The sequence below is a fragment of the Kineococcus endophyticus genome (assembly GCF_040796495.1).
Classification (GTDB): domain Bacteria; phylum Actinomycetota; class Actinomycetes; order Actinomycetales; family Kineococcaceae; genus Kineococcus; species Kineococcus endophyticus.
In genome coordinates this window covers 112,591-169,855 of the sequence record NZ_JBFNQN010000002.1, presented here as the reverse complement: position 1 = coordinate 169,855, position 57,265 = coordinate 112,591, and the positions used below count along the sequence as shown (strand labels likewise).

At 73.4% G+C, this 57,265-nt stretch carries 56 protein-coding genes (2 of these 56 running past the window's edge); 38 read left to right on the top strand and 18 right to left on the bottom strand.

Features of this window, described 5'->3' with window-relative positions; genetic code table 11:
• On the bottom strand, positions 1-237 hold the 5' portion of the coding sequence (locus AB1207_RS03085; RefSeq protein WP_367636317.1) for an MBL fold metallo-hydrolase. The gene continues 408 nt to the left of window position 1, outside the view; the window shows 237 of its 645 coding nt (coding positions 1-237); its start codon is at positions 235-237; its stop codon lies beyond the left edge, outside the window.
• Positions 238-375: 138 nt separating this feature from the next.
• Between AB1207_RS03085 and AB1207_RS03080 the strand changes: the two genes are divergently transcribed.
• The 3 genes from AB1207_RS03080 to AB1207_RS03070 are packed head-to-tail and all read left to right on the top strand — an operon-like array spanning position 376 to position 3,319.
• Entirely contained in the window at positions 376-1,893 is a 1,518-nt protein-coding gene (locus AB1207_RS03080) for an NCS1 family nucleobase:cation symporter-1 (RefSeq protein ID WP_367636316.1), read from the top strand.
• A complete protein-coding gene (locus AB1207_RS03075; protein WP_367636315.1) occupies positions 1,893-2,633 on the top strand; it encodes an aspartate/glutamate racemase family protein in 741 nt (246 codons plus the stop codon). The genes AB1207_RS03080 and AB1207_RS03075 overlap by 1 nt, the downstream gene beginning before the upstream one ends.
• Complete coding sequence (locus AB1207_RS03070; protein ID WP_367636314.1) at positions 2,630-3,319, top strand: GntR family transcriptional regulator; 690 nt, start codon at positions 2,630-2,632, stop codon at positions 3,317-3,319. The genes AB1207_RS03075 and AB1207_RS03070 overlap by 4 nt, the downstream gene beginning before the upstream one ends.
• On the opposite strand, the gene add is transcribed toward AB1207_RS03070, so the two are convergent.
• Positions 3,279-4,253, bottom strand: coding sequence for an adenosine deaminase (gene add / locus AB1207_RS03065; RefSeq protein ID WP_367636313.1), 975 nt, complete (start codon positions 4,251-4,253; stop codon positions 3,279-3,281). The two genes, AB1207_RS03070 and add, sit on opposite strands and share 41 nt — an antisense overlap.
• 30 nt (positions 4,254-4,283) lie before the next feature.
• On the opposite strand from add, the gene AB1207_RS03060 reads away from it, so the two are divergent.
• Positions 4,284-4,871, top strand: coding sequence for a TetR family transcriptional regulator (locus AB1207_RS03060; protein ID WP_367636312.1), 588 nt, complete (start codon positions 4,284-4,286; stop codon positions 4,869-4,871).
• Here AB1207_RS03060 and AB1207_RS03055 read toward each other — a convergent pair.
• Positions 4,844-6,244: an NtaA/DmoA family FMN-dependent monooxygenase gene (locus AB1207_RS03055; protein WP_367636525.1), complete on the bottom strand. Its 1,401-nt coding sequence runs from the start codon at positions 6,242-6,244 to the stop codon at positions 4,844-4,846. The genes AB1207_RS03060 and AB1207_RS03055 overlap by 28 nt on opposite strands.
• 252 nt (positions 6,245-6,496) lie before the next feature.
• On the opposite strand from AB1207_RS03055, the gene AB1207_RS03050 reads away from it, so the two are divergent.
• The 5 genes from AB1207_RS03050 to AB1207_RS03030 all read left to right on the top strand — a co-directional run bounded on the left by AB1207_RS03050 (position 6,497) and on the right by AB1207_RS03030 (position 11,438).
• Positions 6,497-7,630 carry an ABC transporter substrate-binding protein gene (locus AB1207_RS03050; RefSeq protein ID WP_367636311.1) on the top strand — a complete coding sequence of 378 codons (1,134 nt, stop codon included), beginning with the start codon at positions 6,497-6,499 and terminating at the stop codon, positions 7,628-7,630.
• Between the two features lie 131 nt (positions 7,631-7,761).
• On the top strand, positions 7,762-8,592 hold the full coding sequence (locus AB1207_RS03045) for an ABC transporter ATP-binding protein (RefSeq protein ID WP_437178859.1): 831 nt from the start codon (positions 7,762-7,764) through the stop codon (positions 8,590-8,592).
• Positions 8,592-9,425, top strand: coding sequence for an ABC transporter permease (locus tag AB1207_RS03040; protein ID WP_367636310.1), 834 nt, complete (start codon positions 8,592-8,594; stop codon positions 9,423-9,425). Before AB1207_RS03045 ends, AB1207_RS03040 begins: the two co-directional genes overlap by 1 nt.
• Positions 9,425-10,297, top strand: coding sequence for an ABC transporter permease (locus tag AB1207_RS03035; RefSeq protein WP_367636309.1), 873 nt, complete (start codon positions 9,425-9,427; stop codon positions 10,295-10,297). The genes AB1207_RS03040 and AB1207_RS03035 overlap by 1 nt, the downstream gene beginning before the upstream one ends.
• Positions 10,290-11,438 (top strand): XdhC family protein, encoded by a 1,149-nt coding sequence (locus AB1207_RS03030; protein ID WP_437178851.1) that lies wholly within the window; start codon positions 10,290-10,292, stop codon positions 11,436-11,438. The genes AB1207_RS03035 and AB1207_RS03030 overlap by 8 nt, the downstream gene beginning before the upstream one ends.
• An 8-nt stretch (positions 11,439-11,446) precedes the next feature.
• On the opposite strand, the gene AB1207_RS03025 is transcribed toward AB1207_RS03030, so the two are convergent.
• A complete protein-coding gene (locus tag AB1207_RS03025) occupies positions 11,447-12,004 on the bottom strand; it encodes a nucleotidyltransferase family protein (RefSeq protein WP_367636308.1) in 558 nt (185 codons plus the stop codon).
• A gap of 36 nt (positions 12,005-12,040) precedes the next feature.
• Between AB1207_RS03025 and uraD the strand changes: the two genes are divergently transcribed.
• The 7 genes from uraD to allB are packed head-to-tail and all read left to right on the top strand — an operon-like array spanning position 12,041 to position 19,223.
• Positions 12,041-12,535, top strand: a complete 495-nt coding sequence (gene uraD, locus AB1207_RS03020) for a 2-oxo-4-hydroxy-4-carboxy-5-ureidoimidazoline decarboxylase (RefSeq protein WP_437178858.1) — start codon at positions 12,041-12,043, stop codon at positions 12,533-12,535.
• Positions 12,532-12,852: a hydroxyisourate hydrolase gene (gene uraH / locus AB1207_RS03015; RefSeq protein WP_367636306.1), complete on the top strand. Its 321-nt coding sequence runs from the start codon at positions 12,532-12,534 to the stop codon at positions 12,850-12,852. Before uraD ends, uraH begins: the two co-directional genes overlap by 4 nt.
• A gap of 4 nt (positions 12,853-12,856) precedes the next feature.
• A complete protein-coding gene (gene pucL, locus AB1207_RS03010; protein ID WP_367636305.1) occupies positions 12,857-13,783 on the top strand; it encodes a factor-independent urate hydroxylase in 927 nt (308 codons plus the stop codon).
• A 5-nt stretch (positions 13,784-13,788) separates the two neighbouring features.
• On the top strand, positions 13,789-14,274 hold the full coding sequence (locus AB1207_RS03005) for a nucleoside deaminase (protein WP_367636304.1): 486 nt from the start codon (positions 13,789-13,791) through the stop codon (positions 14,272-14,274).
• Between the two features lie 11 nt (positions 14,275-14,285).
• On the top strand, positions 14,286-15,116 hold the full coding sequence (locus AB1207_RS03000; protein WP_367636303.1) for an FAD binding domain-containing protein: 831 nt from the start codon (positions 14,286-14,288) through the stop codon (positions 15,114-15,116).
• Positions 15,113-17,863, top strand: coding sequence for a molybdopterin-dependent oxidoreductase (locus AB1207_RS02995; protein WP_367636302.1), 2,751 nt, complete (start codon positions 15,113-15,115; stop codon positions 17,861-17,863). The genes AB1207_RS03000 and AB1207_RS02995 overlap by 4 nt, the downstream gene beginning before the upstream one ends.
• 19 nt (positions 17,864-17,882) lie before the next feature.
• Positions 17,883-19,223 carry an allantoinase AllB gene (allB, locus tag AB1207_RS02990; protein WP_367636520.1) on the top strand — a complete coding sequence of 447 codons (1,341 nt, stop codon included), beginning with the start codon at positions 17,883-17,885 and terminating at the stop codon, positions 19,221-19,223.
• Here allB and AB1207_RS02985 read toward each other — a convergent pair.
• A complete protein-coding gene (locus AB1207_RS02985; protein ID WP_367636301.1) occupies positions 19,189-20,718 on the bottom strand; it encodes a helix-turn-helix domain-containing protein in 1,530 nt (509 codons plus the stop codon). The two genes, allB and AB1207_RS02985, sit on opposite strands and share 35 nt — an antisense overlap.
• Positions 20,719-20,877: 159 nt before the next feature.
• Here AB1207_RS02985 and AB1207_RS02980 point away from each other — a divergent pair, with 159 nt between their 5' ends.
• From AB1207_RS02980 to katG, 3 genes are all read left to right on the top strand, one after another.
• Complete coding sequence (locus tag AB1207_RS02980) at positions 20,878-22,278, top strand: aspartate aminotransferase family protein (protein WP_367636300.1); 1,401 nt, start codon at positions 20,878-20,880, stop codon at positions 22,276-22,278.
• A 65-nt stretch (positions 22,279-22,343) separates the two neighbouring features.
• Positions 22,344-22,829 (top strand): Fur family transcriptional regulator, encoded by a 486-nt coding sequence (locus AB1207_RS02975; RefSeq protein ID WP_367636299.1) that lies wholly within the window; start codon positions 22,344-22,346, stop codon positions 22,827-22,829.
• Between the two features lies 1 nt (position 22,830).
• Entirely contained in the window at positions 22,831-25,071 is a 2,241-nt protein-coding gene (gene katG / locus AB1207_RS02970) for a catalase/peroxidase HPI (RefSeq protein WP_367636298.1), read from the top strand.
• Between the two features lie 92 nt (positions 25,072-25,163).
• Here the strand turns inward: katG and AB1207_RS02965 are convergent, their stop codons facing one another.
• Complete coding sequence (locus tag AB1207_RS02965; RefSeq protein WP_367636297.1) at positions 25,164-26,219, bottom strand: acetamidase/formamidase family protein; 1,056 nt, start codon at positions 26,217-26,219, stop codon at positions 25,164-25,166.
• A gap of 175 nt (positions 26,220-26,394) precedes the next feature.
• Between AB1207_RS02965 and AB1207_RS02960 the strand changes: the two genes are divergently transcribed.
• From AB1207_RS02960 to AB1207_RS02950, 3 genes are read left to right on the top strand one after another with little or no spacing between them, the layout of a single operon-like run.
• Positions 26,395-27,576, top strand: a complete 1,182-nt coding sequence (locus AB1207_RS02960; RefSeq protein WP_367636519.1) for a pyridoxal-phosphate-dependent aminotransferase family protein — start codon at positions 26,395-26,397, stop codon at positions 27,574-27,576.
• Complete coding sequence (locus AB1207_RS02955) at positions 27,576-28,829, top strand: allantoate amidohydrolase (RefSeq protein ID WP_367636296.1); 1,254 nt, start codon at positions 27,576-27,578, stop codon at positions 28,827-28,829. Before AB1207_RS02960 ends, AB1207_RS02955 begins: the two co-directional genes overlap by 1 nt.
• A 7-nt stretch (positions 28,830-28,836) precedes the next feature.
• Entirely contained in the window at positions 28,837-29,679 is an 843-nt protein-coding gene (locus AB1207_RS02950) for a MurR/RpiR family transcriptional regulator (RefSeq protein ID WP_367636295.1), read from the top strand.
• Between the two features lie 9 nt (positions 29,680-29,688).
• On the opposite strand, the gene AB1207_RS02945 is transcribed toward AB1207_RS02950, so the two are convergent.
• Positions 29,689-30,603: an alpha/beta hydrolase-fold protein gene (locus AB1207_RS02945; protein WP_367636294.1), complete on the bottom strand. Its 915-nt coding sequence runs from the start codon at positions 30,601-30,603 to the stop codon at positions 29,689-29,691.
• A 27-nt stretch (positions 30,604-30,630) separates the two neighbouring features.
• Entirely contained in the window at positions 30,631-32,154 is a 1,524-nt protein-coding gene (locus AB1207_RS02940; RefSeq protein ID WP_367636293.1) for a diguanylate cyclase domain-containing protein, read from the bottom strand.
• Between the two features lie 85 nt (positions 32,155-32,239).
• Between AB1207_RS02940 and purS the strand changes: the two genes are divergently transcribed.
• The 3 genes from purS to purL are packed head-to-tail and all read left to right on the top strand — an operon-like array spanning position 32,240 to position 35,489.
• Positions 32,240-32,512, top strand: coding sequence for a phosphoribosylformylglycinamidine synthase subunit PurS (purS, locus tag AB1207_RS02935; RefSeq protein WP_367636292.1), 273 nt, complete (start codon positions 32,240-32,242; stop codon positions 32,510-32,512).
• Entirely contained in the window at positions 32,509-33,186 is a 678-nt protein-coding gene (purQ, locus tag AB1207_RS02930; protein WP_366173917.1) for a phosphoribosylformylglycinamidine synthase subunit PurQ, read from the top strand. Before purS ends, purQ begins: the two co-directional genes overlap by 4 nt.
• Entirely contained in the window at positions 33,183-35,489 is a 2,307-nt protein-coding gene (purL, locus tag AB1207_RS02925) for a phosphoribosylformylglycinamidine synthase subunit PurL (protein ID WP_367636291.1), read from the top strand. Before purQ ends, purL begins: the two co-directional genes overlap by 4 nt.
• Before the next feature lie 45 nt (positions 35,490-35,534).
• Here the strand turns inward: purL and AB1207_RS02920 are convergent, their stop codons facing one another.
• Complete coding sequence (locus AB1207_RS02920) at positions 35,535-36,104, bottom strand: TetR/AcrR family transcriptional regulator (protein WP_367636290.1); 570 nt, start codon at positions 36,102-36,104, stop codon at positions 35,535-35,537.
• An 82-nt stretch (positions 36,105-36,186) separates the two neighbouring features.
• Between AB1207_RS02920 and AB1207_RS02915 the strand changes: the two genes are divergently transcribed.
• From AB1207_RS02915 to AB1207_RS02905, 3 genes are read left to right on the top strand one after another with little or no spacing between them, the layout of a single operon-like run.
• Positions 36,187-37,080 (top strand): NAD-dependent epimerase/dehydratase family protein, encoded by an 894-nt coding sequence (locus tag AB1207_RS02915; protein ID WP_367636289.1) that lies wholly within the window; start codon positions 36,187-36,189, stop codon positions 37,078-37,080.
• Between the two features lie 42 nt (positions 37,081-37,122).
• Complete coding sequence (locus AB1207_RS02910; RefSeq protein WP_367636288.1) at positions 37,123-37,812, top strand: copper homeostasis protein CutC; 690 nt, start codon at positions 37,123-37,125, stop codon at positions 37,810-37,812.
• Positions 37,813-37,832: 20 nt separating this feature from the next.
• A complete protein-coding gene (locus tag AB1207_RS02905) occupies positions 37,833-38,726 on the top strand; it encodes a phosphotransferase (RefSeq protein ID WP_367636518.1) in 894 nt (297 codons plus the stop codon).
• Here the strand turns inward: AB1207_RS02905 and AB1207_RS02900 are convergent.
• The 5 genes from AB1207_RS02900 to AB1207_RS02880 form a co-directional block, all read right to left on the bottom strand.
• Positions 38,676-39,251, bottom strand: a complete 576-nt coding sequence (locus AB1207_RS02900; RefSeq protein WP_367636287.1) for a hypothetical protein — start codon at positions 39,249-39,251, stop codon at positions 38,676-38,678. The genes AB1207_RS02905 and AB1207_RS02900 overlap by 51 nt on opposite strands.
• Positions 39,248-40,063, bottom strand: coding sequence for a hypothetical protein (locus tag AB1207_RS02895; protein WP_367636286.1), 816 nt, complete (start codon positions 40,061-40,063; stop codon positions 39,248-39,250). Before AB1207_RS02895 ends, AB1207_RS02900 begins: the two co-directional genes overlap by 4 nt.
• Before the next feature lie 76 nt (positions 40,064-40,139).
• A complete protein-coding gene (locus AB1207_RS02890) occupies positions 40,140-40,736 on the bottom strand; it encodes a hypothetical protein (RefSeq protein ID WP_367636285.1) in 597 nt (198 codons plus the stop codon).
• Positions 40,733-41,557 (bottom strand): hypothetical protein, encoded by an 825-nt coding sequence (locus tag AB1207_RS02885; RefSeq protein WP_367636284.1) that lies wholly within the window; start codon positions 41,555-41,557, stop codon positions 40,733-40,735. Before AB1207_RS02885 ends, AB1207_RS02890 begins: the two co-directional genes overlap by 4 nt.
• A gap of 9 nt (positions 41,558-41,566) precedes the next feature.
• Positions 41,567-42,049: a heme-degrading domain-containing protein gene (locus AB1207_RS02880; protein ID WP_367636283.1), complete on the bottom strand. Its 483-nt coding sequence runs from the start codon at positions 42,047-42,049 to the stop codon at positions 41,567-41,569.
• A 136-nt stretch (positions 42,050-42,185) separates the two neighbouring features.
• Between AB1207_RS02880 and AB1207_RS02875 the strand changes: the two genes are divergently transcribed.
• A complete protein-coding gene (locus AB1207_RS02875; RefSeq protein ID WP_367636282.1) occupies positions 42,186-43,655 on the top strand; it encodes a sugar porter family MFS transporter in 1,470 nt (489 codons plus the stop codon).
• Positions 43,656-43,680: 25 nt separating this feature from the next.
• On the opposite strand, the gene AB1207_RS02870 is transcribed toward AB1207_RS02875, so the two are convergent.
• Positions 43,681-44,418 (bottom strand): GntR family transcriptional regulator, encoded by a 738-nt coding sequence (locus tag AB1207_RS02870; protein ID WP_367636281.1) that lies wholly within the window; start codon positions 44,416-44,418, stop codon positions 43,681-43,683.
• 252 nt (positions 44,419-44,670) lie between these two features.
• Here AB1207_RS02870 and iolC point away from each other — a divergent pair, with 252 nt between their 5' ends.
• The 9 genes from iolC to AB1207_RS02825 all read left to right on the top strand — a co-directional run bounded on the left by iolC (position 44,671) and on the right by AB1207_RS02825 (position 54,671).
• A complete protein-coding gene (iolC, locus tag AB1207_RS02865) occupies positions 44,671-45,615 on the top strand; it encodes a 5-dehydro-2-deoxygluconokinase (RefSeq protein ID WP_367636517.1) in 945 nt (314 codons plus the stop codon).
• Entirely contained in the window at positions 45,608-46,495 is an 888-nt protein-coding gene (locus tag AB1207_RS02860; RefSeq protein WP_367636280.1) for a Cgl0159 family (beta/alpha)8-fold protein, read from the top strand. Before iolC ends, AB1207_RS02860 begins: the two co-directional genes overlap by 8 nt.
• A gap of 8 nt (positions 46,496-46,503) precedes the next feature.
• Entirely contained in the window at positions 46,504-47,406 is a 903-nt protein-coding gene (iolB, locus tag AB1207_RS02855) for a 5-deoxy-glucuronate isomerase (RefSeq protein ID WP_367636279.1), read from the top strand.
• A gap of 49 nt (positions 47,407-47,455) precedes the next feature.
• Complete coding sequence (iolD, locus tag AB1207_RS02850) at positions 47,456-49,387, top strand: 3D-(3,5/4)-trihydroxycyclohexane-1,2-dione acylhydrolase (decyclizing) (protein WP_367636278.1); 1,932 nt, start codon at positions 47,456-47,458, stop codon at positions 49,385-49,387.
• A 211-nt stretch (positions 49,388-49,598) separates the two neighbouring features.
• Positions 49,599-50,486 carry a TIM barrel protein gene (locus AB1207_RS02845; RefSeq protein WP_367636277.1) on the top strand — a complete coding sequence of 296 codons (888 nt, stop codon included), beginning with the start codon at positions 49,599-49,601 and terminating at the stop codon, positions 50,484-50,486.
• Between the two features lie 42 nt (positions 50,487-50,528).
• Complete coding sequence (locus AB1207_RS02840) at positions 50,529-51,629, top strand: ABC transporter permease (RefSeq protein WP_367636276.1); 1,101 nt, start codon at positions 50,529-50,531, stop codon at positions 51,627-51,629.
• Positions 51,626-52,444, top strand: coding sequence for an ATP-binding cassette domain-containing protein (locus AB1207_RS02835; protein ID WP_367636275.1), 819 nt, complete (start codon positions 51,626-51,628; stop codon positions 52,442-52,444). Before AB1207_RS02840 ends, AB1207_RS02835 begins: the two co-directional genes overlap by 4 nt.
• Positions 52,445-52,477: 33 nt before the next feature.
• Positions 52,478-53,551 carry a Gfo/Idh/MocA family protein gene (locus tag AB1207_RS02830; protein ID WP_367636274.1) on the top strand — a complete coding sequence of 358 codons (1,074 nt, stop codon included), beginning with the start codon at positions 52,478-52,480 and terminating at the stop codon, positions 53,549-53,551.
• A gap of 115 nt (positions 53,552-53,666) precedes the next feature.
• A complete protein-coding gene (locus AB1207_RS02825) occupies positions 53,667-54,671 on the top strand; it encodes a substrate-binding domain-containing protein (RefSeq protein ID WP_367636273.1) in 1,005 nt (334 codons plus the stop codon).
• Between the two features lie 72 nt (positions 54,672-54,743).
• On the opposite strand, the gene AB1207_RS02820 is transcribed toward AB1207_RS02825, so the two are convergent.
• The 3 genes in view from AB1207_RS02820 to AB1207_RS02810 are tightly spaced (at most 48 nt apart) and all read right to left on the bottom strand, a layout consistent with a single transcriptional unit that may run on beyond the window.
• Complete coding sequence (locus AB1207_RS02820) at positions 54,744-55,487, bottom strand: SDR family oxidoreductase (RefSeq protein ID WP_367636272.1); 744 nt, start codon at positions 55,485-55,487, stop codon at positions 54,744-54,746.
• The gene (locus AB1207_RS02815) at positions 55,484-56,263 is read right to left on the bottom strand and encodes a TIM barrel protein (RefSeq protein ID WP_367636271.1); all 780 of its coding nucleotides are present in this window, start codon (positions 56,261-56,263) and stop codon (positions 55,484-55,486) included. Before AB1207_RS02815 ends, AB1207_RS02820 begins: the two co-directional genes overlap by 4 nt.
• Before the next feature lie 48 nt (positions 56,264-56,311).
• On the bottom strand, positions 56,312-57,265 hold the 3' portion of the coding sequence (locus AB1207_RS02810) for a sugar phosphate isomerase/epimerase family protein (protein ID WP_367636270.1). The gene runs 45 nt beyond the window's last position; only the last 954 of its 999 coding nucleotides appear in the window; the start codon falls outside the window, past its right edge; the stop codon is at positions 56,312-56,314.

Sequence of the window (57,265 nt, the reverse complement as noted above, 5' to 3'; positions counted from 1 at the left end):
CTCGGTGAGCGAGGCGGCGGTCGCCGGCTCGGCGCGCAGCACGGCCCCGTCGTTGGCCTCGAGCAGCGCGGGCAGCCGCTCGACGTCGACGTGGTCGGGGTGGGCGTGGGTGACGACGACGGCGTCGAGACCCTCCAGCTCCTCGAAGCCGTGGCTGAAGGTTCCCGGGTCGAGCAGGACCCGGGCGGCGCCCGTCTCGACGAGCAGGCACGAGTGGCCGTAGTGCGTGATCCGCATGGTCGCCGAACCTACTCGCGCCCCGCGTCCGCCGACAGCCGGGACCCTCGCCAGATATATCGCCGGTGAAACAACAGTGAAACCTGAGCTGCCTAGCGTGGTCGCAGCCCACCCACGCCGATGCCAGCAGGAGACGCCATGACCGAGGTCGCCCGCGCCGGGGCAGGACCCGCCGGACCCCACATCACCGCCGTCTCGAACGCCGCCGGCGCCGGGCTCGTCAAGGACGGGTACGACCCGCGCCTGACGAACTCCGACCTCGCCCCGCTGAAGCGCCAGGGCTGGACGTCCTACAACTTCTTCGCGTTCTGGATGTCCGACGTCCACAGCGTCGGCGGCTACGTCACGGCCGGCAGCCTGTTCGCCCTCGGCCTGGCGGCGTGGCAGGTGCTGGTCGCCCTGCTCGTCGGCATCGTCATCGTCTACGTCCTGTGCAACCTCGTGGCGCGGCCGAGCCAGGAGACGGGGGTTCCCTACCCGGTCGTCTCGCGCGTCGCGTTCGGGGTCCGGGGCGCGAACGTCCCCGCCGTCATCCGCGGGCTCATCGCGGTCGCCTGGTACGGCATCCAGACGTTCCTCGCCTCCAACGCCCTCGTCCTGCTCGCGCTGAAGATCGAGCCCGGGTGGGCGTCCTACGCGCAGGTGGGGCAGCACGGTTTCCTCGGCCTGTCCACGCTGGGGTGGGCCGCGTTCGGCACGATGTGGGTGCTGCAGGCGCTGGTGTTCTGGCGGGGGATGGACGCGATCCGGAAGTTCATCGACTTCTGCGGCCCGGCCGTCTACGTCGTGATGTTCGCCCTCGCCGCGTACCTGATCACCGAGGCCGGCGGCTTCTCGAACGTCTCGCTGAACCTCGGCTCGATCGACCACTCAGGCCTGGGTGCCCTGGGCGTCATGGTCTCCGCGGTCGCGCTCGTCGTCTCCTACTTCTCCGGCCCCATGCTGAACTACGGCGACTTCGCCCGGTACGGCCGGTCGATGGCCGCCGTGCGGAAGGGGAACTTCCTGGGCCTGCCGGTGAACTTCCTCGTGTTCGCCGTCCTGTGCGTGCTCACGGCATCGGCGACCGTCCCGGTCTACGGCGAGCTCATCACCGATCCCGTCGAGACCGTCTACCGCCTCGACAACATCACCGTCGCCGTCCTCGGCTGCCTGACCTTCATGATCGCCACCATCGGCATCAACATCGTCGCGAACTTCGTCTCGCCCGCGTTCGACTTCTCCCACGTCGCGCCGCAGAAGATCAGCTGGCGCACCGGCGGCATGATCGCCGCGGTCGGGTCCGTGCTCATCACCCCGTGGAACCTGTACAGCTCCCCGGAGACCATCCACTACACGCTCGACACCCTCGGCGCCTTCATCGGCCCGCTGTACGGCGTCCTCATCGCCGACCACTACCTCGTGAAGAAGCAGCAGATCCGCGTCGACGACCTCTTCACGATGGACCCCTCCGGCGCCTACCACTACGTCAAGGGGTGGAACCCGATCGCCGTCGGGGCGACGGCCGTCGGAGCGCTCGTCGCGATCTGCGTGGTGTTCTTCGCCGGCGCCACCGCCGCGAGCTTCAGCTGGTTCATCGGCGCCGGGCTCGCCTTCGGCCTGTACGTCGCGCTGAAGAACTCCATCCCGGCGCCTGCCGCGGACGTCCGCGGCTGATGCCCACGCTGCTCGTCGTCAACGTCAACACGACGCAGGCCGTCACCGACGTCATCGCGGCCGCAGCGCGCGCCGCGGTGTCGCCGGGGACGACGGTCGTCCCGCTCACCCCGCGGTTCGGTCCGGCCTCGGTGGAGTCGAACTACGAGAGCCACCTGTCGGCGGTCGGGGTGCTCGACGCCGTCCAGCAGTTCGACGGGCCGTTCGACGCCGTCGTGCACGCCGGTTTCGGCGAGGTCGGCCGCGACGCCCTGCAGGACGTCCTGGACGTCCCCGTCGTCGACATCACCGAGGCGGCCGCGCAGACGGCCTGCCTGCTCGGTCGCACGTACGGCGTCGTCACGAGCCTGGACCGGGCCGTGCCGGCCATCGGTGACCGGCTGCTGCTGGCGGGTCTGGCCGGCCGGTGCAGCGGGGTGCGCAGCGTGGACCTGCCCGTGCTGGAACTGGAGACCAATCCGGAACTGACGGCCAAGGCGTTCACCGAGCAGGCCGAGCGCCTCGTCGAGGAGGGGGCCGAGGTCGTCGTCCTCGGTTGCGCGGGCATGTCGGGGCTGCACACGGCGCTCACGGCCCGGCTCGACGTCCCGGTGGTCGACGGGGTGGCGGCGGCCGCGCGGCTGGCCGAGTCCCTCGTCGCGTTGGGCCTGTCGACGTCGAAGGCGCGCAGCTACGCGACCCCGCGGCCCAAGGCGCTGCAGGGCTGGCCGTTGACGTCCCCTGGGAGGATCACCGGGTGACACGACCGGTGCTGGACGCCATCCGCCGGGACATCGTCGCCGGCCTCGTGCCGCCCGGCGCCGTCCTGGAGGTCGACGTCCTCGCCGCCGCCCACGACGTCAGCCGCATCCCCGTCCGGGAGGCGCTCATGACGCTCGTCGGGGAGGGACTGGTCGACCACCTGCCCCGCCGCGGGTACACCGTGGCGCGGCTCGCTCCGGGCGAGCTGGCCGAACTCGTCGAGGTCCGCGGGACGCTGGAACTCGCAGCGCTGCGGGTCGCCGTCCGGGCCGGCGGACCGGAGGACGTCGCGGCCGCCCGGGTCGCGCACGAGGCGTTGCGCGCGGCCGTCGAGGCCGGCGACGAGCGCGGCTACCACCGGCAGAGCCGCGCGTTCCACGACGCGCTCACGCGGCCGTCGGCCATGCCGCGCCTGCTCGGGGTGTTCGCCCGCGTCTGGGACCTCACCGAGCCCTACCGGCCCATGGAGGACCTCGACGCGGACGAGGCGGGCCGGCTGCACGGCGACCACGAGCGGATGCTCGCCGCCTTCACCGCCGGGGACGTGGACGAGCTCCTCGATGCGGCGCGCGAGCACCACGACCACCTCGCCGCCCACGTCCGCGCGCGGCCGGAACCGGCCGTGGCGGACGCGGGCACGGCGCTCAGGCCAGCCAGGCGTCGACCGCGGCCAGCTGCGCGCTGACGAACTCCGCCGGGGCCGCCGCCCCCTCCAGCGAGGCGCGCGCGATCGACGCGAGCTGCCCGTCGGTGAGGCCGAGTGCGGTGCGCGCCGTCTCGTACTCCTCGAGCAGGCCGGGCCCGAACAGCAGCGGGTCGTCCCCGTTGAGCGAGCAGCGGACGCCGGCGTCCAGCAGCGCGGGCAGCGGGTGCGCGCCCATCTCGGGGACGACCCACAGGGCGACGTTCGAGGACGGGCAGACGTCCAGGACGGTCCCCTCGTCCGCCAGCCGTCGCACGAGCTCGGGGTCCTCCACGGCGCGCACGCCGTGCTGGACGCGTCGCGCCCCCAGCAGGTCCAGCGCCTCGCGGACGCTGTCGGGGCCCCGCAGCTCCCCGGCGTGGGGAGCGGCGACGAGACCGGCCTCGCGGGCGATCGCGAAGGCCCGGGCAAAGGGGGCGGGACCGAACAACGCCTCGTCGGCGGCGAGCCCGAACGAGACGACACCGCGGCCGGCGAAACCCGCGGCGAGCTCAGCCAGGGCCTCGGCGTCGGCCGGCGGCAGGTTCCGGATCGCCACGAGCATCAGCCCGAACCCGATGCCCAGCCGGTCGGCCTCCTCGCGGCCGGTGCTGAGCATGAACTCCGTCACCTCCTGCGGCGTGCCGAACTGCGGGACGTAGAACATCGGGTTGGCCTGCGCCTCGATCCACACGGCACCCGACGCCGCGGCGTCCTGCACGACCTCGCGGACGACACGGGCGAGCTGCTCGCGCGTGCGGACGAAGCTCACGGCGCCGTCGTACATCTGCACGAACTCGGGGAACGTCGTGTACCCGCGGACAGGAGGTGCGACGTCCCCGGCGTCGCGGGCGAACTCGGCCAGCGTCTCCGGCCGCATCGCCCCCTCGAGGTGCAGGTGCAGGTGGGCCTTGGGCAGGGTCGCGAGGTCGCGCACGGCGTTCTCTCCTGTGGCTAGTCTGGGGCGGTGAGCGAACGGGAACGGTTGCTGCACCTGGTGGCCGCGCACCTGCTCGCCCACGGGGTGACGTCGTCGACCCTGCGCGGGCTGGCGCGCGCGGCGGGGTCGAACAACCGGATGCTGTTGTACTACTTCGGCAGCCGGGAGCAGCTCGTGGGGGAGGCCCTCCAGGCCGTCGCCCGCGACCACTTCCCGGGGTTCGAGCACGCCTGGTCCGGTCTGGAGCGCGGCACGGGCGCGTTGCGGACGGACCTGCAGGCCGTGTGGGACGAGATCGCCGCCCCGCACAACCTGCCCTTCCTCCGGTTGTTCTTCGAGGTGTTCGGTCAGGTCACCCGGCAACCCGGGTACTCCGAGCTGATGGGCGACATCGCCGCCTGGCACCGGCCCGCCGCGGCACGGTTGCGCCGCGAGGGGTTGCCGCGCGGGGCCGCCGAGGCGCTGGCCACCGAACTCGTCGCCCTGTGGCGCGGCTTGCAGATGACCCTGATCCTCACCCAGGACCTGCGGACCGTGGAACGCGTCCAGCGCCAGGCGCTGGACGCGTTCTGCGCCCGCGCCCTGGATCACGCCGGGGCCGGCTCCAGGACGTGACGGCTGCCCGGGTGGTCGGCGGCCAACCGGGCTGAGGCAGCGCCCAGCCGCTCCCGCAGCGTCCCGGACCCGGGGGAGCGGTCGGCCTCGGCGGGCAGCCGCCCGCGACGGCGCAGCTCCGGGACGACGAGGTCGCAGAACAGGACGTGGTCGCCGGGGGAGAAGATGGCCTCCAGGAGGAACCCGTCCACGCCCGTGACGTCCATGAGCTCCTCGAGCTGGTCGGCCACCTCGACCGGGTCCCCGACCACCGTGAAACCGCGCGTCCCGCGGCCGCGGAGCTCGTCGAGCACGTCGCGCACGAGGGGCCAGCTGCCGTCCGGGCGGCGGAAGCGGTCGATGTTGCTCTGCCCCATCTGGCCGACCTTGCCGTCCCGGCCCTCCAGCACCTGCGACAGCGGACGGTCGGGGTCCAGGGCCGTGAGGTCGATCCCGGTGTTCCCCGCGTAGATCACGGCGGCGACCTCGTCGGTCTGCATCGCCTCGAACTCCGCGCGCCGCGCCCGGGCCTCCTCGTGCGTCGCGGCGACGGTCACCGTCGCCCCCACGAGGACCTTGACCGACTCCGGGTCGCGGCCGTGCGCTGCGGCCCGGGCGCGGATGTCGGCGACGTTCGCCGCCGTGTGCGGCATCGTCGTGCCCTGCAGGAAGACGCACTCGGCCTGACCGGCGGCGAACTCGCGCCCGGCGGTCGACGTCCCCGCCTGGAACAGCACCGGCGTGCGCTGCGGGGACGGCGGGACGGTGAAGAACCCCGACGTGCGGAAGTGCCTGCCCACGTGCTCGACGCGGTGCAACCGGTCCCGGTCGGCGAAGACGCCGGACTCCTTGTCCTCGACCAGGGCCCCGTCCTCCCAGCAGCCCTCCCAGAGCTGCAGGCACAGGTCGACGTACTCCCGGGCGATCTCGTAGCGCGTGTCGTGGGCCGTCATGCGCTCGTGGCCGAACAGCGCCGCGATCGTGTCCTGCGAGGCGCCGGTGACGACGTTCCAGCCCACGCGCCCACCCGTGAGGTGGTCGAGCGTCGCGAACCGCCGCGCCGTGGCGACGGGGTGGTCCACCCCCGTGGAACTCGTCACGACGAAACCGAGGCGCGACGTGTGGTGGGCCAGCGTGGGGATGAGGAACATCGGGTCCAGGCCGGAGAAGTTCAGCCCGCCCCGGGCGGCAGCCGCCGGCAGGTCGCCACCCACGGTGGGGTAGCCGTAGCCGTCGGCGAAGAACAGGAAGTCGAACCCCGCGGCCTCGAGCAACTGGGCCACGTCGATCCAGTGCTGCTGCTCGCGGTGCCGTTCGGAACCGCTGTAGGGGTGCGACCAGGACAGGGTCCCGCCGACCTGCGGCGCGGCGACCTCGAAGACCCCCAGGTGCATCGTGCGCACGGTGTGGAACTCCTTCCGTTGAACCGAGTGGTTCACATGAGACCACGACAGGAGGCGGTTCCGGGGACGGGTCACACGAACGTCACACGAGGCCCGTGTCGTAACACGGGGTTCACACGGACGTGACAGGAGCGCCGCGCGCGGGTGCTTCAGTACCTGGGCAGGCCGCGTCCCACCCGCGGCCCACCCGTCCCCCGCCCGTCCGCACGACGCGACGGCGGGCTCTCACCCCCGGAGCTGCGCATGAACCTCTCCCCTCGCCCGCGTCCCGCCGGCCTGGCCCCCGCCCTGCAGCGCCGCACGCTCCTGCGGGGTGCGGGTCTCGGTCTCCTCGGTGCCGCCGGTCTCGGCACCCTCGCGGCCTGCGGCGGCGCCGACGCCGGGTCCTCCACCGGTTCGGCCTCGGGCGGGTCGGGAAGCCTGGGAGACCTCAGCATCCAGCTGTCCTGGATCAAGAACATCGAGTTCGCGGGGGAGTACTTCGCGGACAGCAAGGGCTACTACACCGAGGCCGGCTTCTCGAAGGTCAACCTCCTCGCCGGCGGCAGCGCCGGGACCGCCGCCGAGGCGATGGTCCTCTCGCGCAAGGCGCACGTCGGCCTGTCCTCCCCGACGCTGACCGGACCGGCCATCGTCAACGAGCAGGCGCCGCTGAAGATCATCGGCACGACCTTCCAGAAGAACCCGTTCTGCCTCGTCTCGATGGAGCAGGGCAAACCCGTCCGCAGCACCGCCGACCTGGCCGGCAAGAAGATCGGCATCCAGACCGGTGGCAACGAGCAGATCTTCGACGGGTTCTGCAAGGCCAACGGGATCGACACGTCCTCCTTCGAGATCGTCCCGGTCCAGTACGACCCGTCCGTCGTCGTCTCCAAGGAGGTCGACGCGTTCATGGCCTACCTGACGAACGAGCCGATCCTCCTCGCGGCCCGTCAGGTCGACGGCCAGCCGATCGTCCCGGTCACCCTCGGTTTCGCCGACAACGGACTCCCCGTCGTGGCCGAGACCTTCACGGTCCTGCAGTCGACGATCGACGAGAAGAGGGACTTCCTCAAGGCGTTCCTCGCGGCCGAGATCCGCGGCTGGACCGACGCGGTCAAGGACCCGGCCGGTTCGGCGGCCCTGGCCGTCAACACCTACGGCAAGGACCAGAAGCTGGACCTGGAGGAGCAGACGAAGGAGGCCGAGGCGCAGAACACCCTCGTCGTCTCCGACGACACGAAGAAGAACGGTCTGTTCACCATGACCGACGCGCTGGTCGAGGAGAACATCAAGGCCCTTGAGCAGATGGGGACGAGCATCACGGCCGAGGAGCTGTTCGACCTGTCCCTCCTCGAGGAGGTCTACGAGGAGAACCCGGACCTGATCACCGGCTGACCTCGACCGGTCTCCGGCCACACCCCACCTCCGTCCCGCCCCAGGAAGGCAGACCCGTGTCCCAGGAACTCCCGACCGACGTGGTCGCCCCGCCCCTCCCGTCGGTGTCGGTCTCCCGAGCCTCCGGCACGCTGACGGCCACCACGGATCCCGAGCGCCACCCCGAGGCGGCCACGGGTTTCAACCTGCGGGGGCTGACCAAGCGGTTCGACCTGGGGCGCAAGAGCGTCCTGGCGCTGGAGCAGACCGACCTCGGCACCCGCAAGGACGCCTTCCTCTCCCTGCTCGGTCCCTCGGGGTGCGGCAAGTCGACCATCCTGCGCATCCTCGCCGGGCTCGAGACGCCGACGGGCGGGCAGGCCCTCGTCAACGGGCAGACCACCCGGGAGCTGCAGCGGGGGCACGAGCTGGGGGTCGCGTTCCAGGACTCCGCGCTCCTGCCGTGGCGGACGGTCGCGCAGAACATCCGGCTGCCCCTCGAGGTGGCGGGCGTGCGTCCGGAGCCGGGGCTGATCGACGACCTCATCGGTCTCGTCGGGCTGACGGGGTTCGAGAAGGCCAAGCCCGCGCAGCTGTCCGGCGGGATGCGCCAGCGCGTGTCCATCGCCCGCTGCCTCGTCGTGCAGCCGAGCGTCATGCTGCTCGACGAACCGTTCGGGGCCCTGGACGACATGACGCGGCAGCGGCTGAACGTCGAACTGCTGCGCATCTGGACGGAGAAGCCCGCGACGACGCTCATGGTGACGCACGGCATCAGCGAGGCGATCTTCCTCTCCGACGTCGTCGCCGTCATGAGTCCCCGTCCGGGCCGGGTCGTGCAGGTCGTCGAGATCGACCTGCCGCGGCCGCGCACACCGGAGATGATGCGGACGCCGGAGTTCCACGCCTACCACGACCGGCTGTCGGAGATCCTCTTCGGCGGCGGGCGCGTGGGGGCACAGGGGTCCGGGGCGGACCACTGATGGCGGCCGTCACCGCAGCACCGGAGCAGGTGACGACCGGTGCCGCCCGCCGGTCGTGGCGCGACCTGCCCCCGTGGGCCGGCGGTGTCGTCGGTGCCGTGCTCGTCCTCGTCGTGTGGAGCGTCATCGGCGTCTTCTTCTCCACCGGTGGCATCGTCCCGACGCCCTGGGCCGTGGTCGAGCAGCTCCACCGCAACGGGTTCGAGAACTACTGGACCAACATCTCCATCACGACGGCGTCCGCTGCGCAGGGGTGGGTGTGGGGCAACCTCATCGCCATCGCCATCGCGGTGGTCGTCCTGCTCGTCCCACCCCTGGAGGGGGCGGCCAACCAGGTCGCCGTCATCTCCTACTGCATCCCGCTCACCGCGATCGGGCCCATCGTCCTCATCGTGTCCCCGCCCGAGTCCCGCGTCACGTCGGTGTTCCTCGCGGCCATGAGCGTCGTCTTCACCTCGGTCGTCGGGTGCCTGCTCGGCCTGCGGGCCGCGGACCAGGCCGCCCTCGACGTCGTCCGCGCCTACGGCGGCACGAAGTGGACGGCACTGGTCAAGGTGCGGCTCATCGCCGCCCTGCCCAACGTCTTCGCCGCCCTCAAGCTGGCCGCGCCGGCGTCCTTCCTCGGCGCCGTGCTGGGGGAGTACTTCGGGGGTGTCGACTCCGGTCTCGGGATCCTCATCGTCTCCGCCCAGACCAACCTGCAGTACGAGCAGATCTGGGGGCTCGCGCTGCTCAGCGGCGCCGTCGCCGGCGCCGGGTACCTGCTCATCGGACTGCTGGCCCGGTTGGTGACCCCGTGGTCGTCCACGGGCGTGAAGGGAGGTGACCTCTGATGGCCACCACCGCCCCCGCCCGCCCGGCGGCCGAGGTGCACGAGAACCGCAGCAGCGCGTCGCTCGCCGCGGCCGTCGGCCGGCGCATCGGCGTCTCGGTCCTCACCCTCGTCATCTCGACCGTCGTCCTCGTCGCCGCCTGGTACGCCCTGCTGGCGCTGTTCCAGGTGGACTCCTTCGTCGGCAAGCGGCCGCAGGACGTCTACGACTACCTCGTCACGGTCCCCAAGGCCGCCGAGAACCGGGCCGCGATCCAGGCCGCCCTGCTCATCACGCTCACCGACTCCGTCACCGGTTTCGTCACCGGCGTCGTCGCCGCCGTCGCGGTGGCCGCCGCCTTCACCGTGTTCCGTCCGCTGGAGTTCGTCTTCATGCCGCTCGCGATGCTGCTGCGCTCGGTACCGCTCGTCGCGATGGCTCCCCTCATCGGGATCCTCTTCGGCCGCGGACTCGGCGGGCAGGCCGCCATCGGCGGGGTCGTCGTGTTCTTCCCGGTGCTCGTCAACGCCGCCACCGGGTTGCGGTCGGCGTCCCCGCAGGCCGTCGACGTCGTGCGTGTCAACGGCGGGACGAAGTGGACGACCCTGCGCAAGGTCGCGATCCCCAGCGCGCTGCCGAACCTGTTCGCGGCCCTGCGGATCTCGGTGCCCGGCGCGGTCATCGGCGCCATGCTCTACGAGTGGCTGTTCTCCGGCACCGGGATGGGCGCCGAGATCTTCCGCGCCAACAGCCAGGTCCAGTACAACCTCGTGTGGTCGATCGTCGTCGTCGTCACCTTCACGTCGATCCTGCTCTACACGCTCGTGAGCATCGTCGAGACCCTCGTGCTCGCGACGTGGGGTCCGGCGGCCGGATCGGGGCGCCGTGGCTGAGGGTCTCGCCGTCCTGCGCGCGGCGTGCGAGCGGCTGCAGCGCGGCCGGCGGGTCGCCGTGGCGACGGTCGTGCGGACCGACGGGTCAGCGCCGCGGGCGCTGGGGGCCTGCCTGGCCGTCGTCGCGGACCCCGACGGCGTCCCCGGCGAGGTGGTCGGCAGCGTCTCCGGCGGCTGCGTGGAGTCCGCCGTCCACGAGCTCGCCTGCGAGGTGCTGGTCGACGGCCACGCCCGCCAGGCCCGGTTCGGCACGGCGGGAGAGGACCCCTTCGCCCCGGGCCTGACGTGCGGCGGGACGATCGAGGTGCGCGTCGCCCTCGCCGGCGAGGGCGTCCTGCGGGCCGTGCTGACGGCCGCCGACGCCCGGCGCCCGGTGGCGGTCGCCACGGTGCTGACGTCCGGGCCGGTCCGCCAGGTCGTGCTCGACGAGCTGGGGCACGGCGGTTCCGTCGGTTCGGCGCGGTTGGACGCCGCCGTCGTCGACGCCGCGCGTGGCCGGCTCACGGCTGGAGCGTCCGGGATCGTGCGCCTCGGAGCGGACGGCGAGCAGCGCGGGGACGACCTCGAGGTGCTCGTCGAGGTGTTCGCCCCCGCACCGCGCTGGATCGTCTTCGGCGCCGTCGACGTCGCCGCGGCCCTCACCCGCCTCGCGGCGTTCCTCGGGTTCCACGTCACGGTGTGCGACGCCCGGCCGGCGTTCGCGACCGCCGCGCGGTTTCCCGACGCCGACGAGGTCGTCGTCGACTGGCCGCACCGCTACCTGGAACGGACCACCGTCGAGGACTCGACGGTGCTGACCGTCCTGACCCACGACCCGAAGTTCGACGTCCCCCTCCTCGAGGTGGCTCTGCGCGGGCCCGCCGCGGTCGTCGGGGCCATGGGGTCCCGGCGCACCCACGCGGACCGGCTGGACCGGTTGCGCGAGAACGGTGTCGGCGAGGACGAGCTGGCACGCCTGCGCTCACCCGTCGGCCTGGACCTCGGCGCCCGCACCCCGGAGGAGACCGCCGTGTCGATCGCCGCCGAGGTCGTCGCCCTCCGGGGTGGCGGGACGGGCCGGCCGCTGCGCGACACCCGCGGACGGATCCACCACGAGCAGTTCGCCACCGTGGTCGCGGGTGCCGCGGAGGTCTGCGCGTGAGGGGCGGGTCAGGGCACGTCCTGCGGTCCGTCCGCGTCGGCGTCGGAACCCCGGACGGGAACGCGCTGGACGTCCGCGCCGGCCAGGAACTCCCGCAACCCGGAACCGCCGGCGCAGGCCGCGGCCGCGGCGTCGACGTGGTCCCGGCCGACCAGGACCGGGTGGCCCGGACGGTCGCCGTCCACGGCCCGCACCAGCGCGTCACGGGAGGCGAACCCCAGCACCGACCGCACGCCCTCGAGGTCGACGTGCGGGAGGTCCACGAGCTGCAGCAGGACGGCGTCGGCGGCGCGGACCGCCGGGTCGGCCAGCGCCCGTGCCACCCCGGCTCCGGGGCCACGGTCCCAGTCGGGCACCTCGACCGCCCGCACACCGGGCGGCAGGGTCGCGCGGACGTCGGCCGCCCGGGCTCCCACGGTGACGAGCACGGGGTCGCACCCCGCGGCGGTCAGCAGGCCGGCGGCCGCGGCCGCCCAGGACGTGCCGGCGGGGCGCCGCAGCAACCCCTTCGGCGTCCCCATCCGGCGACCGGCCCCGGCCGCGAGCACCACCCCCGTCACCAGCACGGGGCCAGCAGACCACACCGCAACCACGACGATCGGATCGCAGTGCAGCTCGAGGAACTCCAGGCGCTCGACGCCCCCGGGTGCGAGGAACTCCTGCGCACCTGCTGCGACGCCCCCGCCTGGGCGGCGCGCGTGGCCGCCGCCCGCCCGTTCGGCTCCGTCGACGCCCTGCTGGCCGCGGCGGCCGCCGAACTCGCCGCCACGTCCGAGGAGGACGTCGACGTCGCCCTGGCCGCGCACCCGCGCATCGGCGAACGCAGCGAGAGCGCCACCTCGCGCCGCGAGCAGGCCGGCGCGCTCGCCGCCGACGAGGACGTCCTGCGCCGGCTCGCCGAGGGGAACCGCCGGTACGAGGAACGCTTCGGCCACGTCTACCTGGTGTTCGCCTCCGGGCGCAGCGCGACCGAACTCCTCGACCTGCTCGAGGCGCGGCTGGGGAACGACCCGGCGACGGAACGGCAGGTGCTGCGGCGGGAACTCGCCGCCATCACCGACCTGCGGCTGCGCCGGCTCCTGGGGCAGAGCGCGTGACGAGCCTGTCCACGCACGTCCTGGACGCCGTGACGGGAACCCCCGCCGCCGGGATCGGCCTCGACGTGACGGGCGCCGACGGGGGGCACGTCGCCTCCGGCCGCACCGACGACGACGGCCGGGCACGACTCGCCGAGGACCTCGTCCCCGGGACCTACCGGCTCCGGTTCGCGACGGGGGAGTGGTTCGCCGCCGCCGGCCGCGAGTCGTTCCACCCCGAGGTCGTCGTCGCGTTCACCGTCGCGGCCGACCGCGCACACCTGCACGTCCCCCTCCTGCTGTCCCCCTTCGCCTACTCCACCTACCGAGGGAGCTGAGACCATGGCCGTCGTCCTGGCGAGTCACCAGTACGGGAAGGCGGAGAACCGCGTCGTGCGGTTCCAGCGCGACACTCCCCGGCACGAGATCGTCGACCTCAACGTCACCTCGACGCTGCGCGGCGACTTCGCCGACGCCTACCTCTCCGGTGACCAGCGCAAGGTCCTGCCGACCGACTCGCAGAAGAACACGATCTACGCGTTCGCCAAGGAGGGGCCCGTCGGGCAGGGCATGGCGAAGGGGATCGTCGCCGTCGAGACGTACGCGCTCGACCTCGCCCGCCACTTCGTCGACGAGACCGGACCCGTCACGGGCGCCCGCATCGACGTGGACTCCTACCGCTGGGAACGCGCCGTCGTCTCCGGCCGCGAGCACGACCACACCTGGGTGCGGGCCGGCGGCGAGGTGCGGACCGCCGCCGTCACGGTCTCCGGCAGCGGCCCCGACCGCGAGACCCACGTCGTCGCCGGGCTGAAGGACCTCACGCTGCTGAAGTCCACCGGGTCGGAGTTCCACGACTTCCTCGTCGACGGGTACACGACGCTGGAACCCACGAAGGACCGCGTCATGGCCACCTCGCTCGTGGCGCAGTGGCGCTACGACGCGACGTGCCTGGCCGACGGGTTCGACTTCGACGCCGCGTACGACGAGGTGCGGTCCGTCCTCGTCGGGCAGTTCGCCACGGTGCACTCCCTCGCGCTGCAGCAGACGTTGTGGCACATGGGGAAGGCGGCCGTCGAGAGCGTCCCGGGCGTCGTCGAGGTGCGGCTGGCGGCCCCGAACAAGCACCACTTCCTCTACGACCTGCAGCGGTTCGGTGTCGAGAACCCCGGGGAGGTGTTCCACGCCGACGACCGGCCCTACGGCCTCATCCAGGCCGTCGTCGCGGACGACACCGCCCCGGCCGCTTCGCTGGCGTGGGAACGGTGAGCGCCGTGGAGCTCCAGACGCAGCGGACCGACGCGGACCACCTCGACCTCGCGGTCCGGCTCGCCGTGGAGAACGTGGCCGCCGGCGGCGGGCCGTTCGGGGCCGACGTCGTCCGCGACGGTGTCGTCGTCGCGACCGGCGTGAACCGCGTGACGGCCCAGAACGACCCGACCGCGCACGCGGAGGTGCAGGCGATCCGTGCGGCCTGCGCGGCGCTGGGCACGTTCAGCCTCGCGGGGACGACGCTGTACTCCAGCTGCGAGCCGTGCCCCATGTGCCTGGCGTCCTCGCTGTGGGCGCGCGTCGACCGCGTGCTCTTCGCGGCCGACCGGCACGACGCGGCGCGCGGTGGTTTCGACGACCGCGCGTTCTACGAGCTCTTCGAGACCCCACGCAGCGAGTGGTCCGTCCCCGTGCAGCAGCAGCGGAACCCGACCGCCCCCGCTCCCTTCGACGCCTGGCTCGCGAGCGTCCAGCGGATCGACTACTGAGGCGTCGTCCCGTGGACCTCAGCACCGTGACGGAGTTCCTGACCGTCACCGACGCCGCTGCCCTGCGCCGCGCGCACGACGGGGACCCCGCGACCGCCGTCGTCGCCGGGGGGACGTGGTTGTTCTCCGTCCCGCAACCGCACCTGCGCACACTCGTCGACCTGACGACGCTGGGCTGGGAACCCTTCACCGTCTCGGCCGCGGGGATCGACCTCGCCGCGACGTGCCCGGTGGCGTCGCTGGAGTCCGTGCCGTTCGCGGCCGACTGGCAGGCCCGCCCCCTCGTCCGGCAGTGCGTCCGCGCGCTGCTCGCCTCCTTCAAGGTGCGGTCGGTCGCGACGGTCGGCGGGAACGTGTGCGCCGCGCTGCCGGCGGGCGCGGTCACCTCGCTCGCCGTCGCGCTCGACGGGGTCGCCGAACTCTGGGACCGCGACGGCGGGATCCGGCGGCTGCCGGTCGAGGAGTTCGTCACGGGGGACCGGACGACCGCGCTGGCTCCCGGGGAGGTGCTGCGGACGATCCACCTGCCCGCCACGGCGTTGCGCGGGACCACCGCGTTCCGCCGGACCTCGCTCGCTCGGCTCGGTCGTTCCGCGACGCTCGTCGTCGGCCGCCGCGACCCGGACGGAGGTTTCGTCCTCGCCGTCACCGCGTCGACCCCGCGCCCGCACGTGCTGCGCTACCGCGAGGTTCCGGCGCCGGACCGCCTGGTCGCCGACGTCGAGGAGCGCGTGGCCGGTCGCTGGTTCGACGACGTCCACGGGGCGCCGGACTGGCGGCGCGCGACGACCCTGCGGTTCGCGGCCGAGGTGGTCGGGGAACTGAGCGGAGGACCGTCGTGAAGCTCACCGTCAACGGTTCCCCGCGCGAGGTCGAGCCTCGCCCCGGCCAGTGCCTGCGCACGCTGCTGCGCGAGAGCACCCACGTCGAGGTCAAGAAGGGCTGCGACTCCGGCGACTGCGGCGCCTGCACGGTGCTCGTCGACGCGGCCCCCGTCCACTCCTGCCTCTACCCCGCGCTGCGGGCAGCCGGCCGCGAGGTCACGACGGTCGCGGGGCTCGGAACCCCCGAGCAGCTCGGCGACGTGCAGCAGCGGTTCGTCGACGCCGCCGGGTTCCAGTGCGGGTTCTGCACGGCGGGGATGGTCGTCACGGCCTCCGCCCTCACTCCCGACCAGCACGAGGACCTCGGCGAGCACCTCAAGGGCAACCTCTGCCGGTGCACGGGGTACCGGGCGATCCGCGAGGCCGTCACGGGGGCGACGGTGGACCCGGCGGTGGCGACGGGGTCCGTGGGGCGCACGGTCGCCGCCCCGGCGGCCCGCCGCATCGTCAGCGGCACCGAACCCTTCACCCTCGACGCGCTCCCACCCGGCACCCTGCACCTGGCGGTGCTGCGCAGCCCGCACGCGCACGCCCGGGTGGTCCGCATCGACACGGCTGCGGCGCAGGCGCTCCCGGGGGTCCGTCTCGTCCTCACCCCTGACGACGCGCCCCCGGTCCTGTTCTCCACCGGCCGGCACGAGAACCGCCTCGACGACCCCGACGACACCCTCGTGCTCGACCCCGTCCTCCGGTACCACGGCCAGCGGGTGGCCGCGGTCGTCGCCGACGACCTGGCGACCGCCGAGGAGGGGCTGCGTCGCCTCGTCGTGGACTACGACGTGCTGCCCGCCGTGCTGGACCCCGAGAGCGCCCTGGAACCCGGCGCACCCCTCGTGCACGGCGACAAGGACGCCGTGACGTCGCGCATCGCCGACCCCGGGCGCAACCTCGTCGCGGAACTGCACGGGGGTGTCGGCGACGTCGAGGCCGCCCTGGCCGCCGCCGACGTCACGGTGTCCGGGACGTGGCGGACCCAGCGCGTCTCCCACGTCGCCCTCGAGACGCACGCCGCCGTCGGCTGGCCCGACGAGGACGGCCGCCTCGTCGTCCGCAGCAGCACCCAGGTGCCGTTCCTCGTCCGCGACGAGCTCGCCCGCGTGCTCGGTCTGCAGCGGGACCGGGTGCGGGTCCTCACCGCCCGCGTCGGCGGGGGTTTCGGCGGCAAGCAGGAGATGCTCGTCGAGGACCTCGTGGGGCTGGCGGTCCTGCGCCTGGGTCGGCCCGTCGTGCACGAGACGACGCGCGAGGACACGTTGCGGCACCTGCCGACCCGGCACCCGTTCCGCGTCGGGGTGCGCCTGGGGGCCCGTCGCGACGGAACCCTCACCGCGCTCGCCGTGGACGTCCTGTCCGACGCGGGCGCCTACGGCAACCACTCCCCGGGCGTGATGTTCCACTCGTGCCACGAGAGCCTGGCGACGTACCGCTGCGAGAACAAGCGCGTGGACGCCCGCGCCGTCTACACCCACACCGTCCCCTCCGGCGCCTTCCGCGGGTACGGCCTGGGGCAGGTGGTCTTCGCCCTGGAGTCGGCGCTCGACGACCTCGCCCGGGGGCTCGGGATGGACCCGTTCGACCTGCGCCGCCGCAACGTCGTGGTTCCCGGGGACCCGTTCGTCGCGACCTCGCTGCCGGCCGACGGCTCGGAGGGCGACGACGGGTTGCGCTACGGCAGCTACGGGCTGGACCAGTGCCTCGACCTCGTGCAGGACGCCCTCAACCGCGACGCGGGGGAGGAGGCGCCCGGCCCGGAGTGGCGGACGGGGCAGGGGATGGCGCTGGCGATGATCGCCACGACACCGCCGCGCGGGCACTTCGCCGACGCCCGGGTGAGCCTGCGCGCCGACGGGGACTGGGACCTCGACGTCGGCACGGCGGAGTTCGGCAACGGCACCACGACCGTCCACCACCAGCTCGCGGTGGCGGCCCTCGGGACGAGCGTCGACCGGATCCACCTGCGGCAGAGCGACACCGACGCCGTCCGGCACGACACCGGCGCGTTCGGGTCCGCCGGGTCGGTCGTCGCGGGCAAGGCCCTGCACCTCGCGTGCCGGGACGTGGCCGGTCAGGTCCGCACCGTCGCGGCGCGGCTCCTCGGGGTCGAGGCCGCGCAGGTCGAACTGCACCCGGGGGAGGCGGTCGCCGGGGAGGCGCGGGTCCCGCTCTCGGCCGTCCACGCGGAGTCGTTGCGCCGCAGCGGCACCGTCCCGTCCGCCGAGGCGGGGGACGACGCCGCCGTCCGGTCGGTGGCGTTCACCGTCCAAGGCTTCCGGGTGGCGGTCGACACCGTGACCGGGCTCGTCCGCGTCCTGCGGTCGGTGCAGGCCGTCGACGCCGGCACGGTCCTGAACCCCGGGCAGTTGCGGGGGCAGGTGGAGGGCGGCGTCGCGCAGGCCATCGGTTCGGCCCTCTTCGAGGAGGTCCGCACCGGCCCCGACGGGTCCAGCCCGACGGGATCCCTGCGCGAGTACTACGTGCCCCGCCTCGACGACGTCCCCGAGACGGAGGTCCTGTTCGCGGACACGTACGACACGGTCGGCCCGCTCGGGGCCAAGTCGATGAGCGAGGCGCCCTACAACCCCGTCGCCGCGGCGCTGGCGAACGCGGTCCGGGACGCCGTCGGCGTACGGTTGCGCGCGCTGCCGATGTCGGCGGACCGGGTGTGGCGCGCCGTGCACGAACAGGAGGGGACGACCCGTGGGTGAACCCAGGACGGAACAACTGCTGGACCTGGTGGTGCGGGCGGACCGCGCCGTCGTGGACGGGACCGAACGCGCTGTGTCGCTGGGGATCTCCGGCGGCCGCGTCGTAGGGGTCGAGGACCGGGACCACGCGTGGCCCCCGTCCGTGCGCGACCTCGTCCTGGGGCCCGACGAGGTGCTGCTGCCCGGTCTCGTGGACCCGCACGTCCACGTCAACGAACCCGGCCGCACGGAGTGGGAGGGTTTCGCCTCCGCGACGCGGGCCGCCGCGGCCGGCGGGGTCACGACGATCGTCGACATGCCGCTCAACAGCATCCCCGCCACGGTGGATCCGGACGCCCTGGCCACCAAGCGCGCTGCGGCGCAAGGGCAGTGCGTCGTCGACGTGGGGTTCTGGGGTGGCGCCGTCCCGGGGAACGCCGACCAGCTCGCCCCGCTGCACGACGCGGGGGTCTTCGGCGTCAAGTGCTTCCTGCTCGACTCCGGTGTTCCCGAGTTCCCGCCGCTGGACGCCGCGGGCCTGTGCGACGCGCTGACCGAACTCGCCCGCATCGACGGCCTGCTCCTCGTGCACGCCGAGGACGGGGACGCGCTGACCGAGCACGACGGGGGTCCCTCGTTCGCGGAGTTCGTGGCCTCGAGGCCCCCGTCCGCCGAGGCGTCCGCGGTGCGCACGGTCGCCGAGGCCGCCGCCCGCGCGGGGGCCCGGGTCCACGTCGTGCACCTGTCCTCGGCGGCCGGATTGGCCGAGGTGCGGGCGGCGAAGGCCGTCGGCACCCGCATCACCGTCGAGACCTGCCCGCACTACCTCGCGCTCGCCGCCGAGGAGGTCCCCGACGGCGACACGACGTTCAAGTGCTGCCCGCCGATCCGCGACCGTGCCGAGCAGGACGCCCTGTGGCGCGGGCTGCTCGACGGCACGGTCGACTGCGTCGTCTCGGACCACTCGCCGTGCACCGCGGAGCTCAAGCGGCTCGACGAGGGCGACTTCGGTGCGGCGTGGGGCGGGATCGCGTCCGTCCAGCTGGGGTTGCCTGTCGTCTGGACCGCGGCCCGCGAGCGCGGCGTCCCCCTGCCCACCGTCGTCGGGTGGATGGCGACGGCGACCGCGGACCTCGTCGGGCTCGCCGACCGCGGCCGTCTGGCCGCCGGGTGCGTCGCCGACTTCTCGGTGTTCGCGCCCGAGGCCGAGTGGGTGGTCGACCCCGCCGCACTGCAGCACCGCAACCCCGTCTCCCCGTACGCGGGCCGGACGCTCACCGGTGTCGTGCGGTCGACGTGGCGACGTGGGGCCGAGGTGGACCCGCGGGTCCCCGCCGGGGAACTCCTCACCCGGCCGGGCGTGGCGGTCCCGGCAGGCTGAGCAGCGCGAGGTGGAGCCCGAGCCGCACCTCGGGGTCCTCCAGGTCGCGGCCCAGTCGCCGCGCGAGCCGGTCGACCCGGCCGTAGGTGGCGGGGCGGGACAGGTGCAGCCGCTCGGCCAGCCGCGTCATGGACCCGTTGACCTGCAGGTGGGCCGTGAGCAGCGCCAGGTCGTCGGGGGTCTCGAACAGCGGCGCGAGCTGGGCCTCGGCGAAGGCGGTCAGCCGGGCGTCCCCGCGCAGCCGCCACAGCAGGCCCCGGACACCGAGGTCGGCGGTGCGGTGGACCCGGCCCGGCGTCCGGTGCGGGGACGTGGCGGCGACCTCGGCGACGTGCCGGGCCTCGGCGAACCCCTCCGCGGTGGCGTGCAGGTCGGCGACCGGCTCCGCGGCCCCGAGCATGGCCCCCTCCGGCAGGTCCGCGGCCAGCCGGTCCAGGGCGGCGGTGACGACCCGGGGTGCCCCGACGAGGAGCACCCCGACCACCGCGCCCGGCCCCTCCGCCGGGCCGACCATCCCGGTCAGCCCCGCCGACCGCGTCCGCGCGAGCGCCGCGGAGACCGCCGGCCGCTCCGCGCCGACGACCGCGGCCGCCGCGAACCCGGTGCGCGGGCTCAACCCCAGTGCGCGCAGCCGTTGCCGCAGAGCCGGTTCGTCGTCCCGGCGGGCGCGCAGGAGGTCGCGGACGAGGTCGTCGTGGGCGCGCCGGGCCAGGTCCCCGTCGTCGGCGGGCCCACCGGACAGCAGCCGCACGACGGTGAGCGCCTCCGCGGCCCGGTCGAGCACGAGCAGCGGGTCCGGCGCGGAGTGCGGGCCGGGGGCGACGAGCCGGCCCCAGCGCCGGCCGGGCGCACCGGCCGGCACGACGACCCACCCCTGCGCCTCCGGCGCGCGCCGGGACCGCCGGGACCAGTCCACGAGCAGCTCCGCCGTCCCGACGGGCTGCGCCACGTGCGCGACGACGCGGTGCGCGAGGTCCTCGAGGACGACGGGGCCGCCGAGCAGCCCGGCGGCCCGGTCCAGCACCTCCTCCACCCGCGTCCCGACGAGGCCGAGCGAGGCGAACGTCGCGTGCACCCGCTCGGCGAACCGCAGCCGGTCGTACTGCTCGTGCAGCAAGCGTCCGTGCACCTGCTCGGTCACCTCGACGAAGCGGACGACGCGGTGCAGCTCGACGAGGGGCAACTGCGCGGCGCGTGCCGCCCGGACCAGGTCCGGCGGCACCCGGCCGAGGTGCTCGGTGAGCTCCACCACGACCGCGACCACACCGGCCTCCACGAGCGAGGCGGTGAAGCCCTCGGCGTCGAAGTCCGCGGCGGCCCAGCCCATCCCGGTGGTCAGCAGCAGCTCGCCACCGCCGAGCAGCCCGGCCACGTCGACCTGCTCGGTGACGTGCACCCACCGCACGGGGACGTCGAGCCGGTCCTGCCCCGTGCGGACCCGGGGAGCACCGGCCGCGAGGACGGGCAGGGCGAGGACGTCGGCCACGGTGAGCACCCGCGGAGCCTACGACGGTCCGTCGGGCTCCAGGGGCGAACGCCGACGTTCCGTCGCTGGCCCGCTCCGTCCGCGCAGGACCAGGGTGGGAGGATCGGCCGGGCGCACGTCCCGCCGACGGCGCCGCGAGGCGGACAGGTGAGCCGAGGAGGACCGGACATGACCGTGACCGAGCAGACCGTGGTGGGGACCGGGGCCTCCGACCTCACCCAGGCCGCGCGCGACCACCTGTGGATGCACTTCGCCCGCATGGGCGCCTACCAGGACAAGCCCGCCCCCGTCATCGTCAAGGGCCGGGGCGCCCGCATCTGGGACGACCAGGGCCACGAGGTGCTCGACGGCCTCTCGGGACTGTTCGTCGTCCAGGTCGGGCACGGCCGCGAGGAGCTCGCCGAGGTCATGGCGAAGCAGGCCCGTGAACTCGCGTTCTTCCCGGTCTGGGGCTACGCCACCGAACCGGCCGTCGAACTCGCCGACCGCATCGCCGGGTACGCGCCGGGCGACCTCAACCGCGTGTTCTTCACCACCGGCGGCGGCGAGGCCGTCGAGAGCGCCTGGAAGGTGGCCAAGCAGTTCTTCAAGCTGACGGGCAAGCCCCTGAAGCACAAGGTCATCTCGCGGGCGACCGCCTACCACGGCACCCCGCAGGGGGCGCTCGCGATCACCGGGCTGCCGGCCATGAAGCAGGCGTTCGAACCGCTGACGCCCGGTGGGTTCCGCGTGCCGAACACGAACATCTACCGGGCCGAGCGCATGGGGGCGCCGACCGACCCGGTCGCGTTCGGGCGCTGGGCCGCGGACCGCATCGAGGAGGCCATCCTCTTCGAGGGCGCCGACACCGTCGCGGCCGTCGTCCTCGAACCGGTGCAGAACTCCGGCGGCTGCTTCACCCCGCCGCCCGGGTACTTCCAGCGGGTGCGCGAGATCTGCGACCGGCACGACGTGCTGCTCGTCTCCGACGAGGTCATCTGCGGGTTCGGCCGGCACGGGACGATGTTCGCCGCGGAGAAGTTCGGGTACCAGCCCGACATCATCACGTGCGCCAAGGGCATGAGCTCCGGCTACGGACCCATCGGGGCGATGATCGCGACCGACCGCATCATGGAGCCGTTCCTGCAGGGCAAGAACTTCTTCCCCCACGGCTACACGTTCGCCGGCCACCCCGTCTCCGCCGCCGTGTCCCTGGCCAACCTCGACATCTTCGAGCGCGAGGGGCTGAACCAGAACGTGCTCGACAACGAGCAGGCCCTCGGGAACACGCTGCGCAAGCTGCTCGACCTCGACATCGTCGGCGACGTCCGGGGTGACGGGTACTTCTGGGCCGTCGAGCTCGTGAAGGACAAGGCGACGAAGGAGACCTTCGGGCCGGCCGAGCGCGAGACGCTCATCAAGCAGTTCCTGCCCGGTGCCCTGTTCCGCAACGGGCTGTACTGCCGTCCCGACGACCGCGGTGAACCGGTCGTCCAGGTCGCGCCGCCGCTGACGTGCGGTCAGGCCGAGTTCGACGAGATCGAGCGGGTCCTGCGCACGACGCTGACCGAGGCGATGCGGCTCGTCTGACGCCCGGCACGAGGAGGACACCCCCTGGTCTTGACTCGTTCAAGTCCAGGGGTCAGGATGACGCCGTGCCATCGACCCAGGAGCTCGAGCAGGTGCTCCGCGCCGCCGGTCTGCGGGTCACCCGTCCGCGCCTGGCCGTCCTCGACGCCGTGCACGCTCTGCCGCACGGCGACACCGAGGCGCTCATCGGGGCCGCACGGTCCCGGGCGGACGGTGTCTCCCACCAGGCGGTCTACGACGTGCTGCGCGTCCTGACCGACCACGGTCTGGTGCGGCGCATCCAGCCGCAGGGGTCGGTGGCGCGCTACGAGGCGCGGGTGGCCGACAACCACCACCACCTGGTGTGCCGCGTGTGCGGTTCCATCAGCGACGTCGACTGCGCCACCGGGCAGGCCCCGTGCCTGCACCCCCCGGTCGTCGACGGTTTCGACGTCGACGAGGCCGAGGTCATCTACTGGGGCCGGTGCCGGTCCTGCGCGACGGCCGCGGCGTCCTCCACCGAGCCCTCAGACCCCTCAGACCCGGTCGTCCTCCAGCAGAGAGAAGCGTGACGTGACCGAGCTCGACAACGCCCGAGACAAGACCCAGGACAAGGCGCAGACCGCGTCCACCACCGAGAGCGAGAACCCGGCGATCAAGTCGCCGACGCCGTCCACGGGTGGCCGGCCCCGCACCGTGCAGGACTGGTGGCCGAACCAGATCGACCTGTCGGTCCTGAACAAGCCGTCCAAGGACTCCGACCCGCTGGGCGAGGACTTCGACTACGCGGCCGAGTTCGCCACGCTCGACGTCGAGCAGCTCAAGCGCGACGTCGCCGAGGTCATGCACACCTCCCAGGACTGGTGGCCGGCGGACTGGGGCCACTACGGCCCGCTGTTCATCCGCATGTCCTGGCACGCCGCGGGCACCTACCGCATCGCCGACGGCCGCGGTGGTGGCGGTGAGGGCGGCCAGCGCTTCGCGCCGCTCAACAGCTGGCCCGACAACGCCAACCTCGACAAGGCGCGCCGCCTGCTGCTGCCGATCAAGCAGAAGTACGGCCGCAAGATCTCCTGGGCCGACCTCCTCGTCCTGGCCGGGAACGTCGCGCACGACGACATGGGCCTGAAGACCTTCGGGTTCGCCTTCGGCCGCGCCGACACCTGGCAGCCCACCGAGGTCTTCTGGGGTCCGGAGGACACCTGGCTCGGCGACGAGCGCTACGCCGAGGAGAACCCCCTCGACCTCGACGAGGGCGACCTCGCGGCCGTCACGATGGGCCTCATCTACGTCAACCCCGAGGGCCCGAAGGGTCAGCCCGACCCGCTGGGTTCCGCCCACGACATCCGCGTGACGTTCGGCCGCATGGGCATGAACGACGAGGAGACCGTCGCGCTCGTCGCCGGTGGCCACACGTTCGGCAAGACCCACGGCGCCGGGAACCCCGACCTCGTCGGCCCGGAGCCCGAGGGCTGCCCGGTCCACGGCAACGGCCTGGGCTGGATGAACCAGCACGGCACCGGCAAGGGTGCGGACACCATCACCAGCGGTCTCGAGGGCGCCTGGACGCCCACGCCGACGCAGTGGGACAACACCTACTTCGAGACGATGTTCGCCCACGAGTGGGAACTCACCACCAGCCCCGCCGGTGCGAAGCAGTGGAAGCCGAAGGACCCGGCCGCCGCCGACCTCGTGCCCGACGCGCACATCGAGGGCAAGCGCAACGCCCCGATGATGCTCACGAGCGACCTGGCCCTCATGGCGGACCCGGTCTACCACGAGATCTCCAAGCGGTTCTACGAGAACCCCGAGTACTTCGCCGACCAGTACGCCCGCGCCTGGTTCAAGCTGCTGCACCGCGACATGGGTCCGCGCAGCCGCTACCTGGGCCCGGACGTCCCGGCCGAGGAACTCATCTGGCAGGACCCGACCCCGGCCGTCGACCACGAGCTCGTGGCCGAGGCGGAGATCGCGGACCTCAAGCAGCGCCTGCTGTCCTCCGGGCTGAGCGTCTCCCAGCTCGTCCACACCGCGTGGTCGTCGGCGGCGTCGTTCCGCAGCACCGACAAGCGCGGCGGGGCCAACGGTGCCCGCCTGCGCCTCGAGCCGCAGCTCGGGTGGGCCGTCAACGAGGGCGTCCGCGACGTCCTGCCCGTCCTCGAGCGCATCAAGGACGAGTTCGAGTCGGCCACGGGCGCCAAGGTCTCCCTCGCCGACCTCATCGTCCTCGGTGGGACGGCCGCGGTGGAGAAGGCGGCGGCCGACGCCGGCGTCTCCATCACCGTGCCGTTCTCGCCCGGCCGCACCGACGCCTCCCAGGAGCAGACGGACGTCGAGAACTTCCGCTGGCTGGAGCCCCGTGCCGACGGGTTCCGCAACTGGGTCAAGCCCGGCAGCAAGCTGCAGCCGGAAACCCTGCTGCTGGACCGCGCCTCCATGCTCGACCTCACCGCGAAGGAGATGACCGTCCTCGTCGGCGGCCTGCGCGTGCTGGGCGCGAACACCGGAGGCGTGCAGCACGGTGTCTTCACCGACACCCCGGGTGTCCTGTCGCAGGACTTCTTCAGGAACCTGCTGGACCTGGGCGTGCAGTGGCGGACCGCCACCGAGGCCGAGGGCGTCTACGAGGGTCTGGACGCGGACGGCAACGTCGTCCGCACGGCCACCGCCGCCGACCTCGTGTTCAACTCGAACTCGATCCTGCGCGGCATCGTCGAGGTCTACTCGGCCGACGACGCCAAGGAACTGTTCGTGCAGCACTTCGCCGCGGCGTGGCAGAAGGTCATGGAGCTCGACCGCTTCGACCTGCGCTGAGCACCCCGTAGCACCAGGACGCCCCGGCCCGCACTCCCGTGCGGACCGGGGCGTCCCGCGTTTCCGCGCCCGCCCCGACTGGCCTTCGGGCCTCAGGCCGGGGGGCGCTCGGTGAGGTCGGCGAGGTCGGCCTTGCGGAGGAGCCCGTGGACTCCGCTCACGCGGTCGACGACCTGGGAGACGGCGAAGTCGCCGGCCGCGGACAGGTACGCCAGGGCGTGGGCCGGGTCCATCCCGAGGTCGACGAGGAGCGCGACGGCGGTGCGCACGGCACGGCGGGCGGCCTCGTCGAGGTCGACGTCCAGGCCGATGGGGACGAGGAACTCCGGGGTCTCACCCCACAGCACGTCCCGGACCCGGACGGCGGCCTCCGGCACGAGGTCGAGCCGCAGCCGCGCGCGCAGCGGGGCCTCGAACGCCGTGAGCGCGACCTCGCCGTCGCCCTGGGCGTAGTGCGGGTCGCCGGTGTGGAACAGGGCGCCCTCCACCTGGACCGGCAGGTGCAGCGTCGACCCGACGCCGAGGACCGACACGTCGAGGTTCCCGCCGTGCATCCCGGGCGGTACGGAGTGCAGGTGCTCGGGCCCGGGGGTTCCGACGCCGACGAGGCCGAGGAACGGACGCAAGGGGAACCGGACGCGGGCCGCCGACCCCTCGGCGACGGGCAGGGCGCCGCAGCGCGCCCCCGTTCGCGGGTCCGTCTCGACGCGGGCGAGGACGGAGACGACGTCCTGCCCGTCGCGGGGGAACTCCCCGGGCAGGGCGCCGCGGCCGTGGCGGTTGCTGACGACGCCGAAGTCCGCGCTCAGGACGAGTTCCTCGACGGTGACCGACAGCACGTCCCCGGGGCGGGCGCCCCGCACGTGGACGGGGCCGGTGACGACGTGCGGGCCCTGCCGCAGCGGGTCGTGCTCGACCGAGCGCGCGATCTCCATCGCGTCGGCGAGGACGGCGTCCGCGGGAACACCGCGCGCGGTGAAGAAGGCGAGCGGGTCCCGGCCCTGGTCCTCGAGGATCCCCTCGTGGCTGACGGTGTCCACGACGACCACGTCGCCCGGGTCGACCGTCAGGACGGAGGGGTCGCCCGCGCAGGGGAGGTCGCCCCAGCGCACGGTGCCCGGCGTCGAGGGGAGCAGGTGGACGGTCAAGCGGGCCTCCCGGGACTCTGGCGCGGTGGAACGATCGTTGCATAGACTCGACCTCGTGGAACAGACGGTTCGTGAGGTGGGTGGTCGTGAGGTGGGTGTCCCGGTGACCACGGTGGACGAGGCGCTGCTGCGGACGGCCGTGGGAGCCCCGGTGGCCCCGCCGCCCCGCCTGCTCATGGGGCCGGGCCCGATCACGGTCGACCCGCGCGTCCTGCGGGCCATGTCCGCGCAGCTCGTCGGCCAGTACGACCCGGCGATGACGGCCTACATGAACGAGACCCAGGCGCTGTACCGCGAGGTGTTCCGCACCCGCAACGAGGCGACGGTCCTGGTCGACGGGACGAGCCGCGCGGGCATCGAGGCGGCCCTCGTCTCCCTCGTCCACCCCGGCGACCGCGTCCTCGTCCCCGTGTTCGGCCGCTTCGGCCACCTGCTGCGCGAGATCGCGGAGCGGTGCGGTGCCGAGGTCCACGTCCGCGAGGTCCCGTGGGGCGAGGTCTTCACGCTCGAGGCGGTCGAGCAGGCCGTCCGCGAGGTCCGGCCGCACCTCGTCGCGATGGTCCAGGGCGACACGTCGACGACGATGAACCAGCCCCTGGAGGGCGTGGGGGAGGTCTGCCACCGGCACGGCGCCCTGCTCTACGTCGACTGCACGGCCTCGTTGGGCGGCAACGCCTTCGAGATGGACGCCTGGGAGGTCGACGCGGCGACGGCGGGGTTGCAGAAGTGCCTGGGCGGCCCGTCCGGCAGCGCGCCGCTGTCGTTGTCGCCGCGGGCCGTGGCGGTCGTCGACGGCCGCCGCAGCGTCGAGGCCGGGTTGCGCTCCGACGACGAGGACGTGGCCCCCGCGCCCGTGCGCATCCGCTCGAACTACTTCGACCTCGGGATGGTCCTGGACTACTGGGGCGAGAAGCGCCTGAACCACCACACCGAGGCCACGACGATGCTCTACGGGGCGCGGGAGTGCGCCCGCCTCCTGCTCGAGGAGGGGATCGGGAACTCCATCGCCCGGCACCGGCTGCACGGGGAGGCCGTCCTGGCCGGCGTCCGGGCCCTGGGCCTGGAGGTGTTCGGCGACGTCGCGCACAAGATGCACAACGTCGTGGCCGTCGAGGTCCCGGCCGGCGTCGACGGCGAGGCCGTCCGCGCCGAACTCCTCCACGACTACGGGATCGAGATCGGCACGAGCTTCGGTCCCCTCGCCGGCCGCGTCTGGCGCATCGGGTCGATGGGCTACAACGCCCGCAAGGACGCCGTGCTCGTGACGCTCGCCGCCCTGGAGCAGGTGCTGCGCCGGCACGGGGCGCGGGTCGAGGCCGGGGCGGGATGCGCAGCGGCGCAGGAGGTCTACGCCTGATGGGCGTCGCGGCGCCCGCGCCCGACGCCCAGCGCGTCCTCGACCGTTGCGACGACCTGGCGGCGGTGTCCGCCTCGCCGGACGGCATCGAGCGCGTCCACCTCTCGCCCGAGCACGCGCGGGTCAACGCGGTCGTCGCGGGGTGGATGACCGAGGTCGGTCTGGACACCCGTGTCGACCAGGCCGGGAACCTCTGGGGACGTCTCGAGGGCCGGGAACCGGGACTGCCCGCGCTCGTCCTCGGCTCCCACCTCGACACCGTCCCCGACGCGGGCCGGTACGACGGGATCCTCGGGGTCCTCAGCGCGGTCGAGGTCGTGCGCCGGCTCGCGCCGCGCGCCGCCGGTCTGCCGTTCGCCCTCGAGGTCGTGGCGTTCTCCGACGAGGAGGGCACGCGGTTCGCGACGGCTCTCATGGGCAGTTCGGCCGTCGCCGGGACGTGGCGCGAGGAGTGGTGGGACCGCACGGATCCGGCCGGGACGACCGTCCGCGAGGCCGCGGAGGCGTTCGGTCTGGACCCGGCCCGCATCGGGGAGGCCGCCCGCCGCCCCGAGGAACTCCTCGGCTACCTCGAACTCCACATCGAGCAGGGACCGCACCTCGAGGCCGCCGACCGCGCGCTCGGCGTCGTCACATCCATCGCGGGTGCCCGCCGGTTCACCGGTCGCGTCGTCGGCGAGGCCCGGCACGCGGGCGGAACCCCCTACCCGCGGCGCCGGGACGCGCTCGTCGGCGCGTCCGAGGTCGTGCTGGCCGTCGAACGCCTGGCCAAGGAGCGCGACGGCATCGCCACGGTCGGCCGGTTGCAGGCGTTCCCCGGCGGGGTCAACGTGGTGCCCGGGCTCGTCGAGTTCTCCCTCGACGTGCGCGACGAGCACGACGCCGACCGGGACGCCCTCGTGGAGGAGATCCGCACGGTCGCCGAGAACGCTTGCGCGGCACGGGGCCTGAGGCTCGAACTGACCGAGGTGCACTCCGCGGCGGGTGTCTACTGCGACGAGGCGCTGCAGCGGTCGGTGACGGCCGGCATCGCGGCGACGGGCGACGCCGAACCCCTGCGCCTGTGGTCGCGGGCGGGCCACGACGCCATGGCCGTCGCCGCCGTGACCGGAGTGGCGATGGTGTTCGTCCGCTGCGAGGACGGTGTCAGCCACGCTCCGGACGAACGGGTGACGCTCGCCGACGTCGCCGTGGGTCTCGACGCGTTCGAGGCCGCCGTCCTCGACGTGGCGCGGACCCACGGGAACGGGTGAGCGGGTCGTGGACGAGGACGGGATCCGCGAGCGCATCGAACGGTCCTGGAGCGAGCTCAGCCCCGTCGAGCGCCAGATCGCGCAGCTGCTGCTCGAGCGGGACGACGACGACCTCGCGGCGTGGACGACGACGGAACTCGCCGGCGCGGCCGGGGCCTCGAAGGCCTCGGTGAGCCGCTTCGTCCGCCGGCTCGGGTTCGGCTCCTTCGCCCAGGCGCGGACGGCGGCGCGGTCGGCGCGGGCACGGGGGGTCCCGACGGGCGGGCTGCCCCCGAGCGCGGCGGGGCCGGCGGCGCTGCACGTCGAGCACGACACGGCGAACCTCGCGCGCACGGCCGACGCCCTGGCGCGCGTGGACCTCACCGCGTGCTCGCGCCTCGTCGCCCGGGCCCGACGCGTCGTCGTGGCGGGGTGGCGCAACAGCTTCCCGGTGGCCCTGCACCTGCGCGAGCAGTTGCTGCAGGCGCGGCCCGACGTCGTGCTCGCCCCGCAGCCGGGGCAGACGGTGGCGGAGGAGTTCGCCGACCTGGGGCCGCGGGACGCGGTCGTGGTCGTGGCCTTCCGGCGCCGGACGCCGCACGCGGCGTCGGCCCTGCGGCTGGCGCACGCGCAGGGGGTACCGTCGGTCCTGTTCACCGATCCCGCTGCCGGGCCCCCGGCGGCCCCGGTGGCGCACCGGTTCGCGGTCCCGGTCGACGGGCCCGGTGCCTTCGACAGCTACGCCGCCGCGATGACGGCGGCCGCCGTCCTGGCCGAGGGCGTGCTGGCGGCCCGGGGCGCCGCGGGCCGGGACCGCGTCGCCGCTGTCAGCTCCGCGCTGGAGGACCTGGACGAGCTCGAGGTCCGGTGACCCCGGGGTTCAGGCCGTGAGGGCCGCGCCGGCCAGGCGCAGCCAGTCCGGGACGAGGCTGCGCCAGTACCCGGTCGTGTGGGCCCCGTCGCCGATCCCGCCCGCCGGGGTGGGGCGGCAGGCGTCCCGGTAGCGCTCCGTCTGCTCCCGGAACGGGTCGTCCCGCCCGCACGACACCGACAGCGCGACGCCGCCGGTCCCCGGCTCCCGGACGAGGTCGCCGTAGCGGTGCCAGTCGTCGGGGTCGTCGAAGGACCCGGCCGACGTGGCCCCGGCCGAGGCGAAGAGGGCGGGGCTGCCGGCGGCTGCGGCCACGAGCGTCCCGCCCGGGGTGAACCGGCCCGCCGCGGCCTCGCGGGCCAGCAGCAGCGCTCCGAAGCCGCCCATCGACCAGCCCGCCACGGCCCACCGCGTGAGGTCGAAGCCCGCCCCGGCCAGGCGGGGCCACAGCTCGCCGGTGAGCATGGCCAGCGGGTCGTCCCCGTCGGCCCGGGGGTGCCAGTACGTCGAGCCGCCGTCGACGCTCACCACGGCCAGCGGTGGTCCACCCGCGGCCAGGTGGGCGGCCAGGTACTCGTGCATCCCCAGCTGGGTGAAGGCGGCGTGCGCGTCCACGGCGCGGCCGTGCAGGACGAGCAGGACGGGCAGGCCCCGCGCCGGACGCCCGGGCGGACCGGCCCACCCCCACGTGACGTCCCGCCGGCGGGCGGCGGAGGCGAAGGTCGCGTAGACGGGACCGGTGCCCCCGGCGGAGGGGACGGTCGCGTCGACCTGCCCGATGCCGAGCCGGCGACGCGCCGAGGACACCGGGCGGGAGGACTCCAGGGAGGAGCGCAGCGGCTCGTCGAGGGCGAGGGCCCCGGCGCCCCCGAGGGCGACGGCGCCCACGCCGACGAGCACGGCGCGACGGCGAGGACTGGACACCCGTCCAGGCTGCTCCCGCCGGGCGCCTCAGACGCCCAGGACGCTGCGACCTCCACCAGCTCTCTTCGCGACGTACATGGCCGCGTCGGCGCGGGAGAGCAGCGTGTCGGCGTCGTCACCGGGCTCGGAGGCCGTGACGCCGACGCTCGCGCTGATCGTCGCCGGTCCGGCGCTCAGCAGGAACGGCGCGCGCAGGGCGGTGACGACGGCGTCGGCCGTGTCGTCGACCGCGCCGGGGAACAGGTCGGGCAGCACGACCGCGAACTCGTCGCCGCCGAGGCGGGCGACGAACCCGTCGGGGCCCGCGGCGTCCAGCAGGCGCCGGGCGCTCTCGGTGAGCAGCTCGTCGCCGGCGGCGTGCCCGAGGGTGTCGTTGACGGCCTTGAACCCGTCGAGGTCGACGAACAGCACGGCGACCGTGGCGCCGCCGTCGCCGTCCTCGACGGTCTCCTCCAGGCGCGTCGTGAACGCCCGGCGGTTGGCCAGCCCGGTGAGGGGGTCGACGAGGGCGAGCCGTTCGGTCTCGGCGGCCAGCCGCACGCGCAGCAACGCGGCCGCGGCGAGGGACCCGAGGGAGGCCAGGGCCACCTCGTCGAACTGCTCGGCGTACCGGCTGGTCGGCCGGGCGGCGACGAGCCAGCGGCGGGGGTCGTCGCCGAGCTCGCAGCCGATCTCGTGCTCAACCGGCGGCCGGGACCGCACCTCGAGCCGGCCGCCGGAGACGAGAGCCGTCCCGTGCGCCTCGACGGCCCGCAGCAGCTCCTCGACGCTGGTGACGGCGTGGATGCGGACGGCCGCCTCGAAGAGCGCGCGCTGCTGCCGTCGGCTCTCGTGGGCCCGCCGCCAGGCCCAGGCGGCGACGACGACGGCCATGCTCGGCAGCAGCGTGAGCAACGCGACCCAGCCCGGCATGTCGTGCCGGACGGCCCCGGCGAGGAAGCCCAGCGCGGCGACGAGGAGGAACAGCCCGCCGCCGACGAGGGCACCGGGTTCGGCGAGCTCGGCCAGCACCGCGCGACGGCGCTCGACGGCGATCGAGACCGCGGACAGGACGGTGTCGGTGGCGAAGTACGTCGCCGCCCCGGCCAGCACCGCCAGGAGCATCCGGGTGTCCACCGGCCGGGCGGGGGCCAGGGCGCCGACGACGAGAACGGCCAGCAGGCTCGACAGCACCGAGGACCCGGCGTTGAAGACGCGGCTCTGCCACGGCCGCCGGTCGACGAAGTAGGCCGGCACCGCGGTGAGCGCCCACGCGGCCAGCGCCACCGGCGGCGGGAGGACGACGAGGAGGTAGAAGAGCACGACGGGGGCGAAGGGCACGTGGATGCCCGAGGCACCGCCGGTGACCATGAGCGGGAAGCGCGTCAGGACCCAGCCCAGCGGCAGGCTGACGGCGAGCGCCGCGGCCAGCCGCGGGTCGGCCCCGGCGGCCCACCAGGCGTGCAGGGCCCCGACGAGGACGCCCAGGCCCAGGACGAAGATCCCGCTGTCCAGCAGCACCGACGCGCTGGGACGACGGGGTCCCCGCGGCGGGGTCGAGGCGGTCTCCACGTCCTCACCTCGGCACGGACGGGCGCCACCTTGAGCGGCGGTAGCCTGGGGGTCGCCGATCCCCCTCCCCGAAGGAGCGCCGCGCATGGGCCGCGTCGTCATCGACGTCATGCCGAAACCCGAGATCCTCGACCCGCAGGGGAAGGCCGTCGTCGGCGCCCTCCCGCGGCTGGGGTTCGACCTCTTCACCAGCGTCCGCCAGGGCAAGCGCTTCGAGCTCGAGGTCGCGGGGGACGTCACCCCCGAGGTCCTCGAGCAGGCGCGCAAGGCCGCCGAGACCCTGCTGTCCAACCCGGTGATCGAGGACGTCGTCAGCGTCCGCGAGGCCACCGGGGACACCGCGGGGGCGCAGGCGTGAAGGTCGGCGTCGTCACCTTCCCCGGCTCCCTCGACGACGGCGACGCCCGTCGCGCCGTGACCCTGGCCGGCGGCGAGGCCGTCGCGCTCTGGCACGCCGACGCCGACCTGCGCGGTGTCGACGCGGTGGTCCTGCCCGGGGGCTTCTCCTACGGCGACTACCTGCGCTGCGGGGCCATCGCCCGCTTCGCGCCCGTCATGACCGAGGTCGTGCGCGCCGCCGAGGGCGGGATGCCCGTCCTGGGCATCTGCAACGGCTTCCAGGTGCTGTGCGAGTCGCACCTGCTGCCCGGCGCGCTCGTCCGCAACGACCACCAGAAGTTCGTCTGCAAGGACCAGCGCCTGCGGGTCGAGCAGACCGGCACGGCGTGGACGTCGTCCTTCACCGCGGGCCAGGAGATCACCGTCCCGCTGAAGAACGGTGAGGGCGGGTTCGTCGCCGACACCGCGACGCTGGACCGGCTCGAGGGGGAGGGCCGCGTGGTCTTCCGCTACCTCGACGGCAACCCGAACGGGTCGCTGCGGGACATCGCCGGGATCAGCAACGACCGCGGCAACGTCGTCGGCCTCATGCCGCACCCCGAGCACGCCGTCGAGGAGCTGTTCGGCCCCGGGCTGGACGGGCTGGGCCTGTTCACCTCCGTGCTGAGCGCCGGTCTGGAGGCGATCGCGTGAGCACCGCCCTGGACACCGTCACCCGGGCCGCACAGACGCCGGACCACCCGCAGCCCTGGAAGGAACTGGGGCTCAAGGCCGACGAGTACGAGCGCATCCGCGAGATCCTCGACCGCCGCCCCACGGGTGCGGAACTGGCCATGTACTCGGTCATGTGGAGCGAGCACTGCTCCTACAAGAGCTCCAAGGTCCACCTGCGCACCTTCGGCGACCACGTCACCGAGGACATGAAGAAGCACCTCATGGTCGGCATCGGCGAGAACGCCGGTGTCGTCGACATCGGCCAGGGCTGGGCCGTCACGTTCAAGGTGGAGTCGCACAACCACCCGAGCTACATCGAGCCGTACCAGGGTGCGGCCACGGGCGTCGGCGGGATCATCCGCGACATCATGGCGATGGGCGCGCGGCCGATCGCGGTCATGGACTCGTTGCGGTTCGGGGCGATCGACCACCCCGACACCGCCCGCGTCGTGCCCGGGGTCGTCTCCGGCGTCGGCGGGTACGGCAACTGCATCGGTCTGCCGAACATCGGCGGCGAGGTCGTCTTCGACCCGACGTACCAGGGGAACCCGCTCGTCAACGCCCTGTGCATCGGCGCGATGAAGCACGAGGACCTGCACCTGGCGAACGCCCGCGGTGTGGGGAACCTCGTGGTGCTGTTCGGGGCCCGCACGGGCGGCGACGGCATCGGCGGGGTCTCGGTGCTGGCCAGCGAGACGTTCGACGCGACCGGTCCGTCCAAGCGGCCGGCCGTGCAGGTGGGGGACCCGTTCCAGGAGAAGGTGCTCATCGAGTGCTGCCTGGACCTGTTCCACGCCGGCCTGGTCGAGGGCATCCAGGACCTCGGCGGTGCCGGGCTGTCCTGCGCCACGAGCGAACTGGCCTCGGCCGGTGACGGCGGGATGCTGGTCCACCTCGACCGCGTCCCGCTGCGCGACCCCTCGCTCTCGCCCGAGGAGATCCTCATGAGCGAGTCGCAGGAACGCATGATGGCCGTCGTCACCCCGGCGAACATCGACGCGTTCCTCGCGGTCACCGCGAAGTGGGACGTCGAGGCCGCGGTGCTCGGTGAGGTCACCGACGGCGAGCACCTCGTCGTGCAGTGGCACGGCGAGACCGTCGTCGACGTCCCGCCGCGCACGGTCGCCCACGACGGCCCGGTGTACCAGCGGCCGTACGCGCGGCCGGAGTCGCAGGACGCGCTGCAGGCCGACACCCCCGACCGCCTCCCGCGGCCGGCCTCGGACGAGGAACTGCGCGCCACCCTGCTGCGCATGGTGGGGTCGCCGAACCTGTCCTCGCGCGCCTGGGTCACCGACCAGTACGACCGCTACGTCATGGGCGGCACGGCGCTCGCGACCCCCGACGACGCGGGCGTCGTGCGCGTCGACGAGGAGACGAACCTCGGGGTGGCGCTGTCCCTGGACGGCAACGGCCGGTTCGCCCGGCTCGACCCGCGCACGGGGGCGGCGCTGTCGCTCGCCGAGGCGTACCGCAACGTCGCCGCGGCGGGGGCGAAACCCCTCGCCGTCACCGACTGCCTGAACTTCGGTTCGCCGGAGGACTCCGGGGTCATGTGGCAGTTCGCCGAGGCCGTGCAGGGTCTGGCCCTGGCCTGCGAGGAGCTCGGGGTTCCCGTCACCGGCGGGAACGTCTCGCTCTACAACCAGACCGGCGACGACGGCCTGAACTCCGCCGTGCTGCCGACGCCCGTCATCGGGGTCCTCGGTGTCCTGGACGACGTCCGGCGCCGCACCCCGTCCGGGTGGCGGGAGGCGGGGCAGAGCGTGTTCCTGCTCGGGACCACGCGCGACGAGCTCGGCGGGTCCGAGTGGGCCTGGGCCGAGCACGGCCACCTCGGTGGTCTGCCCCCGGCGCTGGACCTGCAGCACGAGAAGCTGCTGGCCGACGTCCTCGTGCAGTGCTCCCGCGACGGTCTCGTCGACGCGGCGCACGACTTGTCGGACGGCGGGCTCGCGCAGGCGCTCGTGGAGTCCGTGCTGCGTTACGGCGTCGGCGTGCGCGTCGGGCTGGACGAACTCCTCGACCGGGACGGCGTCGACGCGTTCACGGCCCTGTTCTCCGAGTCGGCGGGACGGGCGATCGTGTCCGTGCCGCGCGAGGAGGAGGTGCGGTTCACGGACATGTGCACCGCCCGCGGCCTCGCGCACCTGCGGATCGGCGTCACCGACGCCGGGGACGACACGCAGGAGCCGGCGCTGGACGTGCAGGGCCGGTTCTCCGTGTCCCTGGCCGCGCTGCGCGACGCGCACACGGCGACGCTGCCTCGCCACTTCGGCTGACGTCAGCCGGCGACGACCCGCGCGGAGGTTCCTCCTCCGCGCGGGTCAGTGCTGCGGGGCGAGCGTCTGCCGCAGGGCGGACAGCGTGTCCTGCAGCAGGTCCGCCATCGGACGGTCCTCATCGTCGAGGATCCACCGCTCGAAGGCGACCTGGAACACCGTGATCGTCGACCGCCCCAGCAGCGTGGCCGCCGGGTCGGGGACCCCCCGCTCGCGCAGCGCCTGCGCGAGCGCCTGGGCGATCGTCACCATCTTGAGCTGCTCGCGTTCGGCGAGGGCGGGGTTCGCCAGCACCACGGCCGTCCGCGTGCGGGACCACTCGCGGCGCTCCTGCGGGAAGAACTCCGTGCTCGCGGCGAGGGCGTCGGCCGCCAGGTCCACCGGGTCGTGCGCCGCGGACCGTCGGACCGCGCCGGTGAACAGGTCGACGAGCTGGTCGCCGCCGGCGAAGAGCGATTCGCGCTTGTCGCTGAAGTGGCGGAAGAACGTCCGGTCGGTCACGCCGGCCCGGGCCGCGATCTGCGAGACGGTCGTCTCGTCGTAGCCCTGCTCGACGAAGAGGTCGAGGGCAGCGGCCTGCAGCCGTCCGCGTGCTCCGGGTGCCCACCTCGCCATGGCCCCATCCTAGGTGATGACAGATCCTGACATCGGGTCTACGGTGATGTCACGTCCTGACATCACTGTTGGAGGTTCTCCCATGCGCGTCTTCGTCACCGGTGCGTCCGGCTGGATCGGTTCCCACGCCGTCGACGAGTTCCTCGCCACCGGCCACGAGGTCCTCGGCCTCGCCCGCTCCGACGCCTCCGCCGCGGCGCTCGAGGCCAAGGGGGTCGAGGTCCTGCGCGGCGACCTCGACGACCTCGACGTCCTGCGCCGCGGGGCGGAGTCGACCGACGGCACCGTCCACCTCGCGAACAAGCACGACTTCGTCCACCCCGAGGTCAGCAACGCCGCCGAACGCGCTGCGGTGCAGACGATCGGTGAGGTGCTGGTCGGTTCCGGCCGGCCGCTGCTGATCGCGGGCGGCCTCGCCGGGTTCGGGCTCGGCCGGCCGGTCGCCGAGACCGACGTCAACCCCGCCGTCGGTCCGGACTCGGCCCGCGGCGGCGCCGAGCGGCTCGTCCTGGACCTCGCCGGGCACGGTGTGCGCAGCCTCGTCGCGCGGTTCGCGCCCACCGTCCACGGCACGGGGGACCACGGGTTCGTGGCCGCCCTCGTCGCCGCCGCCCGGGCCCGGGGCGCCTCCGGGCACGTCGGGGACGGCGCCCACCGCTGGGCCGCCGTCCACGTCACCGACGCGGCGCGGGCCGTGCGCCTCGCGGTCGAGGGAGCCCCGGCGGGCAGCGTCCTGCACGTCGTCGCGGAGGAGGGTGTTCCCACTCGGGACGTCGCCGCCGCCATCGGCCGCGGCCTCGACGTGCCCGTGGACTCCGTCGACCCGGTGCGGGCCGCTGCGGAACTCGGCTGGATCGGGTTCTTCTTCGGGCAGGACGTCTCCGCCACGAACGACCGCACCCGGGCCCTGCTCGGCTGGGAACCGACCGGGCCGACGCTCGCCGAGGACCTCGCGGGGCGCAGCTACTTCGCCTGAACGTCGTCGACGGCGCGGCGTCCCGCAGGGCAGGCTGGGGCCGTGCCCACCGTGGAGATCGCCGTGACCGACCCGCAGGGGGCGCGTGCCGCCCGCACCGCGGGAGCTCACCGCCTGGAACTCTGCGTCGCCCTCGAGGTGGGTGGGCTGACCCCCTCGCCCGGGCTCGTCGAGCGGGTCGTCGCGGCGGCCGGCCCGGTGGGGGTGCACGTCCTGCTGCGGGCCCGGCCCGGTGACTTCGTCCACGACGAGGACGACCTCGCAGCGGTCCTGCGGGACGGCCGGCTCGCCCTCGCGGCCGGCGCGGCCGGACTGGTCGTCGGACCGCTGCGCCCGGACGGCCGGTTCGACACCGCTGCGCTGCAGTCGTTCCGCGAGCTCGCCGGCAGCGCTCAGCTCACCGCCCACCGGGGTTTCGACGTGCACCCGGACGTCGAGGGGAACGTCGAGACCCTCGTGGCGGCCGGCGTCGACCGGATCCTCACCTCCGGTGGGGCCGCGTCCGCGCACGACGGGACCGACCGCCTCGCGCGGGCCGTCGCGGCGGCCGCGGGGCGCCTGACCGTCATGGCCGGCGGGGGAGTGGTCCCGGACCGCGTCCCCGAGCTCGTGGCCGTGACCGGAGTGAGCGACGTGCACCTCTCGGCCCGGCGCCTCACGCTGCCCGACACCGGGTTCGGGGCCCGCTACGCCGTCGACCCTGACCTCGTCCGGGCGGCGGTGCGCGCGTGAGCGACCAGCGGCACGCCCGGATGCACCCGGACGAGGTGGACGTCCCGACCACCCTCGTACGTCGGCTCGTGGACGAGCAGTTCCCCGCCTGGCGGGACCGGGCGCTGGAACCCCTGCCGGGGCGGGGGACCGTGAACGCCGTGTTCGCCCTGACCGGCGGTGACGAGGACCTGGTGGTGCGCCTGCCGTTGCGCCCGGAGGCCGCCGACGCCCTCGACGCCGAGCGCGCGGCGGCCCGCGAGGTGCTGGGGCGCACCCGGTTCGCCACGCCGGAGGTCGTCGCGGCGGGGGAGCCGGGGCACGGGTACCCGTTCGGCTGGACGGTGCTGCGCCTGCTGCCGGGAACCCCCGCCGACCAGGTCGACACCGCCGGCTCGGTCGGTCTGGTCGGCGACCTCGCGGAGTTCGTGCGCGGGGTGCGGACGCTGCCCTTGCGGGGTCGCCGGTTCGCCGGCACCGGGCGCGGCGGCGACCTGCACCGGCACGACGCGTGGGTCGCGGAGTGCCTGCAGCGCAGCGAGAGCCTGTTCGACGTGCCCGCGGCGCGGGAGCTGTGGTCACGGTTCCGCGCGCTGCCGCACGTGTCCGCGGACGTCGTCACCCACGGGGACCTGGTGCCCGGCAACCTCCTCCTCGACGGCGCGGGTCGGCTCACCGCCGTCCTCGACGTCGGGGGTCTCGGCCCCGCCGATCCCGCGCTCGACCTCGTCGCCGGGTGGCACCTCTTCGACCGTCCCGCCCGCGAGGTGTTCCGGACCGCCTGCGGCGGTGAGGAGCTGGACTGGGTGCGGGGCCAGGCGTGGGCTTTCGTCCAAGCGGTCGGGCTCGTCTGGTACTACCTCGACAGCCACCCGGGCATGAGCTCACTCGGCGCGCGCACGCTGGCCCGCGTCCTCGCCGACCCGTTGGTGTGAGCCGGGCCGCCGGCACCACAGGTGGACGACGACCGCCACGGCGACGGGCAGCAGCACGTCGGAGGTGGTGAGCAACCCGCCCGTCCACCCGAGCGTGACGTGCCGGAACGACACCCCGCCCGCCCCGCCGTCCGCGCCGGCCGTGCCCGGGACGAGTTCGAACCCGACGGTGGCCGCGGCCGTCGCCACCGCCCAGACCGCCGCGGCCGCGGAAAGCCAGGGCAGCGTCCGGCGGACGTCCCCCAGCGCTGGGAGGACCCGGTCAGCGGACGTGGCGATGGCCAGGGCGAGGCAGCCGAGCGCCGTGAGCGAGGCGAGGTCGACCGGGTCCCCGTACTGCGGGGCGAGCAGGACGACGGTCGCCCACCGGTCCTGCCAGTGCAGGACCGTCGGCTCGGGCAGTCCGCCCGTGGAGCGGACGGTGCGGTCGGACGCGAAGGTGCCGACCACGACGACGACCGACGCCGAGAGCGGGGAGACGGCCGCCAGGACCGCCGCCCGCCCCCACCAGGGGGAGCGCCTCACGGCGCGGGTCGTCGGTAGAGGGCCCGGTCCGCCTCAGCCAGCCGGGGGACGGGCGGTGGTTCGGCAAGCACCGGCTCCGGGACGACGGTGGGCACGACGGTGGGCACGACGGTGGGGACGGGGTCCGCGACCCGGTAGTCCGCGGGCTCACCGTCAGCCTCCTCGGCGTCGGCGTCGGCGTCGGCGTCGTCCTCGAAGACCGACCGCGGAAAGGGCCGGGCCAGCAGCAGGACCGTCGCCACGACGGCGAGGACGAGGTGGGCCCCGCTGAGGGCCAGGGGCGAGGCCAGGTCGATCAGGGGTGGGACGGTGTCCGGGAAGTCCACGTCCGACCCGCCGGTGTGCCGCAGCACCGCCGGGACGCCCACGGTGCCGACCATCAGCACCGACGAGACGAGGGCCGCCGCCACGGCGGTCCACCGTGCTCCCCGGGGCACCGCGACGGATCGCCCGGCGGCCCGGTGGCCGGCCAGGTGCAGGCCGGCCAGGACGGCCACGAGGACGACGGGGCCGAGGAGCTTCTCGTCGGACGGGACGATGTACTGCAACGCCTTCCACCGGTAGACGAGGTCCACGCCGGGGTCGACGGAAGACGTCTCGTTCCCGCTCTCGTCGGAGGTGTAGGTCGTGAAGTACTCCTCGTCGACGGCACCCGAGAGCACGGCCAGGACCGCCGCGACCGCGGTGAGGGGAGCGGCGAGGGCGGCGACGGCCAGGACCCAGGCGGCGGCGCGGATCCGCCTGGTCACCCCCGAGCCCTCCTCCGGTGCCGGCGCCGGGACCTCGGCTGCGCGCTGCGCGGTGTCGTCCACGCCCCGACCGTAGGGGCCGGGGCCCGCCCGGCGAGGGGTGGTGCCCCCATGTGGAACCCGGTCCCGCGGGGTCGGGTCAGGCGGTGCTCTCGACGTCCGGGGCGCTGTCCCCGTCCGGCGGGGTGTCCTGGTCCGTGGGCGCCGGGGGCCGTCCGCACCAGAGCACCGCGGCGGCGGCCACGGCGGCGGCCAGGACCTCCTGCCCCGTCTGGACCGCCCACTGCGGGAACACCAGGCCCGTGTCCCGTGGGGCGATGCCGCTCACCGACTGGTCCGGCCCGGTCGACCCGACCACCTCGAACCACGACGTGAGGACGGCCGTACCCAGGGCCCACACCCCGCAGCCGACGGCCAGCCACGTCACCACCGTCCGCCCCTCGGGCGGCGCGAGCCCGCCCGGCCTGCCGCGGACGACGACGAGCGCCAGGGCCAGGCACCCCAGCGCGGTCAGCACGGCCGGCCAGCCGGCCTGGCCGAAGGTCTGCACCGCGTGCCAGCGGTCCTGCAGGCGCAGGGTGGTGGTGGCCGGGATGCCAGTGGTGCTGTGGACGACCTGGTCGTCCTGGAACACGGACGCCGTCACGAGGACGGCGGACAGCAGGGGAGCGGCGGCCGCCACGGCGACGAGGCGGAACCACCAGGGCGAGGACGGGGCCGGGGTCGGTGGCGTCACGACGTGGGCCGCCGGTACCAGGCGCGGTCCTCCTCGGACAGCCGCGGCACCGCGGGGGGTTGGGGGGCCGCGGGTGCCGCAGGGACGGGGACGGGGGTGGCGTCGAGCGGTTCGTGCTCCGGCGCCGGGTCCGGCAGCGGGAGGACGGGAGACGACTCCCCGGCCTCCCGCGGTACCGGTGCCGGTCGTGGGGCCGGCCAGTCCTCGACGGTCCCGCGGGCCCGGCGCAGCAGGAGGAGGACCGCGGCCAGCAGGCAGGCGGCCAGGAGGAAGAGGACGGGGCCGGCCGAGCCGACGAGCTGGACGAGGGCGGAGGGGCCGCCGAGCCCGCCGAAGCCGTGGTCCTCCTCACCGCTCGAGCGTTCACGCAGGACCAGTGGGACGGCGCCCACGCCCACGCCCACCACGGCCGACGCGGCGGCGGCCACGACGGCGACCAGCCGCGCACCGAGGGGCACGGCGGGGCGCCCCCGACCGGCGAGGTGCAGCCCGGCCAGCAGCAGCAGGACGGCCACGGGCCCCAGCAGGACCCGGTCGGCCGACACGAGGTAGTCCAGGCCCTGCCAGCGGTCGGTCAGACCGACGGTGCTCGCAGAACCCACCGGGTTGCCGTTCTGGTCGTACTCGTAGCTGGCGAAGTAGTCCTCGTCCAGGCTCCCGGACAGGACGTCCACGGCGGCGACCGCGGCCAGGAGCGGTGGGACCAGAGCGGCCAGGGCCAGGACCCAGGCCGCCACCCGCAACCGCCGGGGGACCGCGGACGGCCCCTGCGCCGGGACCTCCTCGTCGCCGCGACGGCCGTTCGTCCCCACCGACTCCACACTCCGAACCTACGGGGCCGCGAGGAACTCCGTCAGCACCTCGACGACGAGGGCGTGGTCGTCGGCCTGCGGCAGCCCGGAGACCGCGACCGACCCGACGACCCCGACCCCGCGCACCCGCAACGGGAAGGCTCCGCCGTGGGCGGCGAACGCGCGGGGGTCGCGGCGGGCGTCGACGTCGAAGTCGCCGCCCTCGACGCGGAAGCGGGTGCCCACGTACCAGGAGGAGCGGTTGTAGCGGTCGACGACGTCCATCTTGCGCTGCAGCCAGTCGTCGTTGTCCGCGGCCGACCCCGGCAGCGCCGCGTGGAAAAGGCGCTGGCCGTTGCGGCGGATCGCGACGGCGACGGGGAGCCCGGCCGCACGGGCCCGGGTGACGAGGGCGACGCCGAGGCGCCAGGCGTCGTCCTCGTCGAAGTGGTCGAGGACGAGGCGGTCCTCGTCGGCGGTCAGGCGGTCCAGCAGGTCCTGCGGGGTCTCGTCGTCGCTCACCCGCCCATCCTGCCCGAGGGCTCGGAGGCCCGCGTGAGGTGTCTTTGTCTTGACATGCTTACCATCGCGACCTACGGTTCCCGGTGCCGTCACCGTCGATGAACCGCGGTGAACCCGGACGGACGAAGGAGTTCACGTGTCCACCTCCCACGGTCAGCCGGGCTCGCCCGGTGCCGGTCTGCGCGACGCCCTCCCGCCCCTGACCCCGGGGCCCTACCGGTCGCGCCTGGGTGTCGTGGCGCTGGTCGCCACGTTCGGCGGCCTGCTCTTCGGCTACGACACCAGCGTCATCAACGGCGCCCTGGAACCCATGAAGGCCGAGCTCGGTCTGACGGACTTCACCGAGGGCGTGGTGACGAGTTCGCTGCTCTTCGGGGCGGCCGTCGGCGCGATCGGCGGCGGCCGGCTCTCGGACGCCTGGGGACGGCGCAAGACGATCCTGCTCATGTCGGGGTTCTTCTTCTTCGGCGCCCTCGTCTGCGTCTTCGCCCCGAACTTCGAGGTCATGGTCGTCGGCCGCGTGCTGCTCGGTCTCGCCGTGGGGGCCGCGTCGACGGTCGTGCCGGTGTTCCTCGCCGAACTCGCGCCCTACGAGATCCGCGGATCCCTCTCCGGCCGCAACGAGATGATGATCGTCGTCGGCCAGCTCGCCGCGTTCGTCGTCAACGCGATCGTCGGGAACGTCTGGGGGGAGTACGGCGGCGTCTGGCGGATCATGCTGGCGTTCGTGACGTTGCCCGCCGCGGCGTTGTTCATCGGCATGCTCCGCGTCCCGGAGTCGCCGCGCTGGCTGATCGACCACGGCCAGTTCGACGAGGCCGTCGAGGTCCTGCGGCAGGTCCGGCCCGACGGGCGCGCCGAGGCCGAGGCCCGGCAGATCGCCGGACTCACGCACGCCGACTCCAAGCGCGAGGCCGTCGACTGGCGCAGCGTCCTGTCCAACCGGTGGCTGCGCCGCATCCTGCTCGTGGGCATCGGTCTGGGCGTCGCGCAGCAGCTCACGGGCATCAACTCGATCATGTACTACGGCCAGTCCATCCTGCGCGAGGCCGGGTTCGACCAGAGCACCGCCCTCATCGCGAACATCGCGCCCGGCGTCATCGCCGTCGTCGGTGCGTTCATCGCCCTGCGCATGATGGACAGCTTCAGCCGTCGCAGGACGTTCATCATCGGGTTCACCCTCACCACGGTGTGCCACCTGCTCATCGGCATCGGCTCGCTCGTCCTGCCCGTGGGCAACCCGTTGCGACCGTGGGTGATCCTGTTCCTGGTCGTTGCGTTCGTCGGATCCATGCAGACGTTCCTGAACGTCGCCGTCTGGGTCACGCTGTCGGAGATCTTCCCGCTGAAGATGCGGGCGTTCGGCATGGGGACGTCGGTGTTCGTGCTGTGGCTGGCGAACGCGTTCCTCGGCCTGTACTTCCCCACGCTCGTGAGCACCGTCGGCATCACCGGCTGCTTCTTCGGGTTCGCCGTCATCAACCTGCTGGCCCTGGTGTTCGTCCGGACGCAGGTGCCCGAGACCCGCGGCCGCACGCTGGAGGAGCTCGAGGAGGCCGTCACGTCCGGCCGCATCTTCGACAAGGAGGTCCGCGACTTCGCGTGACCCGGACCTTCCGAGGTCGCGCTCGTCAGCGGTCGACGAGCGTGACCTCGAAGGCGTACCGGCTGGCGCGGTAGACGTGCCGGCCGTACTCCACGACGCGACCGGAGTCGTCGTGCGTGGTCCGCTCCATCGTCAGCAGCGGGGCGCCGCGACGCTCGTCGAGCAGCGTGCAGTCCTCGGCGCTGCCCCGGCGGGCGCCGATGCGCTGGCGCGCGACCCGCATCCCGACGCCCCGGCTGCGCAGCAGCTGGTACATGCCGCGTTCGGTGAGGGCCTCGGCCGACAGGTCCGTGTAGGGCGCCGGCAGCCAGTTCTCGAGCAGCGCGAGGGGCTCGCCGCCGGACAACCGCAGGCGGCGCAGGTGCAGGACGGGTGTGCCCGGGCTGATCGCCAGGCTGCCGGCGACGTCGTCGGCGGCGCTGCTGATCTCGTGCAGCAGCACCTGCGTGGCCGGGAGCTGCCCGGACTGCACCAGGTCGTCGTGCAGGCTCGTCAGTTCGACCGGGCGCGTCACCTGCCCGTGGACGACCTGCGTCCCGACACCGCGCTTGCGGACGAGCAGGCCCTTGTCGACGAGCTGCTGGATGGCCCTGCGCATGGTCGGACGCGACAGGCCCAGCTTGTCGGCGAGGTGGATCTCGTTGTCGAGCCGGGACCCCGGCGGCAGCTTGCCGTGCTCGATCGCCTGCTCGATCTGCCGCGCCACCTGGAAGTACAGCGGGACGGGGCTCGACCGGTCGAGGTCGACGAACAGGTCGTTCACTGCTGCTCCTGGGGTCCGGTGGGCGGGCCGGCCACGTCGACGCTCCGCCGTCGCGCCATCGTAGCCGGGAGGAGGTCCGCACGTCAGGAGGTACATTTGTCCTGACAAAGCTTGACAGGGCCAGGGCCGACGGAGCACGCTCGGACCAGCCTCCGCGCCGTCGCGGCCCGGATCGGCTCGCACAACTCGGCCTTGACCACCGGACTGGGAGGACCTCGCGTGAGCAGCACGGCCGCGCTGGACGTGGTGACCATGGGCAGGGTCGGCGTCGACCTGTACCCGCTGCAGGACGGCGTGGGGCTCGAGGACGTCGAGACCTTCGGCAAGTACCTGGGCGGCAGCGCGACCAACGTCGCCGTGGCCGCCGCCCGGCACGGCCGGTCCGCCGCCGTCGTCACCCGCACCGGCAACGACGCCTTCGGCACGTTCATCCACAAGGCGCTCGCGGAGTTCGGCGTCTCCGACCGGTTCGTCTCGGCGGTCGACGGCCTCAACACGCCGCTGGCCTTCTGCGAGATGTACCCGCCGGACCACTTCCCGCTCCTGTTCTACCGGCTGCCCACGGCGCCGGACCTGCAGATCCGCGCCGACGAGCTCGACCTCGACGCGATCCGCGCGGCCGGGGTGTTCTGGGCGACGGTGACGGGCCTGTCCGAGGAACCCAGCCGCGGAGCGCACTTCGCCGCCTGGGAGGCGCGCGAGCGCCGCCGGTTCACGGTCTTGGACCTCGACTACCGGCCCATGTTCTGGGAGTCCCCCGAGCTGGCGACCGAGCAGGTCCGCAAGGCCCTGCCGCACGTGACCGTCGCCGTCGGCAACAAGGAGGAGTGCGAGGTCGCGGTCGGCGAGACCGAACCCCGCCGCGCCGCCGAGGCACTCCTGGACGCCGGTGTCGAGATCGCGATCGTCAAGCAGGGCCCCAAGGGCGTCCTGGGCGCGACCCGCGCCGACGGCGGTCCGACGGAGTTCGTCGAGGTGCCGCCCACGCCGGTGTCCGTCATCAACGGCCTCGGTGCCGGCGACGGTTTCGGCGGGGCCCTCGTGCACGGTCTGCTCTCCGGCTGGGAGCTCGAGCGCATCCTGCGCTTCGCCAACGCTGCCGGGGCCATCGTGGCCACGCGCCGCGAGTGCTCCACCGCCATGCCGACCACCACCGAGGTGGAGGCCCTGCTCGAGGAGGTCGCGTCCCGTGCCTGACCAGCAGTTCGCCCGCGACCTCGCCGAGGTCGCCGAGATCCGCGCCCGGCAGCCCGAGCGCATCCTGGAACTCTCCCGCGCCCGCCGTCGGCGCCCGCTGCTCGAGGGCGACGGCCGGCTCATGGTCGTCGCCGCCGACCACCCCGCCCGCGGCGCCAACGGTGTCGGGTCGAACCCCATGGCGATGGCCGACCGCACCGAACTCCTCGAACGCCTCCGGGTCGCGCTCGCCGTCCCCGGGGTCGACGGGCTGCTCGGCTCGGCCGACATCATCGAGGACCTCACGCTCCTCGGGGCGCTGGAGGGCAAGGTCGTCTTCGGGTCGATGAACCGCGGTGGCCTGCAGGGCGCCAGCTTCGAGCTCGACGACCGTTTCACCGGGTACGACGCGCAGGCCATCGAGGACATGAACCTCGACGGCGGCAAGTTCCTCACCCGCATCGCGCTCGACGACGCCGGCACGCTGCCCACGCTCACGGCCTCGGCCGACGCGATCAGCGAGCTGGCAGCCCGCAAGCTCGTCGCGATGATCGAACCGTTCTGGTCCAGCCGCCAGGGCGGCAAGGTCGTCCACGACCTGTCGGCCGAGGGCGTCGTGAAGTCCATCAACGTCGCCCAGGCCCTGGGGCGGACGACCGCGTACACGTGGTTGAAGATCCCCGTGGTCGACGACATGGAACGCGTCATGGAGTCCACGACGTTCCCGACGCTGCTGCTGGGCGGGGACCCGACGACCTCCCCGGAGGAGACGTTCGCGACGTGGCGCAAGGCGCTGGCGCTGCCGTCCGTGCGCGGGCTGACCGTCGGGCGCACGCTGCTCTACCCGCCGGACGGCGACGTCGAGGCCGCGGTCAAGACCGCCGTCTCCCTGGTGCGGTGAGGAGCGACGTGAGCAGCGCGGACCTGTACGTCCCCGCGGGGGCCTCGGCGGCCGGGGGCTTCGACCTCGTCGTCTCCCCGGAGTCGGCGGGCTGGGGGTACTCCAGCCTGCGCGTCCTGACGCTGGCCCCGGGTGCCTCGCGCACGGTCGCGACGGGGGAGGACGAGCTCCTGGTCCTGCCCCTGTCGGGTTCCTGCACCGTCGAGGTCGACGGTGAGCGGTTCGAGCTGGCCGGTCGGACGAGCGTCTTCGACGGCGTCACCGACTTCGCCTACGTCGGCCGCGACAGCGAGCTGACCGTCCACAGTGCCGCAGGCGGCGTGTTCTCGTTCCCGGGCGCACGGGCGTCGCGCCGCCTGCCTGCCCGCTACGGCCCGGCGTCCGGCGTCCCCGTGGAACTGCGGGGCGCCGGGCAGGCCAGCCGGCAGGTCAACAACTTCGCCACCCCGGCGGCGTTCGAGACCGACAAGCTCATCGCCTGCGAGGTCCTGACCCCGGGCGGGAACTGGTCGTCCTACCCGCCGCACCGGCACGACCGCACGAGCGACGTCGAGAGCGAGCTCGAGGAGATCTACTACTACGAGTTCCGCGCCCTCGCGCCGGACGGCGTCCCGACCGTTCCCGGGGGCGTCGGGATCCAGCAGGTGTACGGCGACGTCCAGGACCCCGACCGGCCGATCGACGTGCTGGAGGAGGTGCACTCCGGCGACGTCGTGCTCATCCCGCACGGCTGGCACGGCCCGTCGATCGCCTCCCCGGCGTACGACATGTACTACCTGAACGTCATGGCCGGGCCCGAGGACGAGCGGGCCTGGAAGATCTGCGACGACCCCGCCCACGGGTGGGTGCGGTCGACCTGGGACGGGCAGCAGGTCGACGCGCGGCTACCGTTCTACTCCGCCCCGAAGTGATGGCCCCGAAGTGATCGCACCGGACACCGCCGAGAACTGAGAGAACCCGATGAGCGCAGTCCCCCCGAACCCGGCCGTGCAGACGGTCCGGCTGACGGTCTCGCAGGCCGTCGTCCGCTTCCTCCAGGCCCAGTTCTCCGAACGCGACGGTGTCCGTCGCCCGTTCTTCGGCGGGGTGTTCGGCATCTTCGGCCACGGCAACGTGGCCGGTGTCGGGCAGGCGCTGCTCGAAGCGGAGGAGGGGGCCCTCGGCGACGGGTGGACGCCTCCGGCGCGGGTCCCGTACATGACCGGCCGCAACGAGCAGGCCATGGTCCACGCGGCCGTCGGCTACGCCCGCCAGCAGGACCGCCTGCAGACCCTGGCCGTCACGGCCTCGGTCGGCCCGGGGTCCTCGAACATGCTGACGGGTGCGGCGCTCGCGACGATCAACCGCATCCCCGTGCTGCTGCTGCCGAGCGACGTGTTCGCCACGCGCGTCGCCTCGCCCGTGCTGCAGGAGCTCGAGCAGCCCTACGGCTACGACGTGTCGGTGAACGACGCGTTCCGGCCGCTGTCGAAGTTCTTCGACCGCGTGTGGCGGCCCGAGCAGCTGCCGTCGGCCCTGCTGGGCGCGATGCGCGTGCTGACCGACCCGGCCGAGACGGGCGCCGCCACGATCTGCCTGCCCGAGGACCTGCAGGCCGAGGCGTGGGAGTTCCCGGTCGAGCTGTTCCGGGAGCGCACCTGGCGCATCGCCCGGCCCGTGCCGGAGCAGATCGCGGTCGACGAGGCCGCGGCCCTCATCCGCACCGCCAAGGCGCCGCTGGTCGTGGCCGGCGGTGGCGTCGTGTACTCCCACGCGACCGAGGCGCTGAAGGCCTTCGTCGAGGCGACGGGCATCCCCGTCGGGCAGTCGCAGGCCGGCAAGGGCGCGATCCGCTACGACCACCCGCTGTCCCTGGGGGCCATCGGGTCCACCGGGACGACGGGCGCCAACGAGATCGCCGCCGAGGCCGACGTCGTCATCGGCGTGGGGACGCGGTACTCCGACTTCACGACGGCCTCGCGCACGGCGTTCCAGAACCCCGACGTCAGGTTCGTCAACGTCAACGTGGCGGCGATCGACGCCGTCAAGCACGCGGGTGTTCCCGTCCAGGCGGACGCGAAGGTCGCCCTCGAGGCGCTCACCGCCGCGCTGGCGGACTTCTCGACCCCCGACGCCTACCGCGAGCGGGCCGCCCGGCTGAACCGCGAGTGGGACGAGGTCGTCGACTCGTTCTTCCACTCCGGCATCGGCGAACGCACGGGTCTGCTGGCGCAGGCCGAGGTCATCGGCGCCGTCGACGAGGTGGCCGAGGACCGCGACGTCGTGGTGTGCGCCGCGGGCTCGCTGCCCGGGGACCTGCACTGCATGTGGCGCAGCCGCGACCCGAAGCAGTACCACGTGGAGTACGGCTACTCCTGCATGGGCTACGAGATCCCCGGGGGCATCGGTGTCGCCCTCGCCGCCCCCGACCGGGACGTGTTCGTCACCGTCGGGGACGGTTCGTACCTCATGATGCCGACCGAACTCGTGACGGCGGTCCAGGAGGGCGTGAAGCTCATCGTCGTCCTGCTGCAGAACCACGGTTTCGCCTCGATCGGCGCCCTGTCCGAGCAGCACGGCTCCCAGCGCTACGGCACGAAGTACCGCCGCCGCACCGCCGAGGGGCGCCTGGAGGGCGACAAGCTGCCCGTCGACCTCGCGGCGAACGCCGCCAGCCTGGGGGTGCGCGCGGTCCGCGTGGGCACCCGCAAGGAACTCGTGGAGGCGCTGCAGGAGGCGAAGGCGTCGAGCGAGTCGACCGTCGTGCACGTCGAGACCGACCTGTACTCCGAGGCGCCCGACGGCGGCGGCTGGTGGGACGTCCCGGTCTCGGAGGTCTCGCACCTGGAGTCCACCCGCACGGCCCGCACCTGGTACGAGGGCAAGAAGCAGGCCCAGCGCCCGCTCCTCTGACGCCCACGACCCCCTCCGTCCGCGACCTCCCCGGCACCCGCCGGGGAGGTCGCGCTGCGTCCGGCTCCTGACGGATTGCTGACGTCAGAATGTAACGACAATCTCTTGACAGTTCCCGCTGTCCTGCGCCAGAGTTCTCGCAGTCGCCCACCCCGCGCGGGCCGGCGACGAACTCCCGAGGACACACACGAGGACGTGGAGGAAGTTCCCCATGGGCCGCTCCATCACCATCGGCACCGCCCCCGACTCCTGGGGCGTCTGGTTCGCCGACGACGAGCTGCAGACCCCCGCATCCCGCTTCCTCGACGAGGTCGTCGACGCCGGGTACGAGTGGATCGAGCTCGGCCCCTACGGCTACCTGCCGACCGACCCGGCGGAACTGTCCGACGAGCTCGAGAAGCGCAGGCTCAAGGTGTCCGCCGGCACGATCTTCGCCGCGCTGCACCGCCCGGACCACTACGACGAGGCGTGGGCGCAGGTCGAGCAGGTCGCCAAGCTGACCCAGGCCATGGGCGGCACCCACCTCGTGGTGATCCCCGGCCAGTGGCGCAGCGACAAGACCGGCGAGCAGATCGAACCCCGCGAGCTCGACGAGGAGGGGTGGGCGCGGCTCGCCGCCGGCATGGACCGCCTCGGGCGCGACGTCCGCAACGGGTACGGCCTGCAGGTCGCGGTCCACTCCCACGCCGACACCCACATCGACACCCACGCCGAGGTCGACCGGTTCCTCGAGATCACCGACCCCGACGTCGTCAAGCTCTGCCTCGACACCGGCCACGTCGCGTACTCCGGCGGGGACAGCCTGAAGATCATCGCCGACCACCCCGACCGCATCGCCTACGTCCACCTCAAGCAGGTCGACCCGGCGGTCGTGGCCAAGGTCAAGGCGGAGGACCTGCCCTTCGGCGAGGCCGTCGCGCTCGGCGCGATGGTGGAACCGCCGCAGGGCGTCCCCGCCATGCCGCCCATCCTCGACGCGCTCGAGGGCCTGGGGCGCGACATCTTCGCGATCGTCGAGCAGGACCTCTACCCGGTGGCGTTCGACACGCCGCTGCCCATCGCGACCCGCACCCGCACCTACCTCAACTCCTGCCGCTAGACCGCCGGGTTCGGCACGGCGACCTCACGAGAGGACGGATCGATGGAGATTCGCACGAAGGCCGGTGGTGACGCGGGCGCAGGCCCGGCCGCCTCGGCTGCCACCACCCACGCGGGAGGCAAGGCCACGTCGGCCGACGACCGCGTGAGCACCCGGCCGTTGGTGTCGGTCATCCTGTCGCGGCCCGAGATCGGGTCGCTCATCGGGGCCGTCGCCCTGTTCGTCCTGTTCCTCGTCGTCGCGCCGACGCTGCGGTCCGGGGCCAGCCTCTTCACGGTCCTCTACTCCAGCTCGACCATCGGCATCATGGCCGTCAGCGTCGCGCTGCTGATGATCGGCGGGGAGTTCGACCTGTCCGCCGGGGTCGCGGTCACGACGGCGTCGCTGACCGCCTCGACGTTCGCCTTCCAGCTGCACCTCAACGTGTGGGTCGGCGTCCTCGCCGCCCTCGTCGTGGCGCTGGCGGTGGGCCTGTTCAACGGGTGGCTGTTCGTCCGGACAGGGCTGCCCAGCTTCATCATCACGCTGGGCTCGTTCTTCATGCTGACCGGTCTGAACCTCGGGGTGACGAAGGTCGTCTCCGGTGGGGTGTCGTCGCCGACCATCACCGACATGGCGGGCTTCGACTCGGCGAAGGCCTTCTTCAACTACACCCTGCCCGTGGGCAACGGTCTGCGGGTCCCGATCCTGTTCTGGCTCGTCCTGGTCGTCGTGGCGACGTGGATCCTGCTGCGCACCCGGGTCGGCAACTGGATCTTCGCCTCCGGGGGTGACCCGGTCGCCGCCCGCGCGGTCGGCGTCCCGGTGAGGAAGACGAAGATCGGCCTGTTCATGGGTGTGGGCTTCACGGCCTGGCTGCTGGGGATGCACAACCTCTTCGCCTACTCCAACGTGCAGTCCGGCAACGGCGTCGGCAACGAGCTGTACTACATCATCGCCGCGGTCGTCGGCGGGTGCCTCATGACCGGTGGCTACGGGTCGGCGATCGGCGCGGCCATCGGTGCGCTGATCTACGGCGTCGTCACCAACGGCATCGTGTACGCCGGCTGGCAGGCGGACTGGAACAAGCTGTTCCTCGGCGCGATGCTCGTCATCGCGACCGTCGTCAACCTCGTCGTGAAGAACCAGGCGGCCAAGCGGTGAACACGCTCACTCCGAACACCGAGATCTTGTCCCTCAAGGACGTCGGCAAGCGCTACGGCAACGTCCACGCCCTGCGCGGGGTGTCGCTTTCGGTGCGGCAGGGGGAGATCACCTGCGTGCTCGGCGACAACGGCGCCGGCAAGTCGACCCTCATCAAGATCATCGCCGGGCTGCACACCCACACCGACGGCGTCCTCACGGTCAACGGCGAGGAGGTGTCGTTCTCCTCCCCGCGCGAGTCGCTGGACCGGGGGATCGCCACCGTCTACCAGGACCTGGCGCTGGTGCCCCTCATGTCGATCTGGCGCAACTTCTTCCTCGGCCAGGAACTGCTGACCGGGTGGGGGCCGTTCGCCCGGCTCGACGTGAAGCGGATGATCCAGATCACCGGCGAGGAGCTGACGAAGATGGGTATCTCGGTGCCCGACCTCGACCGTCCGGTGGGGGCGCTCTCCGGTGGCCAGCGGCAGTGCATCGCCATCGCCCGGGCCATCTACTTCGGCGCCAAGGTGCTCATCCTCGACGAGCCGACCGCAGCCCTGGGCGTCAAGCAGTCCGGGGTCGTGCTGAAGTACGTCGCCAAGGCGCGCGATGCGGGCCTGGGCGTCATCTTCATCACCCACAACCCCCACCACGCCTACCTGGTGGGCAACCACTTCGTGATCCTCAACCGCGGCAACGTGTCCCTGGACTCCTCCCGGGCCGACATCAGCCTGGACCGCCTCACCAACGAGATGGCCGGGGGCGCGGAGCTGGAGGCGTTGAGTCACGAGTTGTCCGCCGTCACGGCGGCCACGAACGCCACGTCGAACTGAGTCGGCGACCCGAGAGAACTGGAGCGACCCGTCATGAGCACCACGACCAGCACGACCGCCCTGAGCCCGGACAGCGCGCGGCAGGGGTACGACCGGTCCCGTCCGGTCCGGGTCGCGGTGCTCGGGGTCGGCATGATGGGCCAGGACCACGCCCGCCGGCTGGCGACGCTGACGGCGGGGGCGGAACTGGTCGCGGTCAGCGACGTCGACGTGGTCCGCACCGACGCCGTGGCCGCGGAGTTCGGCGTCCGGGCGATCCACGACCCGAAGGCCGCGATCGTCGACCCCGAGGTCGACGCGCTGGTCATCGCGACCCCGGGGTTCACCCACGAGGAGCTGGTCCTGCTCGCGCTGGAGGCCGGCAAGCCGGTCCTGTGCGAGAAGCCGCTGACGACGACACCGGAGACGTCGCGCCGGATCGTCGAGGCGGAGGCCGCGCTGGGGCGCCAGCTCGTCCAGGTCGGTTTCATGCGCCGCTTCGACGCCGGCTACCAGCAGTTGCGGGCGCTCATCGCCTCCGGTGAGTACGGCGCGCCGCTGTTCCTGCACTGTGCGCACCGGAACGCCACGACCCCGCCGAACTTCTCCTCCGAGATGCTCATGCTCGACTCCGTCGTGCACGAGGTGGACGTCGTGCGGTACCTGACGGGGGAGGAGGTCGTGGCCATCCGCGTCATCGCGCCGCGGTCCACGACCTCGGCTCCCGACGGCCTGCAGGACCCGCAGTTCGTCATCATGGAGACCGAGTCCGGCGTCCTGGTGGACGTCGAGATCTTCGTCAACACGACGTTCGGCTACGAGGTCCGCACCGAGCTCGTCGCCGAGAAGGGGCAGGCCCGGATCGGTCTTCCCGGGGGCTTCGAGGGGGGCATGGTCACCCAGTCGGGCCGTGGCTGGGGCGGATCGATCCCGAAGGACTTCAAGGAGCGCTTCGGCGCCGCCTACGACGTGGAGTTCCAGCGCTGGATCGACGCGGTCCGCGCCGGGACGAACGTCGACGGCCCGGGCGTCTGGGACGGGTACGCCGCGGCCGCCGTGTGCGCCGCCGGGGTCCAGTCCCTGAAGACCGGGGAACGGGTCGTCATCGACCTCGGGCCCCGTCCTTGAGCACCACCCCCTGAGCATCCCCACCCGCACCACCCACCGGCTCGCCGCGAGACCGGTTCCGAGCGCCGCTTCCGCACCGTGCGGACGGCACCTGTCGACGAGGATGGGAAACCACATGAAGAGCTCCCGTGCAGGGTTCCGCACCGCCGCCGCACTGGCGGTGGCGGCACTGGGCCTCGCGGCCTGCAGCAGCACCGGCGGTGCAGCCGACAACAGCGACGACAGCTCCGGGGGCGGCCAGGCCGCGAGCACCCCGAAGTACAAGATCACGCTGGTGACGCACGCGGCGGCCGGTGACACCTTCTGGGACATCGTCCGCAAGGGCGCCGAGGCGGCCGCCAAGAAGGACAACATCGAGCTGCAGTACGTGAACAACGACAACGCGTCCCAGCAGGCCACCCTCATCCAGAACGCCGTGGACGCCAAGGTCGACGGCATCGCCGTGACGATGCCGAACGCCAGCGCCCTCACCTCCGCGATCTCGAACGCCGAAGCCGCGAAGATCCCCGTCATCGGCCTCAACGCCGGCTACAACGACTGGAAGCAGCAGAAGCTCATCGGCTACTTCGGTCAGGACGAGGCCATCGCCGGGAAGGCCGGGGGCGCGCGTCTGGCCGAGGAGGGCGCGAAGAAGGTCCTCTGCGTCATCCAGGCCCAGGGCCAGTCGCAACTGGAGGACCGCTGCAAGGCCATCACCGAGGGTCTCGGTTCGGCTGGTTCGGTGGAGAACATCTACGTCAACGGCACCGACTCGGCCGCCACGCAGTCGACGATCACCGCCAAGCTGCAGCAGGACTCGAGCATCGACCACGTGGTGACGCTGGGTGCCCCCATCGCGCTCATCGCGGTCGACTCCCTCAAGGAGGCCGGCAGCAAGGCCAAGCTGGCGACGTTCGACACCAACGGCGAACTCGTCGCGGCCATCAAGGACGGCAGCGTCGCGTGGGCGATCGACCAGCAGCCCTACCTCCAGGGCTACGAGGCGATCGACTCGCTGTGGCTGTACCTGACGAACGCCAACACGATCGGCGGGGGCGAAGCCGTGCTGACCGGTCCCGCGTTCATCGACTCCTCGAACATCGACGCCGTGTCGGAGTACGCCAAGGCCGGCACGCGCTGACCTGACCCCCTCCACGACCGAACCCCGGCGAGCACCTGCTCGCCGGGGTTCCGTCGTTCCGGCCGGTCCCCGTCAGCCGAGCCGGGCGAGCCACTCGGAGAACGTCTGCGCCCCGCGGTCGGCGTCCGGTCCGGGCAGGACGGTCCCGTCGCGCAGCGCGCGGCCGAAACCCCCGGGGAGCGGGACGGCGACGACGCGCCCACCGCGTCCGGTGGACCGGGCGTAGGCCCGCACCATGTCGACCATCCGCAGGTCCTGCGGGCCGGCGAGGTCGCGCACCCGTCCTGCGGGGCCGGCCTCGACGAGGTCCACGATCCGGTCGGCTACCTCGACGGCGGCCACGGATGCGGACCGCATGACGGGGACGAGGTCGACGGGACCGATGCGGGCCTGGCCCAGCACCTGTCCGGCGAACTCGTGGAACTGCGTGGTCCGCAGCAGCGTCCACGGCACGGGACCGTCCGCGACGAGCCGTTCCTGGAGGGCCTTGCCCGCGTAGTAGCCGTGCGGGGCCTGCGCCGCACCGACGATCGACAGGACGAGGTGGTGCCCGACCCCGGTCCGCTGCTCGGCGTCGAGCAGCGCCGTCGTGACGGACCGGAAGAAGGCCTCGGACGCCGCTGCGGAGCGGGTCGCGGTGGACGTGACGTCCACGACCGCGGCGACGCCCTGCAGCGCCTCTCGCACCCCGGTGCCGGCGGTGAGGTCGACGCCGGCGGCGCGGGACAGCACGACCACGTCGTGCCCGCGGGCCCGGGCCGCCTCGACGACGAGGCGACCGACCGTGCCCGTACCCCCGGCGACGGCCAGCTTCACGCGAGCAGCTCGCGGACGATGCCCCGCTGCACGTCGAGCCCGGCCCACTCGTCGGCGTCGTCCGCGTCGTAGACGAGGCAGAACGGTCCGGTGTACCCGTGCTCGAGGACGGTGGACACGCTGCGGCGGTAGTCGTCGGCGTCGACGGCCGCTCCGTTCCAGTGCGCCTTGGCGTGGCAGGTCTCGGCGAAGCGCGTCACGGCGGCCAGCTCGGCGTACTTGCCGGGGCCCGTCCAGTTCCCGAGGTCCACGAGCAGGCCCACGGCGTCGTCGAGGGGTTCCAGGATCGCCGTCACGTCGGCCGCGTCGGCGGTCACGTCGAACCAGTTCTCGGTGACGACGCGGACGGCGCCGGCCCGGGTGGCGATGCGGCCCAGGGCCCGCGAGCTGTCCCGTTGCGCCGTGTCCGTGCGGGTCTTCCCGGCGACCACCCGGGCACGCCGGGCGCCGAGGACCTCGGCGTCGCGGACCCAGTCGGAGATCCACGCCTCGTGCCGGGCGCCCTCGTCGGGGTGGGTCAGGTCCCCGTCGTCGACGAGGAGCGCGTCGAGCGCGACGTCCGCCGCTGCGAGGGCCGCGCGCAGCTCACCGAGGTACCCGGCGTCGCGGTGGGGCAGGTGGAAGTGGCACAGCTGCACCGTCCGGTACCCGCGCAACCGCAGCTGCTCGGGCAGGTCGAGCAGGGGCAGGTGCTGCAGCGTGCGGTCCAGCGACCAGGCGTGGACCGCGTCGGCCCGTCCGGTGGCGGGGATCGTCGGGGCGTCGTCGACCGTCATGACGACAGCTTCTCGCGCGGCTCGACCTCCGGCGTCCCCGCCCCCTGCTCAGACCCCCGCCACCCGCGCGGCCTCGAGCAGGACGCCGGCGGCGACCTGCAGGCCCTCGACGCGGCCGAGCGAGACGTCCTCGTGCTCGATGTTGCAGACCATGTCGGGGTCGACCTCGTGCAGGGCGCGCAGGAACTCCGCCCAGAACGCGACGTCGTGGCCCTTGCCGAGCGCGACGAAGTCCCACGCGGAGTCCTTCGGCCACTCGTTGACCCACTCGTCCCCGCCGAGGTTCGTGCGGTCCTCCGACGGGTCCAGGCGGCGGAACCGGTTGTCCAGCACGCCGTGGACCGCGGCGGCGGGGTTGATCCGGACGTCCTTGGCCGCGGCGTGGAACACCAGCGGGCCGAGGTCGCGGACGACGGCGACGGGGTCCATCTGCTGCCAGAACAGGTGCGAGGCGTCGAGTTCCACCCCGACGTGGGTCGCGCCGGTGCGTTCGACGAGCTCGCGCAGGTTCGCCGGGTTGAAGGCGACGTTCTGCGGGTGCAGTTCGAGGGCCACCTTGACGTCGTGGTCCTGGGCGAGGGCGTCGATCTCGGTCCAGAACGGCACGGCGACGGACCACTGGTGCTCGATGATGTCGAGGTCGCGGGAGTTCCACGCGTTGACGACCCAGGTCGGGACCGTCGCGCCCGGCTCGGCTCCGGGCAGGCCGGACATCGTCACGACGCGGTGCTGGCCGAGTCGCTGGGCCAGCCGCACCGAACGGCGGACGTCCTCGGCGTGCTTCTCACCGATGACCGGGTTGGGGTGCAACGGGTTGCCGTTGCAGTTGAGGCCGGCGATCGAGACGCCGGTTCCCTCGAAGATCCCCAGGAAGTCGTCGCGGGCGGTGTCGCTGACGAGGATGTCGTCGAAGGTCGGGATGTGCACCGGCGGCAGGAAACCACCGGAGTTCAGTTCGATGCCGGTCAGGCCCAGGTCGGCGACGACCTCCAGGGCCTGCGG

Coding starts and splice junctions, on each gene's coding strand:
- purS (WP_367636292.1), top strand. CDS start 32,240: ATGGGCCGCGTCGTCATCGACGTCATGCCGAAACCCGAGATCCTCGAC.
- AB1207_RS03050 (WP_367636311.1), top strand. CDS start 6,497: ATGAACCTCTCCCCTCGCCCGCGTCCCGCCGGCCTGGCCCCCGCCCTG.
- iolC (WP_367636517.1), top strand. CDS start 44,671: ATGGGCAGGGTCGGCGTCGACCTGTACCCGCTGCAGGACGGCGTGGGG.
- AB1207_RS03075 (WP_367636315.1), top strand. CDS start 1,893: ATGCCCACGCTGCTCGTCGTCAACGTCAACACGACGCAGGCCGTCACC.
- AB1207_RS03055 (WP_367636525.1), bottom strand. CDS start 6,244: ATGCACCTGGGGGTCTTCGAGGTCGCCGCGCCGCAGGTCGGCGGGACC.
- AB1207_RS02960 (WP_367636519.1), top strand. CDS start 26,395: ATGGGGCCGGGCCCGATCACGGTCGACCCGCGCGTCCTGCGGGCCATG.
- AB1207_RS03035 (WP_367636309.1), top strand. CDS start 9,425: ATGGCCACCACCGCCCCCGCCCGCCCGGCGGCCGAGGTGCACGAGAAC.
- AB1207_RS03040 (WP_367636310.1), top strand. CDS start 8,592: ATGGCGGCCGTCACCGCAGCACCGGAGCAGGTGACGACCGGTGCCGCC.
- AB1207_RS02840 (WP_367636276.1), top strand. CDS start 50,529: ATGGAGATTCGCACGAAGGCCGGTGGTGACGCGGGCGCAGGCCCGGCC.
- iolD (WP_367636278.1), top strand. CDS start 47,456: ATGAGCGCAGTCCCCCCGAACCCGGCCGTGCAGACGGTCCGGCTGACG.
- pucL (WP_367636305.1), top strand. CDS start 12,857: ATGGCCGTCGTCCTGGCGAGTCACCAGTACGGGAAGGCGGAGAACCGC.
- AB1207_RS02815 (WP_367636271.1), bottom strand. CDS start 56,263: ATGACGGTCGACGACGCCCCGACGATCCCCGCCACCGGACGGGCCGAC.
- AB1207_RS02955 (WP_367636296.1), top strand. CDS start 27,576: ATGGGCGTCGCGGCGCCCGCGCCCGACGCCCAGCGCGTCCTCGACCGT.
- AB1207_RS02825 (WP_367636273.1), top strand. CDS start 53,667: ATGAAGAGCTCCCGTGCAGGGTTCCGCACCGCCGCCGCACTGGCGGTG.
- AB1207_RS02915 (WP_367636289.1), top strand. CDS start 36,187: ATGCGCGTCTTCGTCACCGGTGCGTCCGGCTGGATCGGTTCCCACGCC.
- AB1207_RS02845 (WP_367636277.1), top strand. CDS start 49,599: ATGGGCCGCTCCATCACCATCGGCACCGCCCCCGACTCCTGGGGCGTC.
- AB1207_RS02830 (WP_367636274.1), top strand. CDS start 52,478: ATGAGCACCACGACCAGCACGACCGCCCTGAGCCCGGACAGCGCGCGG.
- AB1207_RS02980 (WP_367636300.1), top strand. CDS start 20,878: ATGACCGTGACCGAGCAGACCGTGGTGGGGACCGGGGCCTCCGACCTC.
- AB1207_RS02905 (WP_367636518.1), top strand. CDS start 37,833: ATGCACCCGGACGAGGTGGACGTCCCGACCACCCTCGTACGTCGGCTC.
- AB1207_RS03080 (WP_367636316.1), top strand. CDS start 376: ATGACCGAGGTCGCCCGCGCCGGGGCAGGACCCGCCGGACCCCACATC.
- AB1207_RS02920 (WP_367636290.1), bottom strand. CDS start 36,104: ATGGCGAGGTGGGCACCCGGAGCACGCGGACGGCTGCAGGCCGCTGCC.